General features: G+C 73.0%; 53 protein-coding genes and 1 tRNA gene (1 of these 54 running past the window's edge). 24 read left to right on the forward strand and 30 right to left on the reverse strand.

From position 1 onward, the window contains the following. Positions 1-727, reverse strand: a 727-nt coding sequence (locus MILUP08_RS37040; RefSeq protein ID WP_039907019.1) for an alpha/beta hydrolase, incomplete at its 3' end; no start/stop codon positions are given. Positions 728-1,102: 375 nt separating this feature from the next. Here MILUP08_RS37040 and MILUP08_RS32270 point away from each other — a divergent pair. The 8 genes from MILUP08_RS32270 (at position 1,103) to MILUP08_RS32305 (ending at position 10,481) form a co-directional block, all read left to right on the forward strand. Then, on the forward strand, positions 1,103-2,287 hold the full coding sequence (locus tag MILUP08_RS32270; protein WP_007465859.1) for a hypothetical protein: 1,185 nt from the start codon (positions 1,103-1,105) through the stop codon (positions 2,285-2,287). After that, entirely contained in the window at positions 2,274-4,973 is a 2,700-nt protein-coding gene (locus MILUP08_RS32275) for a nitrate- and nitrite sensing domain-containing protein (RefSeq protein WP_007465861.1), read from the forward strand. The genes MILUP08_RS32270 and MILUP08_RS32275 overlap by 14 nt, the downstream gene beginning before the upstream one ends. Then, the gene (locus MILUP08_RS32280) at positions 4,970-5,446 is read left to right on the forward strand and encodes a roadblock/LC7 domain-containing protein (RefSeq protein ID WP_007465863.1); all 477 of its coding nucleotides are present in this window, start codon (positions 4,970-4,972) and stop codon (positions 5,444-5,446) included. Before MILUP08_RS32275 ends, MILUP08_RS32280 begins: the two co-directional genes overlap by 4 nt. After that, positions 5,443-5,922: a DUF742 domain-containing protein gene (locus tag MILUP08_RS32285; protein ID WP_007465864.1), complete on the forward strand. Its 480-nt coding sequence runs from the start codon at positions 5,443-5,445 to the stop codon at positions 5,920-5,922. The genes MILUP08_RS32280 and MILUP08_RS32285 overlap by 4 nt, the downstream gene beginning before the upstream one ends. Then, positions 5,900-6,652: a GTP-binding protein gene (locus MILUP08_RS32290; RefSeq protein WP_007465866.1), complete on the forward strand. Its 753-nt coding sequence runs from the start codon at positions 5,900-5,902 to the stop codon at positions 6,650-6,652. Before MILUP08_RS32285 ends, MILUP08_RS32290 begins: the two co-directional genes overlap by 23 nt. Positions 6,653-6,689: 37 nt before the next feature. After that, positions 6,690-7,199, forward strand: a complete 510-nt coding sequence (locus MILUP08_RS32295; protein WP_007465868.1) for a hypothetical protein — start codon at positions 6,690-6,692, stop codon at positions 7,197-7,199. A 36-nt stretch (positions 7,200-7,235) separates the two neighbouring features. Further along, on the forward strand, positions 7,236-9,455 hold the full coding sequence (locus MILUP08_RS32300) for an AAA family ATPase (protein WP_007465870.1): 2,220 nt from the start codon (positions 7,236-7,238) through the stop codon (positions 9,453-9,455). An 84-nt stretch (positions 9,456-9,539) separates the two neighbouring features. Continuing rightward, positions 9,540-10,481, forward strand: coding sequence for an SMP-30/gluconolactonase/LRE family protein (locus MILUP08_RS32305; RefSeq protein WP_007465872.1), 942 nt, complete (start codon positions 9,540-9,542; stop codon positions 10,479-10,481). A 69-nt stretch (positions 10,482-10,550) separates the two neighbouring features. Here MILUP08_RS32305 and MILUP08_RS32310 read toward each other — a convergent pair whose 3' ends face one another. The 5 genes from MILUP08_RS32310 to MILUP08_RS32330 form a co-directional block, all read right to left on the reverse strand. Beyond that, entirely contained in the window at positions 10,551-11,060 is a 510-nt protein-coding gene (locus MILUP08_RS32310) for a GNAT family N-acetyltransferase (RefSeq protein WP_039909096.1), read from the reverse strand. A 117-nt stretch (positions 11,061-11,177) separates the two neighbouring features. Beyond that, positions 11,178-12,065 (reverse strand): hypothetical protein, encoded by an 888-nt coding sequence (locus MILUP08_RS32315; protein WP_007465876.1) that lies wholly within the window; start codon positions 12,063-12,065, stop codon positions 11,178-11,180. Further along, a complete protein-coding gene (locus tag MILUP08_RS32320) occupies positions 12,034-12,633 on the reverse strand; it encodes a DUF3618 domain-containing protein (protein ID WP_007465879.1) in 600 nt (199 codons plus the stop codon). The genes MILUP08_RS32315 and MILUP08_RS32320 overlap by 32 nt, the downstream gene beginning before the upstream one ends. Positions 12,634-12,657: 24 nt before the next feature. After that, positions 12,658-13,053, reverse strand: a complete 396-nt coding sequence (locus MILUP08_RS32325) for a phage holin family protein (RefSeq protein WP_007465881.1) — start codon at positions 13,051-13,053, stop codon at positions 12,658-12,660. Beyond that, positions 13,050-13,709, reverse strand: a complete 660-nt coding sequence (locus MILUP08_RS32330) for a hypothetical protein (protein WP_007465883.1) — start codon at positions 13,707-13,709, stop codon at positions 13,050-13,052. Before MILUP08_RS32330 ends, MILUP08_RS32325 begins: the two co-directional genes overlap by 4 nt. A 281-nt stretch (positions 13,710-13,990) precedes the next feature. On the opposite strand from MILUP08_RS32330, the gene MILUP08_RS32335 reads away from it, so the two are divergent. Further along, on the forward strand, positions 13,991-14,206 hold the full coding sequence (locus MILUP08_RS32335; RefSeq protein ID WP_007465888.1) for a hypothetical protein: 216 nt from the start codon (positions 13,991-13,993) through the stop codon (positions 14,204-14,206). 12 nt (positions 14,207-14,218) lie between these two features. Here the strand turns inward: MILUP08_RS32335 and MILUP08_RS32340 are convergent, their stop codons facing one another. From MILUP08_RS32340 to MILUP08_RS32355, 4 genes are all read right to left on the reverse strand, one after another. After that, entirely contained in the window at positions 14,219-14,650 is a 432-nt protein-coding gene (locus tag MILUP08_RS32340; protein WP_007465890.1) for a DUF3263 domain-containing protein, read from the reverse strand. 107 nt (positions 14,651-14,757) lie between these two features. After that, positions 14,758-15,774: an ABC transporter permease subunit gene (locus MILUP08_RS32345; protein ID WP_007465892.1), complete on the reverse strand. Its 1,017-nt coding sequence runs from the start codon at positions 15,772-15,774 to the stop codon at positions 14,758-14,760. Beyond that, positions 15,771-16,781: an ATP-binding cassette domain-containing protein gene (locus tag MILUP08_RS32350; RefSeq protein ID WP_007465894.1), complete on the reverse strand. Its 1,011-nt coding sequence runs from the start codon at positions 16,779-16,781 to the stop codon at positions 15,771-15,773. Before MILUP08_RS32350 ends, MILUP08_RS32345 begins: the two co-directional genes overlap by 4 nt. A gap of 120 nt (positions 16,782-16,901) precedes the next feature. Further along, positions 16,902-17,687 carry a DeoR/GlpR family DNA-binding transcription regulator gene (locus tag MILUP08_RS32355; protein WP_007465896.1) on the reverse strand — a complete coding sequence of 262 codons (786 nt, stop codon included), beginning with the start codon at positions 17,685-17,687 and terminating at the stop codon, positions 16,902-16,904. A 201-nt stretch (positions 17,688-17,888) separates the two neighbouring features. Between MILUP08_RS32355 and MILUP08_RS32360 the strand changes: the two genes are divergently transcribed. The 3 genes from MILUP08_RS32360 to nagA are packed head-to-tail and all read left to right on the forward strand — an operon-like array spanning position 17,889 to position 20,937. Beyond that, positions 17,889-18,818, forward strand: coding sequence for an SIS domain-containing protein (locus MILUP08_RS32360; RefSeq protein ID WP_007465898.1), 930 nt, complete (start codon positions 17,889-17,891; stop codon positions 18,816-18,818). Further along, positions 18,815-19,831, forward strand: a complete 1,017-nt coding sequence (locus MILUP08_RS32365) for an ROK family protein (RefSeq protein ID WP_007465900.1) — start codon at positions 18,815-18,817, stop codon at positions 19,829-19,831. The genes MILUP08_RS32360 and MILUP08_RS32365 overlap by 4 nt, the downstream gene beginning before the upstream one ends. Then, entirely contained in the window at positions 19,828-20,937 is a 1,110-nt protein-coding gene (nagA, locus tag MILUP08_RS32370; protein WP_007465902.1) for an N-acetylglucosamine-6-phosphate deacetylase, read from the forward strand. The genes MILUP08_RS32365 and nagA overlap by 4 nt, the downstream gene beginning before the upstream one ends. A gap of 546 nt (positions 20,938-21,483) precedes the next feature. Here the strand turns inward: nagA and MILUP08_RS32375 are convergent. Continuing rightward, entirely contained in the window at positions 21,484-22,707 is a 1,224-nt protein-coding gene (locus tag MILUP08_RS32375) for a DUF4032 domain-containing protein (protein WP_007465906.1), read from the reverse strand. A gap of 90 nt (positions 22,708-22,797) precedes the next feature. On the opposite strand from MILUP08_RS32375, the gene MILUP08_RS32380 reads away from it, so the two are divergent. Together MILUP08_RS32380 and MILUP08_RS32385 are read left to right on the forward strand one after the other, a co-directional pair. Further along, positions 22,798-23,544 (forward strand): phosphatase PAP2 family protein, encoded by a 747-nt coding sequence (locus MILUP08_RS32380; RefSeq protein WP_007465908.1) that lies wholly within the window; start codon positions 22,798-22,800, stop codon positions 23,542-23,544. A gap of 10 nt (positions 23,545-23,554) precedes the next feature. Then, a complete protein-coding gene (locus MILUP08_RS32385) occupies positions 23,555-24,814 on the forward strand; it encodes an APC family permease (RefSeq protein WP_007465911.1) in 1,260 nt (419 codons plus the stop codon). A gap of 27 nt (positions 24,815-24,841) precedes the next feature. Here the strand turns inward: MILUP08_RS32385 and MILUP08_RS32390 are convergent, their stop codons facing one another. From MILUP08_RS32390 to MILUP08_RS32405, 4 genes are read right to left on the reverse strand one after another with little or no spacing between them, the layout of a single operon-like run. Beyond that, positions 24,842-25,627, reverse strand: a complete 786-nt coding sequence (locus MILUP08_RS32390) for an ABC transporter permease (RefSeq protein WP_007465913.1) — start codon at positions 25,625-25,627, stop codon at positions 24,842-24,844. Further along, entirely contained in the window at positions 25,624-26,613 is a 990-nt protein-coding gene (locus tag MILUP08_RS32395; RefSeq protein ID WP_007465914.1) for a daunorubicin/doxorubicin resistance ABC transporter ATP-binding protein DrrA, read from the reverse strand. The genes MILUP08_RS32390 and MILUP08_RS32395 overlap by 4 nt, the downstream gene beginning before the upstream one ends. Positions 26,614-26,643: 30 nt before the next feature. Further along, the gene (locus tag MILUP08_RS32400) at positions 26,644-29,553 is read right to left on the reverse strand and encodes an AfsR/SARP family transcriptional regulator (RefSeq protein ID WP_144057052.1); all 2,910 of its coding nucleotides are present in this window, start codon (positions 29,551-29,553) and stop codon (positions 26,644-26,646) included. A gap of 22 nt (positions 29,554-29,575) precedes the next feature. After that, positions 29,576-31,621, reverse strand: a complete 2,046-nt coding sequence (locus tag MILUP08_RS32405; RefSeq protein WP_007465918.1) for a potassium channel family protein — start codon at positions 31,619-31,621, stop codon at positions 29,576-29,578. 95 nt (positions 31,622-31,716) lie between these two features. Here MILUP08_RS32405 and MILUP08_RS32410 point away from each other — a divergent pair, with 95 nt between their 5' ends. From MILUP08_RS32410 to MILUP08_RS32425, 4 genes are all read left to right on the forward strand, one after another. Next, a complete protein-coding gene (locus MILUP08_RS32410) occupies positions 31,717-32,199 on the forward strand; it encodes an MSMEG_6728 family protein (protein ID WP_007465920.1) in 483 nt (160 codons plus the stop codon). Positions 32,200-32,229: 30 nt separating this feature from the next. Continuing rightward, on the forward strand, positions 32,230-33,783 hold the full coding sequence (locus MILUP08_RS32415; protein ID WP_007465921.1) for an FAD-dependent oxidoreductase: 1,554 nt from the start codon (positions 32,230-32,232) through the stop codon (positions 33,781-33,783). 66 nt (positions 33,784-33,849) lie between these two features. Further along, the gene (locus tag MILUP08_RS32420) at positions 33,850-35,103 is read left to right on the forward strand and encodes a hypothetical protein (protein WP_007465923.1); all 1,254 of its coding nucleotides are present in this window, start codon (positions 33,850-33,852) and stop codon (positions 35,101-35,103) included. A gap of 215 nt (positions 35,104-35,318) precedes the next feature. Beyond that, positions 35,319-35,762 carry an HNH endonuclease gene (locus MILUP08_RS32425; protein ID WP_007465925.1) on the forward strand — a complete coding sequence of 148 codons (444 nt, stop codon included), beginning with the start codon at positions 35,319-35,321 and terminating at the stop codon, positions 35,760-35,762. Positions 35,763-35,829: 67 nt separating this feature from the next. Here the strand turns inward: MILUP08_RS32425 and MILUP08_RS34090 are convergent, their stop codons facing one another. The 3 genes from MILUP08_RS34090 to MILUP08_RS32440 all read right to left on the reverse strand — a co-directional run bounded on the left by MILUP08_RS34090 (position 35,830) and on the right by MILUP08_RS32440 (position 41,132). Further along, positions 35,830-37,428 carry a serine/threonine-protein kinase gene (locus tag MILUP08_RS34090; RefSeq protein ID WP_007465927.1) on the reverse strand — a complete coding sequence of 533 codons (1,599 nt, stop codon included), beginning with the start codon at positions 37,426-37,428 and terminating at the stop codon, positions 35,830-35,832. Between the two features lie 387 nt (positions 37,429-37,815). Further along, a complete protein-coding gene (locus MILUP08_RS32435; RefSeq protein WP_007465929.1) occupies positions 37,816-38,583 on the reverse strand; it encodes an enoyl-CoA hydratase/isomerase family protein in 768 nt (255 codons plus the stop codon). A gap of 161 nt (positions 38,584-38,744) precedes the next feature. Beyond that, a complete protein-coding gene (locus MILUP08_RS32440) occupies positions 38,745-41,132 on the reverse strand; it encodes a M4 family metallopeptidase (protein ID WP_007465932.1) in 2,388 nt (795 codons plus the stop codon). Positions 41,133-41,300: 168 nt separating this feature from the next. Here MILUP08_RS32440 and MILUP08_RS32445 point away from each other — a divergent pair, with 168 nt between their 5' ends. Continuing rightward, positions 41,301-41,858 carry a protealysin inhibitor emfourin gene (locus tag MILUP08_RS32445; RefSeq protein WP_039907025.1) on the forward strand — a complete coding sequence of 186 codons (558 nt, stop codon included), beginning with the start codon at positions 41,301-41,303 and terminating at the stop codon, positions 41,856-41,858. Positions 41,859-41,870: 12 nt separating this feature from the next. On the opposite strand, the gene MILUP08_RS32450 is transcribed toward MILUP08_RS32445, so the two are convergent. The 5 genes from MILUP08_RS32450 to MILUP08_RS32470 all read right to left on the reverse strand — a co-directional run bounded on the left by MILUP08_RS32450 (position 41,871) and on the right by MILUP08_RS32470 (position 44,692). Further along, complete coding sequence (locus tag MILUP08_RS32450; RefSeq protein WP_007465937.1) at positions 41,871-42,521, reverse strand: histidine phosphatase family protein; 651 nt, start codon at positions 42,519-42,521, stop codon at positions 41,871-41,873. Positions 42,522-42,591: 70 nt separating this feature from the next. After that, positions 42,592-43,011: a VOC family protein gene (locus MILUP08_RS32455; RefSeq protein ID WP_039907028.1), complete on the reverse strand. Its 420-nt coding sequence runs from the start codon at positions 43,009-43,011 to the stop codon at positions 42,592-42,594. A gap of 34 nt (positions 43,012-43,045) precedes the next feature. Further along, a complete protein-coding gene (locus tag MILUP08_RS32460) occupies positions 43,046-43,447 on the reverse strand; it encodes a helix-turn-helix domain-containing protein (protein WP_007465941.1) in 402 nt (133 codons plus the stop codon). After that, positions 43,444-44,502 (reverse strand): hypothetical protein, encoded by a 1,059-nt coding sequence (locus MILUP08_RS32465; protein WP_007465942.1) that lies wholly within the window; start codon positions 44,500-44,502, stop codon positions 43,444-43,446. Before MILUP08_RS32465 ends, MILUP08_RS32460 begins: the two co-directional genes overlap by 4 nt. Before the next feature lie 116 nt (positions 44,503-44,618). Continuing rightward, positions 44,619-44,692: transfer RNA gene (locus MILUP08_RS32470), tRNA-Thr, on the reverse strand. Positions 44,693-45,032: 340 nt separating this feature from the next. Here MILUP08_RS32470 and MILUP08_RS32475 point away from each other — a divergent pair. Then, on the forward strand, positions 45,033-46,124 hold the full coding sequence (locus tag MILUP08_RS32475; RefSeq protein ID WP_007465946.1) for an ABC transporter ATP-binding protein: 1,092 nt from the start codon (positions 45,033-45,035) through the stop codon (positions 46,122-46,124). Positions 46,125-46,294: 170 nt separating this feature from the next. Next, positions 46,295-46,876, forward strand: coding sequence for a hypothetical protein (locus MILUP08_RS34095; protein WP_007465948.1), 582 nt, complete (start codon positions 46,295-46,297; stop codon positions 46,874-46,876). A 49-nt stretch (positions 46,877-46,925) separates the two neighbouring features. Here the strand turns inward: MILUP08_RS34095 and rlmB are convergent, their stop codons facing one another. Together rlmB and cysS are read right to left on the reverse strand one after the other, a co-directional pair. Next, a complete protein-coding gene (rlmB, locus tag MILUP08_RS32485) occupies positions 46,926-48,059 on the reverse strand; it encodes a 23S rRNA (guanosine(2251)-2'-O)-methyltransferase RlmB (protein ID WP_007465950.1) in 1,134 nt (377 codons plus the stop codon). Then, complete coding sequence (gene cysS, locus MILUP08_RS32490; RefSeq protein ID WP_007465951.1) at positions 48,059-49,474, reverse strand: cysteine--tRNA ligase; 1,416 nt, start codon at positions 49,472-49,474, stop codon at positions 48,059-48,061. Before cysS ends, rlmB begins: the two co-directional genes overlap by 1 nt. 384 nt (positions 49,475-49,858) lie before the next feature. On the opposite strand from cysS, the gene MILUP08_RS32495 reads away from it, so the two are divergent. Beyond that, positions 49,859-50,503, forward strand: coding sequence for an IclR family transcriptional regulator (locus MILUP08_RS32495; protein WP_039907031.1), 645 nt, complete (start codon positions 49,859-49,861; stop codon positions 50,501-50,503). Between the two features lie 973 nt (positions 50,504-51,476). Next, a complete protein-coding gene (locus tag MILUP08_RS35670) occupies positions 51,477-52,046 on the forward strand; it encodes an endonuclease domain-containing protein (protein WP_193376593.1) in 570 nt (189 codons plus the stop codon). 200 nt (positions 52,047-52,246) lie between these two features. Here the strand turns inward: MILUP08_RS35670 and MILUP08_RS32505 are convergent, their stop codons facing one another. From MILUP08_RS32505 to MILUP08_RS32515, 3 genes are all read right to left on the reverse strand, one after another. After that, positions 52,247-54,034, reverse strand: a complete 1,788-nt coding sequence (locus tag MILUP08_RS32505) for a S8 family serine peptidase (protein WP_039909118.1) — start codon at positions 54,032-54,034, stop codon at positions 52,247-52,249. 105 nt (positions 54,035-54,139) lie between these two features. Then, positions 54,140-54,838, reverse strand: coding sequence for an HAD family hydrolase (locus MILUP08_RS32510; RefSeq protein WP_039909119.1), 699 nt, complete (start codon positions 54,836-54,838; stop codon positions 54,140-54,142). 13 nt (positions 54,839-54,851) lie between these two features. After that, the gene (locus tag MILUP08_RS32515; protein ID WP_007465963.1) at positions 54,852-55,808 is read right to left on the reverse strand and encodes an EamA family transporter; all 957 of its coding nucleotides are present in this window, start codon (positions 55,806-55,808) and stop codon (positions 54,852-54,854) included. An 85-nt stretch (positions 55,809-55,893) separates the two neighbouring features. Here MILUP08_RS32515 and MILUP08_RS32520 point away from each other — a divergent pair, with 85 nt between their 5' ends. Continuing rightward, a complete protein-coding gene (locus tag MILUP08_RS32520) occupies positions 55,894-56,439 on the forward strand; it encodes a CGNR zinc finger domain-containing protein (RefSeq protein WP_039909120.1) in 546 nt (181 codons plus the stop codon). Here the strand turns inward: MILUP08_RS32520 and MILUP08_RS32525 are convergent. Both MILUP08_RS32525 and MILUP08_RS32530 read right to left on the reverse strand, forming a co-directional pair. Beyond that, a complete protein-coding gene (locus MILUP08_RS32525) occupies positions 56,406-56,999 on the reverse strand; it encodes a GNAT family N-acetyltransferase (RefSeq protein WP_007465967.1) in 594 nt (197 codons plus the stop codon). The two genes, MILUP08_RS32520 and MILUP08_RS32525, sit on opposite strands and share 34 nt — an antisense overlap. Positions 57,000-57,079: 80 nt before the next feature. Beyond that, positions 57,080-57,235 carry the 3' portion of a DUF397 domain-containing protein gene (locus MILUP08_RS32530; protein WP_039907034.1) on the reverse strand. Its footprint extends 27 nt past the window's final position, so 156 of the gene's 183 nt are visible here — the last part of the coding sequence; its start codon lies off the right edge, out of view; the stop codon is at positions 57,080-57,082.

Raw genomic sequence — 57,235 nt, forward strand, 5'->3', positions numbered from 1 at the left:
GGGCGGCTGTCGCACCGGAGAGCCCGGCCGGGCCGGAGCCCACGTTGCCGCCCCCACCGAAGAAGAGACCCGCCCAGCCCTTCTTGAACACGCCCTCGGTCGGCGCCGCGCCGGTGCTCTCCGGGAGGAACGCCCGGGACAGGTCGTTCCAGGTGATCATGGGGACGATCGCGTCCACCCGACGGTCCTGGGCGGCCAGCAGCAGCGCCAACCCGCCGCCGTACGAGCCGCCGACCACGCCTACCTTCGGGTCGCCGGGGGCGTCGGTGCGCACCTCGGGCCGGGCGGCCAGCCAGTCCAGCAGCCGCTCGGCGTCGCGCACCTCGTAGTCCGGGTTGTCCAGGTGGATCTCGCCGCCGCTGCGGCCGAAACCCCGCGCGGTCCAGGTGAGCACCGCGTAGCCGCGCCCGGCGAACTCCTCCGCGTCGGAACGCACCGACTCCTTGGTCCCGCCGAACCCGTGCGCCAGCAGCACCGCCGGGACCTTCCGACCGGACGACGCGTCGTCCGGCAGGTAGAGGGTGGTGTCCAGGTCGACGGGCTGGTCACCGGACGGTCCCGAGCGGACGGTGAGCATCGCGCTCTGGGTGCGTACGCCCGATCCCTGCGGCCACACCGCCCAGGTGACGGCGACCGCCAGCAGCACGACGACCGCCGCCGCGGCGATCGCGCGGCGGCGGGTGGGCAGGGCACGCCGGAACCACGCGGCCGGCGACGGCGATCTCATGCGGCACACGGTACGGCTCGCAGGCTGAGCGTTGGCTGAGATCCGCCGTACGTCCGTCCGGTTGCCCCGATCGGTGCGCGAGCCCGGTGCGACCGCGCATCGTCCGGCGCAACCCAGCGAGTTGAGTTCGGATCCCGTGAATTCCGATCTTCCGCGGATATCCCCCTCGATCCCTTCATGTCACACCCACGAATGGGACAGAGCGTGCGCACCTCCCTGACGATCGGTGACATCGCTCGAACTGACGCAAACCTGACTCACCGGCAACCGGTCGGCCCGTGCAGGGTTCGGTTAGTTTTCCGGTCCGGTGGACGGGACCTGTCGGCGAGCCCGACACCGCGCCGATCCCCCGCCCGACGCCGGAGGAGACACACCATGACAGTCCCCGCGCCGCGGGCCCGTCGACGGACGTCCATGCTGGGCCGGTCGTTGCCGGTACTGCTCATCGTCGCGCTGCTGGCGCCGGTGGGGCTGCTCTTCGCATCCACCTGGCAGCAGACCGGCGACGATCGAAGCCTGGCCGACTCCGAGCGGCTCGGCGTGCAGTACCTGCGCGCCCTGGCCCCGCTCACCGAGGCGCTGGTGGAGGCCCAGTCCGCGGCCGTCGCCGGCCGCCCCGTCCCCGGCGAGCCGTTGAGCCGCGCGGTCGAGCAGGCCGCCGCTGTGGACGCCCGCATCGGCGGGCAACTGCGCAGCCAGGAGCGGTGGGCCGGACTACGGGCCAAGGTGGAGGCGCTGCGCGACCGCAGCCCCGCCGACCCGGAGGCCGCCTACACCGCGTACGGCGAGGTCACCGACCTGCTGCTCGCCCTGCACCGCAAGGTCCGGGAGAGCTCGGGGCTGGGCCGCGACCCGGGCGCCGACTCGTTCTTCCTGCAGGACAGCGCCGGGCAGAAGCTGCCCGAGGCGGTGGTGGCCGCCGGCCGGCTCGCCGACCTGGGCGCGCTCGCCGCCCGACGGCCGCCCGCCGAACGGCTCCGCAGCCTCATGGGGCTGACCGGCCTGCGGGTGTCCGCCCTCTCGCCGGCGGGGGACGTGGTCGACAACCTGCGCTCCGCCGTGGACAGCTCGGAGAGCACCGACCTGGGCGCCAACGTGCTGACCCCGCTGGACGCCTATCAGCGGTCGGTGGAGGCGCTGGCCCTGTACTCGACCCCGAGCGCCGCCGGCACCATCGACCAGGGTCAACTGACCGCCGCCGCGCTCAACTCACGCAACGCCGCCCGACAGCTCCAGCCGGTCATCCTCGGCGAACTGGACGCCCTGCTCACCGAGCGGGCCGACGGGCTGGCCCGGGACCGCTGGCTGGCCGGCGGGGCGGGCGTGGCAGCCGCCCTGCTGCTGGCCTGGCTCGCCGGGATGCTGATCGCCGCCGCTCGACGCGCACGTCGGCGGGCCGCCACGCCGGACGCCGGTAGCCCCGCCGCCCCGCCGCCCGCCGACCCCTGGCAACCGCCGGCCCCGACCGGCCAACCGGCCGACCCTCGGACGCTGCAACCGGTCGGCGCGGCACATGAGCCGATCCTCGCGCAGTGGGGGCCGTTCGATGCTTCTCGGTAGGCTTCGGATCCGCGGAAAGCTCGCGTTGCTCGTGGTGATCCCCCTGCTCAGCATGGTCGGCCTCGCGGTGCCCGTGGTGCTGGAGCGGGTGGCCGCCGCGCAACGCGCCGCCGACATCACCGAGCAGGTACGGCTCGCCAGCCGGGTCGGCAGCCTCGTCCAGGACCTGCAACAGGAACGCATCCTGTCGGTCGGCTTCCTCCTCGGCCGGGTCGAACGCTCCGAACTGGTCCGCAAGGCCGCCGACGTGGACGACCGGGTGGCCGACCTGCGGGCCGACGGCGGCGACGCGCTGACCGAGCGGGTCGACCACGCGCTCAACGGGGTGTCCAGCCTCATCGACCTGCGGACGGCCGTGCTCGCCCGCGCCGCGAACCCCGGTCAGGTGATGGACGCGTTCGGCCCGGTCAACAGGGGGTTGATCGAGTCGTTGCGGCTGGTCTACAGCGTGGACACCGAGACGTTGCCCGGCCGGCAGGTGCTCGCCCTGGACGGGCTGCTGCGCGCCGACGAGGGTCTGGGCGCGTGCGCCACCCTGAGCATCCTGGTCAAGGCGATCGGCAGCCCCGACACCACCGCCGGGTACGTGGCGTGCATCGCCGCCCTCCAGGTCGACAACCTGCGCTTCCGTACCCTCATCACGCCCGAGCAGCTCAAGGTGGCCCAGCTCAACGATGCCGCGGTGGCCGCGCGTACCAGCCCGGACTTCCTGATCACCAGCGCCCGGGACCCGGCCGGCGCGGTCCGCGACGTGCCGATGGACGCGCTCTTCCCGGCGGTCCGCACGATGATCCGGCTCGGCCAGTTCGTCGAGAAGAAGCTCGTCGCCGACGTTCTCGCCGAGGTGAAGGCCGACCAGCGACGGGCGCTGACCGCCGCGTACCTGGTGGGTGCCGCGGCGGCGCTGATCCTGGCGCTGGTGGTGCTGCTCAGCGCGGCTGTCGCGCGGACGGTGGCCCGACCGCTGACCCAGCTCACCCGCTCCGCCGACCGGGTCGCCCGGGTCGCCGAGGCGGAGCTGGTCCGGGTCAGCGACGACGAGACGGAACACGTCCAGTCGGTCCGGTTGGAGCCGGTGGTCATCCGGTCCAGCGACGAGATCGGTGACCTGGCCCGGGCCTTCGACCGGGTGCAGAACACCGCGGCCCAGCTCGTCGAGCGGCAGGTCGCCGGCCGGCGCAACGTGGCGCAGATGTTCGGTCACGTCGGGCGGCGTACGCAGAATCTGGTGAGCCGGCAGCTCGCGCTCATCGACCGGCTGGAGCAGCAGGAGGCCGACGCGGGTCGCCTGGAGCACCTGTACCGGCTCGACCACATCTCCAGCCGGCTGCGGCGCAACGCCGGCAGCCTGGTGGTGCTCTCCGGCTCGGCCGGCGCCGACGCGCACACCGCGCCGGTGCCGCTGGCCGACGTGGTCCGGCTGGCGCTCGGCGAGATCGAGGACTACACGCGCGTCGAGGTGCAGGTGCCGCCGGGCATCGCCGCGGCTCCGGCGGTCGTCGGTGACCTCGTCCTGGCGCTGGCCGAGCTGATGGAGAACGCGACGGTCTTCTCCCCGCCGCACACCCGGGTGCTCGTGGCCGGCGAGACCTCCGGGCGGGGCGCCCGGATCACTGTGGTGGACAACGGCATCGGCATGAATGAGCAGCGGCTGGCCGAGGAGAACGCCCGGCTCACCCGGCGCGAACGTCTCGACCTGGCGCCGACCGAGGTGCTCGGCCTCTTCGTGGTGGGCCGGCTGGCCCGCCGCCACGGCTGGGAGGTGAGCCTGGCCGCCACCGTCGGCGGCGGGGTGACCGCGCAGGTGGAGATCCCGCAGACGTCGCTTGTGGTGCGCCGCGCCGACCGGGCCGGTGCGACTGTCGCCCGTGCCGCGGTACCGGACCGGGGCCGACGGCCGGCTCTCGACTCCGGCCGCGAAGCCCGCTCCCGCACCGCCGTGGCGGCGCCCGCCGGGTTCGACACGGACCTGCTGAGCCGAGCCACCCGCAGCCTGGAGTCGGGCCAGTCCTGGGACGCGTTCGGCGCCCGGGAGCCGGCCGACACCGGCGTTCCCGCCGCCACGGCTCACGGTTCGGCCGCCGTCGCGGACAGCTCCGCAGCCGCGACCGCAACCCCGACCCCGAAGGCCGCGACCTCGAAGGCCGCGACCCCGACGACGGCGGCGGGTGCGGCCTCCGGTCCCCGGGTGCGGCAGCGGGTGCCCGGTGCCAGCCTCCCCGCCACCGCCGCGCCGGCCCGGCCGGTCGACGCCACCGGCGCCGACCCGGACGCGGCCCGCGCACTCGTCGAGGCGTTCCAGTCCGGCGTACGCCGGGCGGAGCTGAGCGTCCCGCCGGCCGGCCGCCCCGGCGGGCAGTGGTCGATGCGGACGGCCACCGAGCCGGCCACCAGCGCCGGTCACACCGTGGCGGACCCGGGCGCGACCGTCGACCTGCCCGCCACCCCCGGCGGCCTCGGGCCGACGGTGGCGGACACCGCCGGAGTCACCGGGGGCCGTCCCCGGTTGAGCCGCCGGGTGCCCGGCGCCAACCTCACGGTCTCCCCACCCTGCCAGCCGCTCAGCCAACACCTCGGAGACCCGGCCGAGGTACGCGACCTCATCACCGAGTTCGAGGCGGGCGTCGCCCGTGCTCTCCGGGAAGTCAGCCCAGACCGTCGCAACGAAGAAGGATCATCACGGTGACCAGCCCCTTCCTGCACGACAACGTCGACCACCAGAGCCAGCCCGGCGCCGTCGGGGACCTCAGTCCCGAGGCGCGCACGTTCAACTGGCTGCTGGACTCCTTCACCTCCAGCACGGCCGGGGTGCTGGAGGCGATCGCGGTCTCCTCGGACGGGCTGCTGATGGCCATGTCGGCGATCAAGGACCGCTCCAACGCGGAGCGGCTGGCCGCCGTGGTCTCCGGCATGACGAGCCTCGCCGGCGGCGCGGCCAGTTGGTACGCGCTCGGCGGCCTGAACCGGGTGATCGTCGACATGGCCGACGGGTACCTGCTGATCAGCGCGATCAGCAGTGGTTCCGTGCTCGGCGTCGTCGCCGACCGGTCGGCGAACCTGGGCACCGTCGCCTACGAGATGACGCTCTTCGCCGGTCGGGCCGGTGGCGCGCTGACCCCGCGACTGATCGTCGAACTGAAGAACGCCGTCCAGCAATGACCCCCGACGTCGCCGGCGAGGACCCGGACCCGGAGCCCGGGACCCGGATCCGCCCCTACCTGCGTACGCCGCACCCGGGTGGGGGCGGCGCGCCGGCGGCACCGGAGCCCGAGCAGGGCGGTGGCGGCCCGACAGGTCCACGACCGTTCGTGCTCACCTCCGGGCGGGTGGCCGGCGCGGACCCGGCGATCGGGCTGGAGACACAGGTGACCCTGCGCCCCGACGGCGGCCGCTGGACCGAACCACCTGTCGGCCTGCTGGCGCCGGAGCTCCAGGCGATCATCGCGCTCTGCGCCGAGCCGATCTCGGTGGCCGAACTCTCCGCCCGGACCCGGCTGCAGTTCGGCGTGACCCGGGTCCTGGTCGGCGACCTGCGGGCCGCCGGGCACCTGGACGTGCACGTCACCGACGCCAACGACGCCTTCGACCCCGACCTCATCCTGCGAGTGATTGATGGACTTCGTGCGATCTCCTGAATGGCCGGTCGTCCCGATCGGAGGACTCGCCGGCAACAGCGCCACCGCCCGCTACAGCACGGCCCCGGGGACTCCCGGAGCGGTCGGTCGTGCCACGCCGCCGCCGGCCGGGCCGCCACCGCCGTACCGGCCACCGGCCGGCACCGGACCGACCAACCGGCCCCCGGCGGCGCCACCCGTGCCGGTCAAGATCCTCGTCGCCGGCGGGTTCGGAGTGGGCAAGACCACCACGGTCGGGGCGATCTCCGAGATCGCGCCGCTGACCACCGAGGCCGAGATGACAAGCGCCGGGATCGGCGTGGACGACCCGGGCGTACGGTCGACCAAGACCACCACGACGGTGGCGATGGATTTCGGTTGCGTGACGATCGACCGCAGCCTGAAGCTCTACCTGTTCGGCACTCCTGGGCAGGCACGCTTCGGTTTCATGTGGGACGACCTGGCCCGGGGCGCGCTCGGCGCGCTGGTGGTGGTCGACAGCGCCCGGCTGGACGACTGTTTCCCGGCGATCGACTTCTTCGAGCGGGCCGGGTTGCCGTTCGTGGTCGGGGTCAACGCGTTCGACGGGCGACTGGCCCTGGAACTCGGCGAGATCCGGTGGGCGCTCGCCATCGGCGACCATGTTCCCCTGGTGCAGTTCGACGCGCGGGACCGGCTCTCGGTGCGGGACGCTCTGCTGGTCGTCCTGGACCGGGCGTTGGACCGGGCCACCCGGGACAGGAAGGCCTGAGTCGACGGGCTCCGGCCGTGGCGGGAAGGGGTGATCTGTGAGGGGCGACCTGGACGAGACGCTGGCCCGGCTGGCCCGGCGCGAGGAGGCGCTGCGCCGGCGGGTCACCGATCGGGACGACACCGCACCACCGCCCGGCCCGACCGCTGGGCCGGCCCCCGCCACGGGTGGGCGCAACGCCTGGCCCGCCCGGCACGCGGAACGAGACGGCCCCGGCGACGTCGTCGGGTGGGGTCCGGTCGAGGAGGTGGCCGAGGCGGTCCGCCAGGTCGTCGGCGCCCACCCGGGCCTGGCGGTGACCGTCCGCGTCGAGCACGACGGTCGGACGTACCCGCTGCGGGTCTCCTGGGACGGCTCGGACGTCACGGTCGGACCGGAGCCGCCGGCGGCCCCGGTGCAACCCCCGCCGTCCTGGCCGCTGTCCGGTCGGACGGTGCCCGCGTGGGCCCCTGGCCCCGACGGGTTGACCCCGGACCCGGCGGCCCGCCTGGCGGAGCTGATCCGGCGGGACCCGTCGCTGTTGGACGAGTTGGATCCTCGGCGCTGATCGCCGCGACGGGCCGACGGCGGCTACGGTCGGGCGGTGGCCCAACCCGACCTGACCCTGACGGCGAGCCTGCGGCCCGCGGCGCTGGACGCCCGACGGGGCATCGTGCGGCTGCACCCGGAGGCGCTGACCGCGCTCGGGCTGCGGCCCGGTGACCCGGTGCGGCTGGCGGGCCGCCGGGAGACCGCCGGGATCGTCGCGGCAGCCGGGGGTGGCGCGAGCAGCGCCCTGCTGTACGCCGACGACCTGACGCTTGGCAACCTGGGCCTGCGGGACGGCGCTTCGGTGCGGGTGTCGCCGCTGCCGCTGATCCCGGCGTGTCGGGTCACGCTTACCGGGCCGGTGGAGGTGGCGGCGGCGGTCAGCCCGGAGATGCTCCGGCTGGCCCTGCTCGGCAAGGTCGTGACGGCGGGCGACGACGTGTCGCTGCTGCCGCAGGACGTTCTGCCGGACGCCTCGACGCGCAGCCTCGTCGAGGCGGCCCGGCGCAGCCTCGCCACCACCGTCGGCTTCGCCTGGACGAGCACCCTGCTCACCGTGGTCGCCGTCGACCCGTCCGCCGGGTCGCTCGTCACCATGGACACGGTGGTCGCCTGGGAGCACGGCCCGGCGACCCACGGTGAGCCCGTTCCCGCCCGGCCGCCCGGTACGACAGGTGCGGCCCCGGCTACGGACGCGACGGACGACGCGCCGGACGCGCCCGACGTGGACGAGCTGCCCGGCCTGCGGGCCCAGGCCGAGGAACTGACCGAGCTGTTCGATCTCGGCTTCCACCACCGGGAGGTGCTGGGCCGGCTGGGCACCACCATCTCGCTCGGCGTGCTGCTCTCCGGGCCGGCCGGTTCCGGGAAGTCGGCGCTGGTCCGGGCCGTCGCAGCCCGGGTGGGCGCCCGTGTCCACCCGCTGTGGGCGCCCGAGGTGGCCGCGCTGACCAACCAGGCCGCCGCCGACCGGCTGCGCGCCGCGGCGACGGCGGTCCGGGAGGGCGGCCCGGCGGTGCTGCTGGTCACCGATGTGGAGGCGCTGGCCCCGGCGGACGAACCCGGCCCGCTGGCCACGGTGTTCCGACAGGTACTCGCGGAGACCGTCCGGGCCGGCGTCGCCGTGGTGTGCACCACCGGTCGACCCGAGTCGGTCGACCCGGCGCTGCGCGCACCCGACCTGTTGTCGCTGCGGATCAGCGTCCCGCTGCCCGACCCGGCCCTGCGCCGTGAGCAGCTCACCGTGCTGACCCGTCAGGTGCCGCTCGCCGACGACGTCCGGCTGGACGAGGTGGCCGGGCGTACCCCCGGGTTCGTCGCGGCGGACCTGGCCGCGCTGGTCCGGGAGGCCGGTGTACGCGCGGCGCTGCGGCAGAAGTCCGCGCGGACGCCGACGGTGTCGATGGCCGACTTCACGGCCGCCCTGGAGGTGGTCCGGCCGACGACGATGGCCGCGTCCACCCTGGAGCTGGCGTCGGTGACCCTGGACGACGTCGGCGGCCTGGCCGAGGTCAAGCAGACGCTCACCGAGTCGGTGCTGTGGCCGCTCACCTACCCGGACACGTTCGCCCGCCTCGGCGTGCAGCCACCGCGTGGCGTGCTGCTCTACGGGCCACCCGGCTGCGGCAAGACGTACCTGGTCACCGCGCTCGCCGGGTCGGGGCGGGCGAACGTGCTCTCGGTGAAGGGCGCGGAGCTGCTCTCCAAGTGGGTGGGCGAGAGCGAACGCGCGGTACGCGAGCTGTTCCGGCGGGCCCGGGAGGCCGCCCCGACGCTGATCTTCCTGGACGAGGTGGACGCGTTGGCGCCGGTACGCGGGCAGGCCACCGACGGGGGCACCACGGATCGGGTGGTCGCCGCGCTGCTCACCGAGCTGGACGGGGCGGAGACGCTGCGCAACGTGGTGGTGATCGCTGCCACCAACCGGCCGGACCTGGTCGACCCGGCGCTGCTGCGACCCGGCCGGTTGGGGCGGCTGGTCTACGTACCGCCGCCGGACGGACCGGCCCGCGCGGAGATCCTGCGGGCCGCGTCCCGGCACGTGCCGCTGGCGCCGGACGTCGACCTGGCCGCCCTCGGCGCGGAGCTGACCGGCTTCTCGGCGGCGGACTGCGCGGCGGTCGTCCGGGAGGCGGCGCTCGCGGCGATGCGGGAGTCCCTGGCCGCCGCCACCGTCACCGCCGCGCACGTGGCGGTCGCCCGGGAGCGGGTCCGCCCGTCGCTGGACCCGGCGCAGGTCGCCTGGCTCGCCGCGTACGCCGCCGGCCGGGACTGAGCACCGCACCCAACCTTTTGTCGTACCCGGTGCGTTACCAGAGCGACACGTTCCTCAGTGGAGAGATCCACTCGACGACAGGCGGTGTTCCTCTTGCGCAGGCTGCTCACTCTTCTCGTCGTCCCCCTGGTGGCGGCGGCCACCCTCACCACGGCCGGTTCGACGGCGACCGCGCACCCCACGACGCCCTTCCCGTCCCGGATCGCCCTGCCGGACGGGTACACCCCCGAGGGTCTGACGATCGGCCGGGGCACGACCGTCTACGTCGGTTCCGTCGGGAACGGCGCGGTCTGGCGAGGCGATCTCCGTACCGGGCGTGGCTCGGTGCTCATCCCCGGCGCGCCGGGCCGGGAGAAGGCCGGCCTCAAGCTCGACTCGCGGGGCCGGTTGTGGACCGCCGACTTCTCCGCCGGGGCGGCGAGCGTTCACGACGGCGAGACCGGCGCCCAGCTGGCCCACTACCAGTTCACCGACGAGCCGGGCAGCATCGTCAACGACCTCGTGATCACCGGACGCGCCGTCTACTTCACCGACTCGGCCCGTCCGGTGCTGTACGTCGTACCGCTGCTCCCGGGCGGTCGGCTGCCCGCCGCCGGTGCCGCGCGGGCCCTGCCGCTCAGCGGTCCGGCCGCGACGCCCGACGCGTTCAACAACGGGATCGTGGCGCTGCCCGACGGTGACCTGCTTGTCGCGCAGATGCTTACCGGCCGACTGGTACGCGTCGACCCGCGCACCGGCGCGAGCAGTGTCTTCGACCTCGGCGGCTACTCCGTGGACCGGGCCGACGGGCTGGTGCTGCGGGGCCACACCCTCTACGTGATCCGCAACCTGACGAACGTCGTCGCTGTCGTCGGGCTGAACGCCGGCTACACCGCCGGGGTGGTGCGGCGGGAGATCACCAGCCCGGCCCTGCGGTCGCCGGCCACCGGCGACCTGCTCGGCTCGTCGCTGTACGTGGTCAACGGCCGGTTCGACATCGAGCCCGGCCCGGACGTCGACTACGACATCGTCCGGCTCCCGGCCTGATCGCACGGTCGGCGGTGGCCCTGCCGGGTCACCGCCGACCGTCGGCGCCGGTCAGTCCGCCGAGCAGTTTCAGAGAGCCGGAGGTGTCGAATCCAGGCAGATTTCGGCGTGCACCTTTCCGCCGTCCTCGTGCAGTTTCGCGCCGCATTTTTCGAGAACTGCGACAGCGCCGACATTGTCCACAGTCGTCTCGGCGACCACGACCCGCATGCCCGCCCGGGCGGCGAGGTTGAGCAACTCCCGCAGGGCGGCCGCGCCCACTCCCTGCCCGCGCGCCGAGAGGCCGAGCCACATTCCTGTCTCCACCGTGCCGGGCTCGTCACAGCGGGTCATCCGGATCATGCCGAGCACCTCGCCGCCGACGAGGATCGCGTACATCTGGGAGCCGGTCGGGCCGTCCAGACCCGCGAAGCTCGCCCGGTGGAACTCACGGAACGCCTCCCGGCGGGCGAGCGACCAGCCGGCGGGAGCCTCGACCGGAGGCATCACCTCACCCGGCTCGGCCTCGGCAGCCGCTACGGAGAGCAACGGCTCCAGATTCCGCTCGTCCACCGGCTCCAGCCGGACCGCACCCGCCACGTGCCGCAGTCTGCCGCCCTCATCGGCCGAAGTCCACCCCATTGGACATCCACTGGCGGTCCGGCTACCGGTACCGGCCGGTCGGGCGGCCTGGGTGTTCCTCCTCACGCTCCGTTGTCATCCGGCCGGTTCAAACTCGCAGAACACGACCGAGGCGTCGTCGGTGGGCTTGTGCCGGCGCAGCCGGTCGGGATGATCGCGTTCGGCCTCCCGGACCCGGCCGAGCAGCGCGGCGGGCCCGTCGTCGCTCAGCAGGTCCAGCAGTCCCGCCCAGTCGGTCAGCCCGAACTGCTCGACAGCGCTGGACGCGCCGTCGCTGAGCAGCGCCGCCCGACGCAGGGCCGCCGGACCTCGCCGGGGCGCCGACCCGGTCACCGCGTGGAAGGCCGCGTCCGGGTCGGCCGCCGCCACCCAGTAGCCGTGGGTGCGGTTCATCCGCTCCCGTTGGACGCCCACCGCGTGCCGGAACCGCGCGACCGGGTCCGCCGTACCGGCCGGCACGGTGGCGACCGTCTGCCGCAGTTCGGCCATCGCCGTGTCCAGTCGGTCGTCGGTCACCACGCTTACCTGCCCGCCGACGTCCAGCACCAGCGGGCTGTCGCAGAGCACGAGGTAGTCCACCTGGTCGCCGCAGTCGCGCAGCAGGCAGACGGTGCTGGACGGGGTGCCCGGATGGTCGAGGTCGCACTGCCCACCGTGATCGGCGCGGACGGCGAGGATGGCCGCGGCCAGGTTGCTGGTCAGGCGGGCCGCCGGACGGACCGCCTCGGCCACACCGATCCGGGCGGCCAGGTGACGGACGTACCACTCCGGCCCGTGGACGCAACCGGTGTCGAAGCCGTCCGGCACCGTCGCGCCGTCCAGGACACCTACCAGCGGGCCGAACCGGAAGACCAGATCCTCGTTGACCGGCCGGCCCGGGGCCGGCGCGGACGCGGAGCACACCCGCATCATCGGCGCCGGCCCCGACACATCAGCGCTGCCGAAGCTCGTCGGCGGCCGCATGTGCCTGCCCCTGCACCTGACCGGCGGCCGAGCGACCCTGGTCGCGTACCGCCGACACGCCCTGCTGGGCGCTTGCCCGCACCGACTGGGCCGCCTGCTGCGCGGGTTCGCGCAGGTTGTCCTGGACCTGGTGGCCGACCTGGCTCGCCTGCTGGCGCAGGCCACCCGAGTGCTCACTCACCATGTCCTTCGCCCGGCCGGCGAGTTGCCGTTCACGCCCGCTCGGCGGGATCAGCGAGGCGGCCAGCAGACCGACGCCGAAGGCGACCAGTCCGGCGGCGAGCGGGTTGCCCTGCGCCTGCTCGCGGGACTGCTGCCCGAGCGACCGGGTCTCGTCGCGTACGGAGCCGGCGGCGTGCGACATCCGCTGACCGGCCTCCTGCCCCAGGTGGTTCGAGCTGCCCATCATCTTCTCCTTCGCTCGGGTGAGCGCGCCGCGGGCCTGCCCGACGCTGTCACCGGCGATCCGACGCGGGTTGACCTTGTCGGCCAGGGCGTCGACGTCACTGCTCAAGTCGTTGCGGGTGGTCTCGATCTCCCGCCGGATCCGATCCGGATCACTTGTCATCGTTAGCTCTCCCTACCGACTCGGTCACCGGCCCCGCAGGGCGTCCGGCAACTCCCGGGCGGTCTGCTTCGTTCGGGGCAGTACCGCACGTGCCCGCTTCAGCTGGGTCCGCGCGTTGAGGAAGAGGCCACCGGCGACGGCGGCCCAGAGGATCGCGACGATAAGCGCCGCCCACCCCTGATCCATCGCGTTGGAGAGCCCCCACCACACGGCGTACGACACGAAGAGGACGGCCAGGAATCCGGCCAGCCCGGCAGCGCCGAACATACCGCCGGCCTTGCCCGCCTGGCTGACCTCCTCGCGCAGCTCGGCCTTGGCCAGCTCGACCTCCTTGCGCACCAGGGTGGACATGTCCCTGGTCACGTCGCCGAGGAGGTCGCCCACCGATGCCTGGGTCCGCTCCTTCTCCGGGGCGCTCACGGTGCCACCCCGCCGGGCAGGTCCGGCTGCGGCCGACCGGCGGGCGAGACGTTCTGCGCCCGCGCCGACCCCACGTACGGCTGCTGCTGACCGGTTTCCGGCGGTGCGCCCTGCGGGGCGGCCGGCTGGGCACTCGGCGTGCTTTCGCTCCCGCCATTGCCGGACGCTGACCCGGTCAGGCCACGGGTGAGCCGTCCGACCAGCAGCCCGGCCACTGCCGCGCCGGCCAGGAAGGTCCCCGGGTGACGCCGCGCGTACGTGCGCACATCGTCGAGCACCTCGCCGGGTTCGCGCTGGTCGAGCCAGCCGGCGGCCTGCTGGGCGGCGTCGGCCGCCCGGCGTACCGCCTGACCGGCCAGGCCGGAATCGCCGTCCCGCTCGGCCATCGATCCCAGTTCACGACCGATGTCGCGCAGGCTGTCGGCGGCCCGCCGCTGCTGCGTCTGCGCCTGTTCCCGAAGCTGTCCACCGGCTTGGCCGGTCAACTGCCGGGCCTGTCTGCGCGCCTCGGCAGCCACCTGCCCGCCCTGCTCGGCGGCGGTGTGGGCGACCTGCCCACCGGCCTGGGTGGCCTGGTGGCCGACCCGGGAAGCCTCCTGCCGGGCCTGCTGCTGCCCGCTGCCGCTCGGTGTACCGCTCTGATTCGTTGCCGTCATGCCCCGCTCCCCTCCTGGGTACTCGGTCGCCTGGCGACCCCGGAACTTCCCTCGCCTACCCGTCGCCCCGGTCGACATGCGAACCCGGGCAGCGGGGGGACTTCGGAAAGACTTCCGAAAGAGGGCCAACCGAGAGTTACCAGAGGAGCACGACAGGTAACGTGAACAGCGGTCATCTCGGGAATCTCCGGACGACCGGGCGCGGCGGGTGCGGAGTTCCGGCAGATCGCGGGCCCGACGTCCCGAACGCGCAGAACCGTCCACGGCGTCAGGGGGATCGCGTGTTGAAGCGGTTGCACGAATCAGGGCTCAAGGCGGAGCACATGTACATGGCCGGCTTCGCCAGCATCGGTCTCTCGTTCGCCAGCTGGTTCCTCTCCAGGCACCTGGAGAAGGCCGGTGTGGCGCGGGCCGACCGGTGGGGCATCTTCATCGGCGAGTGGGCCCCGACGTTCTTCGCCATCGGCAACGGCCTGCAGGCGTACGAGAAGAGGTAGGGCCGGCGACGGTCAGCGGCGACGGTTGCGGGCTCGCGAGGAGCGCAGCCGGCGGAGCCGGCCGATCAGCACGGGATCGGCGGCGAGCGCGGCCGGATTGTCCAGCAGCCCGTTGAGCAGTTGGTAGTAGCGGGTCGAGGAGACACCGAAGGTGTCCCGGACGGCCTGCTCCTTGGCGCCGGCGTGCCGCCACCACTGCTGCTCGAAGGCGAGGATGGCCCGTTCGCGCGTGGTCAGGCCGGCCGCCGGCACGGCCGGCTCGGCGACTGTCTCGTCGGCCGGCTCGGCGTCGTCCCGCCCGTCGTCGTCCCGCTCGCCGTCGGTGCTCTCGACGGGCGGCGCCGGTCGGGGGGTCGGGACGCTCGGCACGCCACCGCCGGCCAGCTCGCCCGGACGAGCGTCGGTGGACGGCTCGGGAGCGGTGGGGGTGGCGTCGGCGGGCATGGCGTTCAGCCTAGCCAGGGCCGACCACTGTCGCAGTAGCCGGCACGGCCGGCTCCGCACGTCGGAAGATCCGACGGTCGGGCCGGCCGTGCCGCTGTCGTCGTACGTCAGGTGATGTCTCGCCGCCGCATGCTCCAGACCGCGGCACCGAGGATCACGACCGTCCCGACCACGAGCAGCACCGAGGACTGCTGCCAGGTGATGTCCAGGGTCGGTGGGTTGCACTCCCCGCTGTAGTTGAAGTTGCAGGAGTCGTAGTCCTGCAGGGTCACCTTCTTGGTCATCCAGGCCAGCAGGTAGGTGGGGAGCAGCCACGCCTCGGCCCACTGCACGCTTGCCATCTCCAGCAGGATGCCCAGGCCGAACTGGAAGACCACCATCACCGCGACCACGCCGCCGAGGGCCATCGCGGTGTGTCGGCCCAGGGAGGCCAGCGCGAACCCGATGGTGGTGAGCACGAGCACCAGCGCCACGCCGCGCAGCCCGGTCAGCGCGAACGACTGCCAGACGCCCGAGGTCACCTTCTCGGTGCTGCCCCGGAAGCTGGCCACCGCCCAGAACCCGGCGAACCAGAGCACCGCGGCGGGCAGCGTCACCGCCAGGATGCCGGTGAGCAGCGCGGCCAGCTTGGTGAACAGCACGGTGAGCCGCTTCGGTCGCCAGAGCAGCAGGTTCATCATGCCGCCGGTGCTCCACTCGGCGCCGACGAAGGACGCGCCGACGATGAACCCGACCAGGGCGAGGATCGCCGCGAACGGGATGAGCGTCGCGTCGAACGTCTCGCGGAAGTTGAACGTCGAGGGCAGGAACCACTTCGCGTCGATCTGCTCCCGCGACGGGGGCGAGATCACCGAGCAGTCGTCGGGGTAGCGGCCGTCGTTCGGCGTACCGGCCGCCTTGGCCTGCTCGCAGTTGACCCGTTCCTGCTCGGCCCAGCGCACCTGTTCCTGGTACTGCTGGTCGGCCTGGCGCTCGGCCTTGGCGAGCTGACCGGCGTCGATCTTCTGGTTGGTGAAGAACACACCGACCACCACCGCGGCCAGCACCAGCAGGCCGAGCAGCGTCATGTAGCGGCTGAAGCGCCGCTTGGTCAGTCGGCGAAACTCAGTCCGAAAGAGGCTCACGCGCCCCACCCTCCTCCGGTGGCGCCGGGCTGACCCGTCCCACCGACCTTCATGGACTCGTCGACCTGGCGGGCCTGGCCGGGGACCGGCGCAGTGGCGGTCAGTTCGAGGAAGACGCTCTCCAGGTCGACCGCGATCGGGGCCAGCTCGCTGACGTACAGGTTCTGCTCGGCGAGCAGCCGGGTCACCGTGGCCGGCTTGTCGACGCCGGTAAGCATCAGGTGGTCCGGATGCCCGGCGACCCGGACCCCGGCCCGGGTGAGGGCCTCGGTTGCCGCCGGCAGGTCGCTGACCGCCTCCAGGCGGACCCGGACGGCGCCGGACGAGTGCTGGGCGAGCACCTCGTCGACCGGGCCGAAGGCGACCCGACGGCCGAGCGAGATGATCGTGACCGAGTCGCAGATCAGCTGGATCTCACCGAGGATGTGGCTGGACAGCAGCACGGTCATCCCGGATTCGGCGAGCGTCCGCATCAGCGTCCGCATCTCCCGGATGCCGCCCGGGTCGAGGCCGTTGGCCGGCTCGTCGAGGATGAGCAGCTTCGGGTTCTTCAACAGGGCGGACGCGACGGCGAGCCGCTGCTTCATGCCCAGCGAGTACGTCTTGACACGCTCGCCGGCCCGGTCGCGCAGCCCGACCAGTTCCAGCACCTCGTCGACGCGCGTGGCGGGCACCTCGCCGGCCCCGGCCAGCAGGGACAGCGTGTCCCGTGCCGAGAAGTGCGGGAAGAACTGCGGGCTCTCCACGATCGCGCCGACCTGGCCGGCGACGGTGGGCAGCGCTGCGGGAACCTCGTGCCCGAGCAGGGTCATCCGGCCGCCGTCGGGCCGGATCAGGCCGAGCAGCGTACGCAGCGTGGTGGTCTTGCCGGACCCGTTGGGACCCAGGAAGCCGTGCACCTGCCCCGCGTCGACCCGCATGTCGAAGCCGTCGAGCGCATTGCGGGTGCCGCGTCGACGACTCTTGTACGTCTTACGTAGACCTTCGATCTCCAGGACAGCTGGCAAGCTGCACCTCCCCCGATGGTGGGCGTGACAGCCGACACCATACGCGGTATGCAGCGCCGCGCAATACCGGGTATGCATCGACACGCGGGTCGATGCGTTTCATCGACGGAGCGTGACGACTCAGGCGCAGACGACCTGCACGCCTGCCGCCCGGAAGGCGTCCACCACCTCCGGGTCGGCCCCGGAATCGGTAACAAGCGTCTCGACGCGCTCGACCGGGCAGATCCGGGCGAAGGCGTGACCGCCCAACTTGGACGAGTCCGCGATGATGACGACGCGCTTGGCACGGGCCACCATCAGGTTGTTCATGGCCGCCTCGCCCTCGTGGTGGGCGGCGGCGCCGAGCTGCGGGTCGATCGCGTCCACGCCGAGCAACGCGACGTCCAGGGTGACCTCACGCAGCAGCGCGCCGCCCAGCGGGCCGACCAGCTCGAACGACTTCGGGCGCACCACCCCGCCGGCCACCACCACCTTCATCCGGGACCGGACGAGCAGCTCGTTGGCGATGTTCAGCGCGTTGGTCACCACGGTGAGCTGGGCGCCCTCGGCGCTGGTGTTCAGGTCCGGTCGGACGGCGAGGGCCCGGGCCACCTCCGTGCTGGTGGTGCCACCGTTCAGGCCGACCACGGTGCCCGGCGTGACGAGCGCCGCGGCGGCCGCCCCGATCCGCTGCTTCTCGGCCGAGTGCTTGGCCGTCTTGTAGCGCAGCGGCAGGTCGTACGAGACGCCGTTGGCGACCGCGCCACCCCGGGTCCTGGTGATCATCTGCTGCTGGGCGAGCTGGTCGAAGTCGCGCCGGATGGTGGCCTGGGAGACGTCCAGCCGCTCGGCGGCCGCCTCGACGCTGACCCGGCCGTTGTCGGTGAGCATCTCCAGCAGGGCGTTCCATCTGGCGTACCGGTCCACCTCGGGGGTCCTCCCAGTAACTGCACGCTCGGTGATTGATTGCGTGCACACTAGTGCGCGAAACTAGCCTGGCGCAAAAGGCTGTTCTGCGCGATCGGCCGGTCGGTTGCCACGGCCACCCCGCTTCGCGCAGAATAACGCGCGAAATACGGGTGTAACGCGCCGTATTGCGCAGACAGGTCGGCCCGGCGAGGAGTTCCCATGGCGTACGTGGACGCGGAGATCGCGAGCCAGCCCGACTGCTGGCGGGAGGCCGCCGAGCTGTCCGCCTTCGTACGCGACGACCTCCCGCGCCCCGGCGAGCGGGTCGCCGTCGTCGGTTGCGGCACGTCGTGGTTCATGGCGATGGCGTACGCCGCCCGCCGCGAACAGGCCGGCCAGGGCGAGACCGACGCGTTCCAGGCGTCCGAGTTCCCCGCCGGCCGCCGCTACGACCGGCTGATCGCGATCACCCGCTCCGGCACCACCACCGAGGTGCTGGAGCTGCTCGCCGCGCTGCGCGGTCGTACGCCCACCACAGTCATCGTGGGCGACCCGGCGTCCCCGGCGGTCGAGCTGGCCGGCGCCACCGTGGCCCTGCCCTTCGCCGACGAGCGGTCGGTGGTGCAGACCCGCTTCGCGACGACCGCGCTGGCCCTGCTCCGGGCACACCTCGGCGACCCGGTGACCGCGCTCGCCGCCGACGCCGAGGTGGCGGTGCGCTCACCGCTGCCGATCGACCCGGCCACCATCGGGCAGGCCACCTTCCTCGGTCGTGGCTGGACGGTCGGCCTCGCCCAGGAGGCCGCACTGAAGTGCCGTGAGGCGGCCACCTTCTGGGCCGAGGCGTACCCGGCGATGGACTACCGGCACGGCCCCATCTCGATCGCCGCACCCGGCCGGCTGGTCTGGGCGTTCGGCGAGCTGCCCGAGGGGCTGCCCGAGGACGTGGCCGCCACCGGCGCCGCCTTCGTGCACAGCCGTACGCACGGCTGGCGCACGGTGCTCGGCAGCTGGTCCGCCGGTCGCACCCCGGTCGACCCGATGGCCGACCTGATCCTGGCCCAGCGCTTCGCGGTCGCACTGGCGACCAGCCGGGGCCTCGACCCGGACGCGCCCCGACACCTCAGCCGGTCCGTGGTGCTGGCGTGAGCGACCGGGTGGTCGTGGCGCTGGACGTCGGCGGCACCGGCATGAAGTGCGCCCTGGTCCGGCCGGACGGCGTCGCCGTACGCACCGAACGGCACCCCACCGACGCCGCGCGCGGCCCGGCAGCCGTGGTCGACACCATTCTCGACGTGGCACAGGGGCTGATCGCCAAGGCCCGCGCCGACGGTCTCACCCCCGTCGCGATCGGCATCGCCGTCCCCGGGGTGGTGGACGAGGCGCGCGGGGTCGCGGTCTGGTCGGCGAACGTGGGCTTCCGGGACGTACCGCTGCGGGACCTGGCGGTGACGCGGCTCGGGCTGCCCACCGCGCTCGGCCACGACGTGCGCGTCGGTGGTCTCGCCGAGGCCCGGCTCGGCGCCGGACGCGGCGCCGACCACGTGCTCTTCGTGGCGATCGGCACCGGCATCGCCGCCGCGCACGTCGTCGACGGCGTGGCCGGCGTCGGCGCGCACGGCGCTGCCGGGGAGATCGGCCACATCATGGTGCGTCCCGACGGCCCGCGCTGCGGCTGCGGACGACCCGGTTGCCTGGAGGCGGTCGCCTCCGCCGCCGCGATCGGCCGCCGCTACGGCGAGCTCGCCGGCGACGGGCGGGGGGACGCCGCGTCCTCGGCCCAGGGCCCGGAGCAGAGCCCCGGTGCTGCCGTGACGGCAGCCGTGGTGGCCGAGCGGGCCGCCGCCGGTGAACCCCTCGCCGTCCAGGTCTGGCAGGAGGCGGTCGACGCCCTCGCCGACGGCCTGGCGACCGGGCAGGCGCTGTTCGACGTGTCGACGATCGTGCTCGGCGGTGGCCTGGCCCAGGCAGGCGACGGGCTGCTCGGCCCGCTGCGGGCGGCGCTGCACGAGCGGATGACCTTCCACCGGGAGCCGCGGCTGGTAGCGGCGGCCCTCGGTGACGAGGCGGGCTGCCTCGGCGCCGCCCTGCTCGCGCTGGACGCCGCGGGCGTCCGTGCCACGGACGCCGCCCGCGTCCCCGACCATCAGGAGGAGCGATGACCGTACGGGTGAACGGCCGAGTGGTGACCCCGACGGGTGTCATCCGGCAGGGCTGCGTCGAGTGGGACGGCGACCGGATCACCGCCGTGGCCGAATATCCGTCGGTCCGCGACGGACACTGGATCCTCCCGGGCTTCGTCGACATGCACACCCACGGCGGCGGCGGGCACACCTTCACCACCGGCGACGCCGACCAGGCCCGTGCGGCGGCCGGCTTCCACCTGGGGCACGGCACCACCACGCTGCTGGCCAGTCTGGTCAGTGCGCCCTTTCCGGTGATGCGCTCGGCCACCGAGGCGTTCGCGCCGCTGGTCGAGGAGGGCGTGCTGGCGGGCGTCCACTTCGAGGGCCCCTACCTCTCCGCCGCCCGCTGCGGCGCGCAGAACCCGGAGTACCTGCGCGACCCGTCCACTGACGAGCTGACCGAGCTGATCGAGCTGGGTCGGGGCGCGATCCGCATGGTCACCCTCGCCCCGGAACGCGACGGCGCGCTGGAGGCGATCAAGCTGCTCACCAGCCACCGCGTGGTGGCGGCCGTGGGCCACACCGACGCCACCTACGAGCAGACCCGCGCCGCGATCGCGGCCGGCGCGAGCGTGGGTACGCACCTGTTCAACGGCATGCGGCCCGTGCACCACCGCGAGCCCGGCCCGGTGGTGGCCCTGCTCGACGCGCCCACCGTGATCTGCGAACTGGTCGCCGACGGGGTGCACCTGCACAACGGCATCCTGACCTTCACCACCGCGACCGCCGGCCCCGACCGGGCCGCGCTGATCACCGACGCGATGGCCGCCGCCGGGATGGCCGACGGTGAGTACGAGTTGGGCGGCCAGGCCGTCACGGTGACCGACGGCGTGGCCCGCCTCGCCCGCGACGGCGCGATCGCCGGCAGCACGCTGACAATGGACGCGGCGCTGCGGCACGCCGTGGACGCCGGGATTCCGATTGCCGACGCCGCCCGGATGGTGGCAACCACCCCGGCCCGCGCCATCGGCCTGGGCGACCGGGTCGGCGCCCTCCAGGTCGGCCTCCGCGCCGACCTGGTCGTGCTCGACGACGACCTCAACGTGGTGCGGGTGCTGCGCGGAGGCTCCTGGGTGGAGTGACCGGGCGCGGTGGCCAGGCGCGGTGGCCAGGCGCGGTGGCCAGGCGCGGTGGCCAGGCGCGGTGGCCAGGCGCGGTGGCTAGGGGCGGTGGCTAGGGGCGGGTGGCCGGGCGGTGACCGTTACCCGTCGCTACCCCGGTCCGACCCGGACTTCGCTGGCCCTTTGGAGCTGATTAGCTCAACGACATCGGCGCGGCCCAGAGGACCTCGGCGGAGAAGCCGAGGGACAGAGCGAGGGAGTAGGACAAGGCAGAGGGGCGGGACCGAGCGCCGAACGCCCGCAGCGATGAACGGTGCGGCCGGGGTGCGGGCGGCAGGTACAGGCCAGCCGATCAACGCCATGTCACGGGGACCGATTCGTTCGCGACATCAGCTCCAAAGGACGCGACCACCTCCTCCTTCGCTCTCCGCCGGGCACCAGCAAACGCCGAGAGCCACCGAGCAGGGAGCACCGAGCACGGAGCACCGAGCACCAGCGGACGCCGGGCGCCAGCGGACGCCGGGCGCCAGCGGACGCCGGGCGCCAGCGGACGCCGAGAACCCCGGGTCAGCCCAGGGCGGGGACGTCGACGCCGAGCACGGCCTGCTCGTCGGGACGGTGCACAAGCACGTCGGCCAGGTACGACTGCACGGCGGGCGCCATTCCGACGTCCCGGCCGGCCTGCTCGGAGAGCAGCCACTTGTGCTCGATGATCTGCGCGAACAGCTCCTGCGGCTCCAGCTTGCGGCGCAGGTTCGCGGGCACGGCCCGGACCACCGGCTCGAAGACCTCGGTGAGCCAGCGGTGCGCGGCCTGCTGCTCGTCGGTCAGGTCGCTCTCCGCCCGGTACGCGTCCAGGTCGTTGAGCAGCTTGCGGGCCTGGTTCTCCTCGGCGTCCAGACCGGTGAGCCGCAGCAGCCGCCGGGTGTGGTAGCCGGCGTCGACCACCTTCGGCCGCACCAGGTAGCGCCCGTCGTCGATTGTCGACATGGCGACCTCGGCCACGTCGAAGCCCAGCTCGTTGAGCCGGCGGATGCGGCCCTCGATGTCGTGCCGGGCCTCCCGCTCGACCGCCTGCTCGTAGGTGATCTCGTGCCAGAGCCGCTCGTAGCGCTGCACGACCTCCTCGCAGACCACCTCCGGGTCGATGGACTCGTGCAGCAGGCCGGCGGCCTGCAGATCCAGCGCCTCGCCGAAGATGTTCACCCGGGCGATCTCCAGGTCCTCGCCGCGCTGCCCGTTGGAGAGCGAGGTGTGCAGGGCGCCCGTCTCCGCGTCGACCAGGTAGGCGGCGAACGCACCCGCGTCCCGGCGGAACAGCGTGTTGGACAGCGAGCAGTCGCCCCAGAAGAAGCCGGTCAGGTGCATCCGCACGATCAGGGCGGCGAGCGCGTCGAGCAGCCGGCTCATCGTCTCCGGTCGCAGGGTGTGCGAGAAGAGCGCCCGGTACGGAAGCGAGAACTGGAGGTGCCGGGTGATCAGCACCGATTCGAGGGGCTCGCCGTCCTCGGTCTGCCGGTCGGCGACGACCGCCACCGCCTCGACCGACGGGAAGTCGATGCGCTCCAGGGCCCGGAGCAGGTCGTACTCCCGCTCGGCGATCCGCTCGCGGGTCTCCTTGAACGCGTACACGTAGTCGCCCAAGCGGACAAAGCGGACGATGTGCCGGGAGATGCCCTGGGGCAGGGCCACCAGGTGTTGGGCAGGCCACTCCTCCAGCGGTGTCGACCAGGGCAGGTCGAGCAGCGCCGGGTCCACGAGGGCAGACGTGATCCGCACGGGCACAAGCATGACGGGTCGCCCCCCGTATCCGCCTCACATCGTGGCTGGGCCCACAGCGCCGCACACCCCGGCCTCGCGTCGGCCCGGTAGCGTGGTCGCGTGCTCAAACCCTCGGCGGTACGACGTGACCTGCGGCTACGGCCCGTCCGCCCGGCCGGTTGGTGGTTCGACGCCCTCCTGCTGGTCGGGTTCGGCGCGGTGACCCTGGCCCTCGCCACAGGTGCGTTGCTCGGGCTGGATCTGGCGGTCCGGGAATGGGCGTACGCCCACCACCCGGCGCCGATCTACTGGACGGCACGGGCGTTCAACCTCATCGGCCAGGGCGGTTGGCTGTTGACGCCCCTCGCCGGAGCGCTCGCCCTGGCGGTGGCCTGGCGGGGCCGCACCGTCCGGCCGCTGCTGCTGGTGGCGGGGGCGTTCGTGCTCCTGTACCTGACGGTCGGGCCGCTCAAGGTCCTGACCGACCGGGCCGCGCCCAGCTCCAATCTCCCGCCGGCCCAGTCGGTTCGGATCTTCAATGACCTGCCGCCCACCGAGTACGACCTGTCCTACCCGTCCGGGCACGTCGTCAACGCGATCCTCTGGTACGGGGTGATAGCCGTCCTGCTGACCGCGCTGACGGCTGGGCGACTGCACCCGAGGGTGCACCGACTGATCCGGTTCGCCCCGCCGGCCATCCTGCTGGTCACCACGACCTACCTGAACTTCCACTGGCTGACCGACGGCGTGTCAGCCCTGCTGATCGGGCTGTTCCTGGACCGGCTGCTGCACCGGGTGCCCTGGGACGACCTCCCGCTCCCCGGGCGGCTACGCGCGTGGGACCGGCCGTTCACCTCGTACCCCTAGGGTCGGGTTCGTGGATCGGCTGGCGCGGCGGCTCGGCGTACCCGATGCGGTGGTCATCGGGTTGGGCTCGATGCTCGGCGCGGGCGTCTTCGTGGTCTTCGGCCCGGCCGCGGCGGCGGCCGGCGGCGCCGGGCTGCTGCCCGCGCTGGTGCTGGCGGGTTTCGTCGCCTTCTGCAACGCGACAAGCTCGGCCCGGCTGGCGGCCCGCTACCCGGAGTCCGGCGGCACCTACGTCTACGGCCGGGAACGCCTCGGGCCGTTGGCCGGCTTCGTGGCCGGCTGGGGTTTCGTGGTCGGCAAGACGGCCAGCTGCGCGGCGATGGCGTTGACCATCGGGGCGTACCTGTGGCCGGGGCAGGCCCGGCTGGTCGCCGTCGGCGCGGTGCTCGCGGTGACCGGGGTGAACCTGCGGGGCATCGGCAAGACGGCCACCGTCACGAAACTGCTCGTGGCGCTGGTGCTCGCGGTGCTGGCCCTGGTCGCGGTCGTCGGCGTGGTGGGCGGGCCGGTGCACCTGGACCGGCTCGGCGACCCCGGCGACCCCGGTGGCTCCGCCCGGGGTGTCCTCACGGCCGCCGGGCTGCTGTTCTTCGCGTTCGCCGGGTACGCGCGGATCGCCACGCTCGGCGAGGAGGTCCGCGACCCGCGGCGGACCATCCCGCGCGCGGTGCCGCTGGCCCTCGGGGTGGTGCTCGCGATCTACCTGGTGCTGGCCGTGGTCACGCTCGGCGTGCTCGGCGCCGACCGGCTGGCCGGTTCCGCAGCGCCCCTGGTCGACGTGGTGACCGCCGCCGGGCTCCCCGGCCTGGCCTGGGTGGTCCGCGCCGGGGCCACGATCGCCGTGGTCGGGGTGCTGCTGTCCCTGGTCGCCGGGGTCGGCCGGACCACCCTCGCGATGGCTCGCCGCCGCGACCTCCCCGGCGCGCTGGCCGCCGTGCACCAGGTGCACCAGGTGCCGCACCGCGCCGAGCTGGCCGTCGCCGCCGTGGTGATCGTGGTGGTGCTGCTCGGTGACGTCCGCGACGCGATCGGCTTCTCCAGCTGCACGGTGCTGGTCTACTACGCGATCACCAACGCGGCGGCGCTCACGCTGGGCCGGGAGCGGGAGCGGGAGCGGGAGCGGAAACTACCGGTGCAGGTGCTCGCCGGTCTGGGGCTGGTCGGCTGCCTGCTGCTCGCGGTCAACCTGCCGCTCGGCAGCGTCCTCGCCGGGTTCGGCGTGCTCGCCGCAGGCGTCGCCTGGTACGCGCTGCGCGCCGCCCGCCGGTGACCTGAGCAGGCCACCGGCGGCCAGGGGTCAGCGACTCAGCCGTTGGTACCGGCGCACCGCCAGCGGCGCGAACGTCGCGATCAGCAGCACCGGCCACACCACCGCCAACAGCATTGCGTGCTCCGCCGGCCAGGAGTCGCCACCCAGACCGGGGTTGCCGAACAGTTCACGGATCGCGGCGACGGTGGCCGAGAGCGGGTTCCACTGCGAGATGGCACCGATGACCGAGGGCATCAGCTCCGGCGACACGAAGACGTTGGAGATCGCGGTGAACGGAAAAGCCACCGGGAAGACGATCATTCCGACCGTGTCCGGGTTGCGGACCAGCAACGCCAGGTAGATCCCGACCCAGGTGATCGCGATCCGCAGCAGCAGAAGGAGCCCGACGGCGAGCAACGCCCTGCCGACACCCTGCCGACACTGCCAGCCGACGAGCAGGCCGCAGACCAGCAGGGTGGACATCTCCAGCAGGGCGCGGAGCAGGTCGGCGGCGCCGCGACCGGTCATCAGGGCGGACCGGGCCATCGGCATCGAGCGGAACCGGTCGACGACACCACGGCTGAGATCCAGCGCCACGCCCGTCGCGGTGGCGCCGAGGCCGTACAGCATCGTCATCACGAAGACCCCGGGCAGCAGGAACTCGCGGTAGTTTCCCCCACCCGACACCTGCATGCCGCTGCCGAACACGTACCCGAAGACCAGCACGAACATGATCGGCAGGGAGAAGTAGAGGATCAGCTCCTCCGGCGCGCGGATCACGTGGATCATGTTCCGCCTGGTCATCGTCCAGCCGTCAGCCACCGCCGCCGTCATGCCACGTCCGCCTTACGTCCAACGCCGACGGGCTCGCGGGCCTCGTCCGGTCGGTGCCCGGTCAGATACAGGAACGCCTCGTCCAACGTCGCGCGCCGCAGGCCGACGTCCTCCACGACGATCCCGGCGTCGTCCAACGCCCGCACCACGTCGACCAGGCCGGCGACCCGGTCGGCCACCGGCACGCTGAGCCGCCGGATCTCCGGGTCACGCTCGGGCTCCACCCCACAGATCGGCGCGACGATGCCGGCGGCCCGGTCCAGGTCGGCCGCGTCGCGCACCACCACCTCGATCCGGTCACCGCCGGTCATCGACTTCAACTCGTCCGGCGTGCCCTCGGCCACCACCCGACCGGCGTCGATCACCGAGATCCGGTCGGCGAGCTGATCGGCCTCCTCCAGGTACTGCGTGGTGAGGAGGACCGTGGTCCCCTCCGCGACCAGGCCGCGGACCAGGTCCCACACCTGGTTGCGGCTACGCGGGTCCAGGCCGGTGGTCGGCTCGTCGAGGAAGAGCACCCGGGGTGTACGGATCAGGCTGGCCGCGAGGTCCAACCGGCGGCGCATCCCACCCGAATACTCACCGGCCGACCGACCCGCCGCCTCGTCGAGCCCGAACCGTTCCAGCAGTTCGTCGGCGCGTTGGCGGGCCGCCCGTCGACCCAGCCGGAACAGCCGGCCGAACAACTCCAGGTTCTGCCGCCCACTGAGGGTTTCGTCGACCGCCGCGTACTGGCCGGTCAACGCGATCCGGGCCCGCACCTCGTCCGGCTGACGCCGCACGTCGAACCCGGCCACGGTGGCCCGGCCGGCGTCGAAGCGCAGCAGCGTGGTGAGGATCCGTACGGCAGTCGTCTTCCCGGCCCCGTTCGGTCCCAGCAGTCCGTGCACCGTGCCGGTCGGAACGGTCAGGTCGAAGGTGTCCAGTGCCCGGGTGGGGCCGTACCGCTTGCCCAGCCCTTCGGCTGTCACGTCGAATGTGGTCATGCCGCCAGGGTGCGGTCGGGCGCTGACCGGTCACGCACCGTCCGCTGACGGCGGCTCACCGGACGGACTCGCGGCCCCGGCCCGCTCCGCCTCGGTGATCTCTCCGAGGACCAGGATGATCTCCGAACGGGTCGCCTCGCCGACGTACCACCCGGTGAGCCCACCCACCAACGCCTCCTCGCAGAAGCGTCTCGCCTCGACGGGGTCACCGCGCAGCCGGGCCACCTGGGCGAGGCCGAGGCGGGCACTGGCCACGAACTCGGGGGCGCCGCTGCGCTGGGCCAGGAGCAGCGCACCGGTGAAGTCGTCCCGCGACCCGGTGAGGTCACCGGCCCGCAGCCGGATCTCGCCCCTGGTCCGCAGCATGTCGGCCTGGTCGACCGCCGACTCGAGCGCCTCGGCCAGCCCCATGGCCTCATCCATGTGGACGCCTGCCGTCTCCGGGTCACCCCGCCAGGCAGCCAGTTCGCCGAGCGCACCGAGTGTGATCATGCAGCCCCACCGGTCCCCGGTGCTCCGGAAGCCGTCGAGCGCGGTGGCCAGCGCGGTCCTGGCCCGGTCCCACTGGCCACTCCACATCAGCGCCGAGCCGCTTCCCATCGCGCCGAGGGCATTGATCCAGGTGTCCGGGCCGACCAGTTGCCGCAGCTCCCGCATCAGCTCCTCGACGTGCTCGGCGCCGCCGGACGGCGGCCCGGTCGAGATCCCCGACAGGTACAGCAGGAACGGTTGTCGAGGTGGCCCGTCGAGGCTGCGGATCACGGACCGCTGGGTGCCGAGCGACGGCAGGTGGCCGGCGCCGGCGAGCGAGGTGTTGTAGACGCAGAGCGCGAACTCCTCGTTCAGCCCGGACGGCGCCTCGTCCCCCAGCAGGTCGAGGACATCGGCGGCCAACCGGGCCGCTTCCCCGCGCATGCCCCGCAGCCACCAGTAGAACGACAGGGCCGCGACCAGCCCGGCCGCGTCGGACGTGTCGCCGGCCGCGGTGGCCCGGCGCAGCGCGGCGTGCAGGTTGTCCCGCTCGGCGTCGAGCCGCCGCAACCAGTGCAACTGTTCGGCCTGCCGGAGGCGGTCGCTTGCGGTCCAGGCGAACTCCAGGAAGTACGCCGTGTGGGCGCGCCGCAGTTGGTCGGTCTCGCCGGCTTCGACGAGACGCTCCGCGCAGAAGGCACGCACCGTCTCCAGCATCCGGTAGCGCCCGCCGGCCAGCTCCACGAAGGACTTGTCGGCCAGACCGCTGAGCGCGTCGACGAACTCGGCGCTGGACAGGCCGGAGACCCGCTCGGCGGCCTCCAGCGTCGCGCCGCCCGCGAAGACGGTGAGCCGGCGGGCCAGTGTGCGCTCGGCATCGTCGAGCAGGTCCCAGCTCCACTCGACCACAGCCCGGAGCGTGCGGTGTCGGGGCGACGCGGCCCGGCTGCCCATGGACAGCAACCGGAACCTGTCGTCGAGACGGGCGGCCACCTCGGCGACGGGCAAGGCCCGCAGCCGCGCGGCGGCCAGCTCGATCGCCAACGGCAGGCCGTCGAGGGTACGACAGATCCGCAGCACCACGTCGACGTTGGCCGGCGTGACGGTGAAGTCGGGTGCGACGTCGGCGGCCCGTTGGACGAAGAGGCTCACCGCCGCGTAGTCGTCGGCATCCTCCGTCGACGTGTCCGGTGGCGGCAGGGTGAGCCCGGACAACGGGCACAACGCCTCGCCGGCCAGCCCGAGCGGCTCGCGACTCGTGGCGAGCACCCGCAGCGCCGGACACGCGCCCAGCAGTCGTGCGGCCAGCCGGGCCGCGTCGGCGATGACGTGCTCGCAGTTGTCGAGCACGAGCAGCAACCGCCGCTCGGCAAGCGCCTCGACCAGTCGGTCGGTGGTCTGTCGGCCCGGCTCGGCCGGGGCCCGCAGGCCCGCGTCACGCAGACCGAGCGCGCTCAGCACCGCCTGCGGTACGTCCGACCCGTCGGCCAGCCCGGCCAGCTCGACCAGACAGACCTCGCCGTCCGAGCGGCCTGCCGCCTCGATGGCCAACCGGGTCTTGCCCGCTCCCCCGGGGCCGGTGAGGGTGACCAGCCTGCGCTCGCCGAGCAACGCTCGTACGCGCGTGAGCTCCTCCTCCCGCCCGACGAAGGTGGTGAGCTGGCTCGGCAACGCCTGCTCGGTCGTCGGGCGCACGCCGGAGCTGCCCCCGCCACGCGGCACGGCGGAACTCTCGTCGCCGCGCAGCACGGCCAGGTGAATCGCGGCCAGCGCCGCCGACGGGTCGACCCCGAGCTGCTCGGCCAGGCTGCGCCGGGCGTCCTCGAACTCGGCCAGCGCCTCGGCCGTCCTACCCTGCGCGGACAGGGCGCGCATCAGGTGGCCTCGCGAGCGCTCCCGGAGCGGATGCGCCACGACCAGTTGCCGCAGCTCCGGGACCAGTTCCGCGTGCCCGCCCAGTGCCAGCTCCGCCTCGATCCGATCCTCGGTGGCGGCCAGCCGCAGCTCGTCCAGCCGGGCCGCCTGGGCGGGTACGCCGGCCACGTCGATGACGTCGGCCAGGGCGGGACCACGCCACAGCTCCAGCGCCTCGCGCAACACTGCCGCCGCGCGGGGCCAGTCGCCGCCGGCGAGCGCGCGACGCCCAGCCTCGGCGAGCCGCTCGAACCGGTACGCGTCGACGTCCGCGGGATCCACGGCGAGGCGGTAGCCGGCCGGGTGGAACTCGACAGGGGTGTGCTCGGCGGGCAGCGCCTGACGCAGGCGCGACACCAGGGACTGAAGTGCGTTGGCGGCGCCGCGCGGCGGATGCTCGCCGTACAGACCGTCGATCAGCCGCTCGGCGGAGACCACCCGGCCCGCGTCGAGCAGCAGGAGCGCCAGCAGCGCGCGCAGCCGTGGACCGCCCACGGCGATCTCACGCCCGTCGGCCAGCAGCACCTGGGTCGGCCCCAGGACGCGGAAACGCATGGCACTGATTGTGCTGGCCCGCTCAATGACGTACGTGGGGGGCACCTGTCGAGTCGTCCTCGGCCCCCGCGCGTCGGGCCGGAGGCACCGGGCCGTCGTCGCCCGGCGACGGCGAGGTCGGCACCGGGTGGACCGCGCCGGGGGCCGAGGCGGCGACCTCCTGATCGGTGGGTGCCGGCGGCGTCCCGGGAACCACCGCCGGCGCGGACGGTTCGGCGCCGACGACGAGACCAGCCGGGACGGCGCCGGACGGGGTGGGCACACCGCGGGGCACCGAACCGACGTGACCCGGCGGCACGGGGACCCTGCCCGGGGCGGGCGGGGCACAGTGCCTGGTCAGCCAGTCCAGGCCGCGTCGACGGGCGACCACTGTCAACCGGTCGCCCGCGAAGATCACCTGTCGGGGGTCGAGGTCCTTCCACCAGATCGTCTTCGCGCCACCGGCCGGGGTCCGGGCGATCAGCCGGACCTGCCCGTCCCGGTTGACCAGCTCCAGGGGTCGGCCGTCCAGCTCGGAGCCGGCGGCGACCGGCACCTCGGCGACCGGCAGCGCGTGCCTGTCGACCGGAATCGTGGTGATCACCGCGCGTTCGGTGAGCGCGCCGATGAAGGCCGGTGCGGCCAGGTAGGAGACCGATCGGGACACCCCGAGGGCGAAGGTCTCCTCCACCCGTTCGGCGAAGTCACCGTCGAAGAGCCGCAGCACCACCCGCAGGTCGTCGCGCAGGTCGCGCGCGGCGAGCGCCGCCTCCAGGTTGGCGACGTCGTCGGTGGACGCCACCACAAGCGCCTGACAGTCGGCCACCGACGCGGCGGCCAGGGTCTCGGGCAGGGCGGCGTCGCCGACGACAAGCGGCACCTCCAACTGGCGGGCCAGGGTCGCCCCGCGCGGCTCCGGATCCTTGTCGATCGCCACGACCTCGACGTCGTACTCGCGCAGTTGCGCCATCACCCGGGTGCCGACGTTACCCAGGCCGATCACCACCACGTGCCCGGCGCGGGCCGGTTGCAGCCGGCCGGTGTGCAGAGCCAGCCGGGCGTTGACGATGCCGTCCACGACGACCGCGGTGATCAGCGGGATCAGCGCCAGCCCGGCCAGGTTGAGCACCACCTGCATGATCTGGGCGTCGGCCGCCTTGTCCGTGTCCGGGTCGGCGCCGCTGAGCGTGGTGACAAGCGTCAGGTACAGCGCCTCCAGCGGCGAGACGTCCTCCGCGCGGGAGATCAGCGCGCCGAGCACCGCGATCAACGCGAGCACCACCATCACCGCGATGCCGATCTTGCGGGTGGCGAAGCCGCGTACGGCGCCCATCACCACCGTGACCGGGCGACGCCGCCGACGCGCGCGGACCAGCCGGCGGGCGGCGACCTCGGTGCCGGGTGGTTGACCTGTCGCCTCGGCGAGCACCAGGTCGGCGCCGGCCTGCTCGGCGGGCAGCAGCTCCACCCCCTGCGCCTCGGTGAGGTGCGCCAACGCGCAGACCACGTCCTGCGGTCGGACGTCGGCCCGCCGCGCCACCCGCAGCGTCTTGTCCCGATGTTGGAAGGAGCTGGGGTCGACCTCGTTGAGCGCGGCGGCCACGAAGGCCGGTGCGGCCATCTCGGCGTCGGAGAGCACCTCGACGGGCGCCTTGAGCAGTTTGCGTACGCCGTCGGCAAGGGTGCCGTTGAACATCCGCAGCACCTGGCGGACCCGCTGGTCGACAGCCTGGGCGCAGAGCGCGGCGTGCAGGTTGCCGACGTCGTCCTGGTGCAGCAGGGCCAGCCCGGTCGCCCCGGCCAGCCCGGCGGCCTCGAAGGTCGCCACGTCCAGCCGGTCCGAGCGGACCACCCGGACCCCGTGCAGCCCGGCCACGTCCGGCCCGTTGCTGCGGTAACGCTCCGGCACGACCACCGTCACCCGGACCCCACCCGCCGGCAGCTCGGATTCGAGCATCGCCCGGGCCACGTAGTAGGCGAGGGCGTCCTTCCCGCAGATCACGTAGTGCGGGCGTGGATCACCGACGGACCGCAGCCGCCAGTTCCACTCGACAGCCCGTCGGGCCCGGTTCCGCCACGGCTCCGCCATGCCCGGATCGTAACCAGCACGACCACACTGGGCGACCCCGTCCGGATCATCCCGTGACCAGGCATGTCCGCCCCCGCGCCGGGTAGAGCAGCGCCATGCAGACGTTCCTCCCGTACCCGGATTTTCTGGCCAGCGCCCGTGCGCTGGACCAGAAGCGGCTGGGCAAGCAGCGGGTGGAGGCCATCCAGGTGCTGCGCGGCCTGACCCGACCCGGATACGGGTGGCGCAACCATCCGGCGGTGAAGATGTGGGCCGGGTACGAGGAGGCGCTCGTTCGCTACGGGCTGGACATGTGCGCGGTCTGGACCGAGCCGGGACGGGCCGACACCTGTGCCACCACGCTTACCGTCGACCTCGCCGCCGCCTGCGGGGCCGGTGTGATCCGGACCCAGGACGAGCTGGCCCGCTCCGGTGACCTGCCGCCCTGGCTGGGCCGCGACGACCTGCACCTGAGTCACCGCTCGTCGCTGCTGCGCAAGGACCCGACGCACTACCGCCCGATCTTCGGCGCCGACGTCCCGGAGGACCTGGAGTACGTGTGGCCCGCGTCCGACCGCGAGCGCCGCTGCCTGACGTAGTGGAGACTGGCCCGGTAGAGGGAGGTTCCCGTGACGCTGTCGCGTGTGGTGGGTCGGCTCATCGGCGTACGTCAGCACCAGGTGGACCCGGGCGGAGGTGGCGCCGACCGCGTGCCGGGACCGGTCGCGGCGGTGGTGGTCGGCGGCGGGATCGCCGGCATGTCGGCGGCTGTCGTGCTGGCCGAGCGGGGTGTGGCGGTGACGGTGCTGGAGGCGGCGCCCACGCTCGGCGGGCGGCTCGGCGCGTGGCCCGAGGCGCTCGGCGACGGCGAGCAGCAGAACGAGCACGGCTTCCACGCGTTCTTCCGGCAGTACTACAACTGGCGGTCCATCCTTCGTCGCGTCGAGCCCGACCTGGGCTTCCTCAAGCCGATTCCGGGCTATCCGATCCTCAGTGCCCAGTGGCCGACCGAGGAGTTCGGCAGGCTGCCGCCGGCGCCGCCGGCGAACCTGCTGGCGCTGCTGCTGCGCAGCCCGAGCCTGCGCCTGACCGATCTGCGGTCGATGGACCGGGACGCGGCGTTGCCGCTGCTCACCTACGACCCGGTCCGCACCTACGCGGAGTTGGACGACACGACAGCCGACGAGCTGCTGGCCTCGCTGCGGCTGCCGGACCGGGCGCGGGCGATGCTGTTCGAGGTCTTCTCGCACTCGTTCTTCAACCACGAGGCGGAGATGTCGGCGGCCGAGATGGTCGCCCAGTTCCACTTCTACCTGCTCGGCAATCCGGAGGGGTTGGCCTTCGACTGCCCCGACGAGGACTATGCGACGGCGATCTGGCAGCCGCTGACGAGGCACGTGGAGAAGCACGGCTGTCGCGTGCTCACCGCGTCCGGCGCCACGGGGGTGCACCGCGACGGCGAGGGCTGGCGGGTGACGACCACCGACGGCGGCAGTCACCCGGCGGCCCACGTGGTGCTCGCGGTGGATCCGCCGGCCCTGGCCGCGCTGGTGGCGGCCTCCCCCGACCTGGTCGGGCGGGCACCGGAGCTGGCGGCACGGATGCCCCGCTTCGGCACGCCCGGCCCGCCGTACGCGGTGGCGCGGTACTGGTGTGACGGGGACGTCGCGGCCGACCGGGCCGTGTTCAGCGGGGTGTCGCGGCAGCCCACTCTGGACTCGGTGACGCTCTACCACCGGCTGGAGAACGAGTCGCGCCGCTGGGCACGGCAGACCGGTGGTTCGGTGGTCGAGCTGCACGCGTACGCCTGTGAGCCCGGTGTGCCGGCCGAGGAGCTGGCCGAGCGGATGCGCCGTGAGCTGGTGGCGCTCTGGCCGGAGGCGGCGGCCCTGCGGGTCCGGGAGCTGCGCGCCCGGGTGGAGGCGCAGGCGCCGGCGTTCACGCCGGGCAGCCACGCCTGGCGTCCGGGGGTCCACACCGAGGCGCCCGGTGTCTATCTGGCCGGCGACGGCATCGCCACGGACTTCCCGAGCGCCCTGATGGAACGCTCCGCGGCCACCGGGATCATCGCGGCGAACCACATCCTGCGCGCGGAGGGCGCCGCGGCCGAGCCGGTGCGCTCGGTCCGACCCCGGGGCCTGCTGGCGGGGCGGGCCACCCCAAACCGACAAAAAACAACATAACCGACGGTACGCTGCCGTACGCTCGAATGATCATCCGTCGATCGGCCGGGCGGGAGGGCAGCGACTGTGTCACCACTGCACCGCGCCGGCCCGGCCGACGTACGACCGGTCGACGAGACCGTCCGGGACGACGCGTACCCGCTGCTCCGCGACGAGCGCGCCTGCGTCGTCATCGCGCTGCGACTGGGCTGGTGGATGGCGGACGCGTACCACCACGGGCAGCACGCCGAGCCCAGGCCGACCGTCCCGGCCCACCCACCGGCCAAGCTCTCCAACCTGACCGAGATGTCGGCGCCGCGCCGGATGCGGATGTACCTCGACGGCGTGGACGTCGCGCTGGCCCAGATCTCGGCGCTCACCCGGCACACCGGGTCGTTGCCGGACACGTCCGCCGCGCGGACCCGGCTGCCCGACCTCGACCGGCTGCCCGACCTGGAACAGTCCGACACCCCCGACATCGAACCGCTGCTGCTCGCCCTCGACGACCTCAACGTGGACGTACTGCGCTGGGCGATGGCCACCAACCTCCGGGTCGGGCTGGCCTACCGGCTGGGCCGGTCCCTGGCCGACACGGTCCGGCCCGGTGACGCCGCTCAACTGCTGCGGCGCTTCGACGGCCGCCAGATCCAGCTCAGCAGGTGGCTGGACGAGTTGGCAAGTGTGCTGCCGCCGTACTCGGCAGCTGTGGTACGCCGCTCGCTGACCGCCTGGGCGGTCGCCGTGGAACGGGCCGGCCGGGGCGATCCGACCGAACCCGAGCCGGCCGAACTGAGCCGCGAGCTGCGCAACCAGGGGGACCTCTGGCGCGGCGTACTGACCGGCGGCCTGCACCCGCGTGACCTGCTCGACGAGGAGGACTACGCGGTGGTCGCCCGGAACCTGATCATCCGGGACCGGCGGCTGGTGGCCCAGGCCGCCCGGGGCATCTTCTGGCCGGTGCTGGTGCCCCTGCTGGTGGTGCTCTTCGCGGTCGTCGGGGTGAGCGCCGCCGCCGCGGCCGGCTCACCGACCACCCGGGCCACCGTCGCCCTGCTCGGCTTCGGCGCCGGGCTGGCGGCCATCTGGCGTTCCGTCTCCGGCCCCGCGCTGGCGGTCGCGGGCGAGGTCAACCGGCCGCTGCTCGACAGCGAACTCACCGCGCGGATGGCCCTGCGGCTGGACCGGCCGCTGGCCAACGCCCGCCGCGCGGCGGGGCTCCCTCCCCCGACCCGGCGCGCTCCACGGACCCGGCGCGCACCCCGGACCCGGCGTCAGCGTCCCGAGGAGCCGGGCGGCCCATCGAAATACGTTGCCCCGCTCTCCCGTGCCGACCTACCGTGATCACGCAAGGTCAACCACCGCCGCGGGAGCAGATCATGACGATGTCGCACGTCACCACCGTGCCGTCGTCGACGTTGCCCGGCGACGGTTGGCGAGCGGAAGGCCCCCGGGCGGGCCGGCCCGACTGACGCGTAACCGTACGCGCCGAGCCGCCCCGTCCGAATGCCGGACCGGGCGGCTCTTCGCTGTCCGGCACCAGTTGGAAAGGAGTCCCGGTGGACGCCGTCCTCGTCGTCAACGCCGACCTCGGCCCGTTGCACCGGGTCACCGTTCAGCATGCCGTCCGGATGCTCTGCCGCCGGGTGGCCGAGATCCACGAGGCGGAGCCCGACCAGGTGATCGGCGTCTTCCCGCTGCCCCGGGTGGTGCGACTGGTCCGCTACGTGGTCACCAGGTGGCGGTTCAACTCCGGGCCGGCCTGGTCCCGGGCCGGGGTGCTGCGCCGCGACGAGCGCTGCTGCGCGTACTGCGGGGGAGCCGCCTCGACGATCGACCACATCCTGCCGCGCTCGCGGGGCGGCCGGAACACCTGGCGAAACACCACAGCCGCCTGCTACGGCTGCAACCAGCGCAAGGGCGACCGCACACCGGCGGAGGCGGGCATGCCGCTCCGCCGGGAGCCGGTGAACCCGGGCTGGGCGTCGCTGGCCGGGCGGTGACCGACCGGCCGGCGGGAACGGGGGGCCGCGTCGGGGTACGCCCCGGCGCGGCACCCGCCGGCCCCGGTCAGTTGCCGCGTTCCTTGACGTTCGGCTTCGGGCGGCCGCCCGCGCAGTGCGTACGGATCTCGCTGCTGTGCTCGGCCGAGGCCAGCTCGACCTGAACCTGCTTCGCCGGACCCGGGTCGTAGGGTGCCGCCCGATAGCCCGGCGCGGGCGTCACCGTGAGCAGTTCGGCCGATCCGCCGAGGCAGCGGACGGTGACCGTCCCGCCCAGGGCCTGCACGGTGAGCACCTGAGGTTCGGTGGGCGTGGGAGTCGGCCTGGGCGCGGGCCGGGTCGACGCGGGCGTGGACCTTCCGCCCGTACCCGCCGATGGGCTGGTCCGGGGGGCGGCTGGAGTGGTCCGGGTCGACGGGCCGGCCGGCGGCTGGTCGACTGACGGTTCGGGCTGTGCGACGGTCTCCGGCAGTCCCACAGTGGTGGTGCCACCCGTGCCGATGCCGGTTCGTGGGTGTGTCCCGTCGTGCTGCCGCGTGGCGTAGTCACCGAGCGACCCCGCCACCGCCACCGCGGCGATCACCGCGCCGCCGACCGCAAGCACCGCCCGGTGCCGACGCCGGGACCGCCGCCGCAGAGTGTCGGTCGGGTCGACTGTCACACCGGTGCCCGGCTCGGCCGCCTTGCTTGGGGGCGGGCGGTGCGGCACCGCCGCGACCTGCTGGCCCACCTCAGGCGCAGCAGCGCTCGCGTCGGGAAGCGGCTCACCCGCCTTGTCCGGGGCACCTGCGCCCGCCCCGACCGGATCGGCGGCGGCGCCCGCTGCGGGCGGCGCAGTGGCTGCGCCCGCTACGGCCGGCCCGGCGGCGGCGAACAGGATGCGGGCGGCCTCGGCGGCCGGGGGCCGGTCGGCGGGATCGCGGGCCAGGCACCAGCGATAGAGCCGGTGGATCTCGGCCGGAACCCCGTCGATCTCGGGCAACGGGTCCGGCTCGACGTGGACGTGGGCGCGGAGCATCCCGGTCTGCGTCTCGGCGGCCCAGGGCAGCCGACCGGTGAGCGTCCGATGCAGGAGCAGGCCGAGGGCGTACACGTCGCAGGCCGGCAGCACCTCGCCGGCCGCCAGCCGCTCCGGGGCGAGGTAGGCCGGCGTGCCGAGCAGCCGCCCATCAAAGTCGATCTCCGAGTCGCCGACGACGGCCGCGATGCCGAAGTCGAGCACCTTCGCGCCGGTGGGGGTGAGCATCACGTTGCTCGGCTTCACGTCGCGGTGCACCAGTCCCTGGGCGTGCGCGGCTTCGAGCGCCGCCGCCACCTCCGCGCAGACCCGCAGCCCGGCCCGGGGCGGCAGCGGCCCGGCGGCCAGCCGCTGTTCGAGGGTGACGCCGTTGAGCAGTTCCAACACCACGAACGGAACCTGGACACCGTCGACAACAGACTCACCGAAGTCGTAGACGCTCGTGACGTGCGGGTGCGACAACCGGGCTGCCACCTTGGCCTCGGCCCGGATCCGCTGTCGCGCGTTGGCGTCCGAGGCGACGAGCACCTTCACCGCCACGTCCCGTTCCAGCACCTCGTCGTACGCCCGGTGGACCGCGGACATGCCGCCGCTGCCGAGGCGCTCCAGGAGCCGATAGCGGCCCGCAAGCAACCGATCACGCTGCACGACCGACAGCCTGCCGTACCGTTCCGATCCGGCACCACCCGGGATCGAGGTTTCGCAATGGATGGAACCGCGGCGGTGGTTACCGTCCGGTCCGGTCCGGGTGGGCGTGCCCCCGCCTCTCGGTGGTCTGCCGATACCCGTCAATGGCTGCGCACCACGCACGCTCGGCCGTCGGTCGGGCCCTCCCGCCGCCCGGCAGGTGTCCACTGGGGGTGGTCGGGTGGGTGGATCGGTGGGTGGGTGGATCGGTGGCCGCCGGGTGGGCGGGCGGGTCGTCGGCGAAGCAGACACCCGGCACCGGCCGCGAGCAGCGACGCGCAGCGGTGCGCCGTTGTGCAGCGGTGCGCCGTCGTGCAGCGGTGTGCAGGGGCACCAGCGGTGCGGCCATCAACCGTCGATCGGCGGCCGCCAGGCGAAGCGGGGGGACCGGCGCTCCGCCATGGCCGCCACGCCCTCGCGGGCCTCGCCGCTGTCCGCCACCTTCCGATGCCACCAGGCGATCCGCGCCGGGCCGGCCCGGTCGTCGATGATCTCCTTGGCGGCGGTGACGCTCAGCGGCGAGCGCTGGGCGATCGTGGCGGTGAGGTCGTCCACCCGCGCGGCGAGCCGGTCGCCGGGCAGCACCTCGTCGGCCAGCCCGATCCGCAGGGCGCGGTCGGCGTCGATCAGCTCGGCGGTGAACAGCAGGTGCTTCGCCGCCGACGGGCCGACCAGCCGGGCCAGCCGGCGGGTGGTCGGCGCCGGGTAGACCAGCCCGAGCCGGGCCGGGGGTACGCCGAAGCGGGCATCCTCCGCGGCGATCCGCAGGTCACAGGCGACCGCGAGCTGAGCGCCGCCTCCGACGCAGGCGCCCCGGATCGCGGCGACTGTCGGCTTGGCGAAGCCGGCCAGCCGCTCCTCGGCGGCCACGGCGATGCTGGTGTCGCCGGCGTCCAGCAGCTCGGCCAGGTCGCCGAGGTCCGCGCCGGCGCAGAAGGCGTCACCCGCGCCGGTGAGCACCACGGCCCGTACGTCGGGGTCGGGCTCCAGCCGGTCGAGCAGCTCGGGGAGCTGACGCCACATGGCCGCCGTCATCGCGTTGCGACGAGCCGGGTTGTGGATGACCACGGTCGCCACCGGCCCAGCCACCGCAACCGTCAACTCCGCACCCGCCACAGACCCACCCCATCCTCGCCGCACGTGTCCGCCCGAACTGAATCTTGGACAGTGTCCGTCCGGAGATGACGGAAACTGTCCAAGATTGCCAGAAAGCCAACGGCACGGGCCCGGCGGCCCACCGAAGGGGGGCCGCCGGGCCCGGTTCTGATCAGGTCAGGTCAGGAGACGGTGACCGCGGTGTCGTCGACCACGAAGGACGTCTGCAACGAGGAGTCCTCGACGCCTGTGAACTTCAGGCTGACGGTCTGGCCGGCGTACCCGGCCAGGGAGAAGGACTTCTGGCTGTAGCCGGTGGCCTTGTTCAGGTTCGAGTAGGTCGCCAGCGTGGCCAGCACCGTCCCGCCCGAGTTCAGCACCTGCACGTTCAGCTTGTCGTACTGGACGGTGGTGGTGGTCTCGGCCGAGTCGATGTGCAGCCAGAAACTGACCGTGTACGACGAGCAGCCCGCCGGGAGGGCCACCGACTGGGCGAGCGTGTCGGTGTGGCTGCTGCCGTACCCGTTCAGCCACGCCTTGTACGACCCGCCGTGAGCCGCCTGGCCGCTGTCGGTCGTGATCACGCCGGAGCTGGCCGTCCAGCCGGTCGCGCCGGACTCGAAGCCCGGGTTGGCCAGCTTCTGCCCCGGAGCGGTGCAGCCGCCCCCGGTGCCGTTCACGGTCAACGTGTAGGTGGCGCTGCGGGTGACCGAGCCCGCACCGTTCACGGTGACCGAGTAGGTGCCGGGCGGGGTGCTCGCCGAGGTGCTGATGGTGAGGGTGGACGAGCCGCCCGAGGTCACCGAGGCGGGGCTGAACGCGGCGCTCGCCCCGCTGGGCAGGCCGGACGCGGAGAACGTCACGGTCTGCGCCGTACCGCTGGTGGTGGCTGTCGAGACGGTGGTGGAGGCCGCGCTTCCCGGGTTCACCGAGCCGGCGGTCGGCGACAGCGACACGGAGAAGTCGTTGCCGGTGGAGCAGGTTGCGTCGTTGCCGGCCACGTTGACGGCCGTCCAGGCGGCCTGCACGGCCTTGTACTCGGTGGAGCAGCTGCCGTACAGGTCGGTTGCCGCCCGCAGGCTGTAGGCGCGGGCGGTGTTCGCCGGGTTGCTGGTGTTGACGTACGACGTGTTGGAGGTGAAGTAGACGTCGAGCGCCCGGTACCAGATCTTCTCGGCCTTGCTCCGGCCGATGCCGGTCACCGCCGGGGCGGAACCGCAGACCGGCGAGGTGCCGTACGAGGTGGCGCCGGTGCCCTCGGCGAGGTTGAAGAAGAAGTGGTTGGCGACGCCGGAGGAGTAGTGCACGTCCTTGTTCTTGGTGCTGGTGGACCAGCAGCTGTCGGACGAGCCGTCCAGCGACGGGTTGTACATGTAGCGCAGCGGAGTGCCGTTGCCGTTGATGTTGATCTTCTCGCCGACCTGGTAGTCACCCGGGTCGCTCGGCGCGGCGGCGTAGAACTCCATCATGTTGCCGAAGATGTCGCTGGTGCCCTCGTTGAGGCCGCCGGATTCGCCGGAGTAGACCAGGCCGGCCAGCGCCTCGGTGACACCGTGGCTCATCTCGTGCCCGGCCACGTCCAGCGAGACGAGGGGGCGGGAGTTGCCGGAGCCGTCACCGTAGGTCATCTGGGCGCCGTCCCAGAATGCGTTGACGTAGTTGTTGCCGTAGTGCACCCGGCTCGGGACGCCGTTGCCGTTTCCGAAGATGCCGTTGCGACCGTGCACGTTCTTGAAGTAGTCGAACGTCTTCGCCGCGCCGAAGTGGGCGTCCACGCCGGCGGACTGCCGGTTCGAGTTGGCGCCGGTGCCCCACGCGTTGTCGGCGTCGGTGAAGGTGGTGCAGGTCGACGTGCCGTTGTTCATGTCGCAGGTACGGCCGCTGCCGTGCGACGGGTCGATCATCTGGTAGGTGCTGCCGGAGAGCGTCGTGTCGATGCTTACCGTGCCGGTGTAGATGCCCTGGCCGCTCCCGACCACCGACTCGATCTCGTCGAACGACCCGACGGTCGCGCCGGAGGTGGCGTCGGTGATCACGTGCAGCCGCGACGGCGTCTGCCCGTCGGGCTGCCAGCCACTGACCACCGTTTCCCAGGCCAGCCGGCCCTTGCCGGAGCTGGCGTCGACGAACAGCTCCGGGGCACCCACGGCCTCGGCCCTGCCGGTGAATCGGGCGCTGGCGGCCTTCTTCGCCGCGCCCGCGGTGACCTTGGCCGTGGTGGCGAGGGTCAGCGGTGCGGCGAGTCCGACCGAACTGCCGGCGTAGGTGCCGTTCGACGCGGTGTGGATGACGAAGTCACCGCCGTACACCCGGAGCCCCTGGTAGGTGCGGGTGTAGCGGGTGTGCGCCGCGCCGGAGGCGTCCACCTTGGTGCTGCGCACCTGGTAGGACTCTGCGCTCGAACCCTGGACGGCGCCGGGGTTCGTTCGCAGGACGGTCGCCGCTCGGGCCGCGGCGGAGGTGTCCGGCGCGGGAGCGGTGGGTGGGGCGGCCTGCGCCGCGGTGGCGACGCAGGTCAGCAGGCCGCTGGTGAGCAGCGCTGCGCTGACGGCCGCGAGGGGTCGTTTCACGTGCCCTCCTGAAAGGAGAAAGAGTGTGACGGGGGTAGTCACGCATGTAGATATAGCGATGTGTTGAGGAAAAGAGAAGGCTTGGACCGCTCCCAGACATTGAGACTGGCCGAACGGATGAGGGCCTTGACAAGGGAACCAACGCTGGCAACGACACGTCCGACGGACATGAGACCCGCCTCGACGACCGGCGTCACGATCGCGCTCCTGGCCGCCCTCCTGGCCGGCTGCACCAGCACCGACCGGGCCGGAACCCCCGCGAACCAACCATCGGCCACCGGCACCCCGCCGCCGGCGACCGCGACCCCTCCGATCGCCCCGACGTCGAGCGGCACCGCATCGAGCGGCACCGGCCCGGTCGTGCCCGGGGCCCCGGACGCGGCGGCCGGGCGGGTGACGCTGTTCCGCTCCGGCGGTTTCGCCGGACGCGGCGACAACGTCACAGTCGAACCGGACGGCCAGTGGACGGTGGTGGACCGGGCCGGCGGCCGGCGTACCGGAAAACTCGACGCCGCCGACCTCGGCCGGCTCCGCGGACTGGCGGCCGACCGGCGGCTGGCGACCGAGGCCCGCCGCACGGCCGCCACGACGAGCTGCGCGGACGCGTTCAGCTACCGCCTGACCGTCGGCGTCGTCGAGACCGGGTACGTCGACTGCCCCGCCGACCCCGCGCCGCCGCCGGCCACCCGTGCGCTCGTCGAGCTGCTGCTGCGGGTAACCGGCTGACCGGCCGGCAGCTCAGACCAGGTAGTCCGGAGGCAGGCCGGTGCCGCGCAACTCCGCCGGCAGGTGCGCGACGTCGTTGACGGCGATCAGGTTCGGCGGGCCGGCCGGACCGTACCTGATCACCGTCAACCCCGCGTTGTGGTGGTTCGACCCCAACCACCGCCGCTCCGGCGCGTCGAGGGCCTGCCGGACCAGCCAGGCGATCAGGAAGGTGTGCGTCACCACCAGCTCACGAACCGGCTCGCCCCCGGCCGCTCCCCCGTCGTCGGCCACCGGACCGGCGAAGCGCCGCACCGCCGCCGCCGTCACTCGCGGCCCGTCGGCCCGCTCGGCCGTCGAGAATCCGGCCAGGAACTCGGCGTACGCCGGCGGCAGGCCGGCCGGGTCCGTGTCGTGGGGGAGGTGGTCACCGGCCAACTCCGTGGCGTACACCGGAACGCCGGGCAGTGCCGCCGCGACCACCTCGGCGGTCTGCGCGGCCCTGCGCAGCGGCCCGTGGTGCACGGCGGCGAACGGCCGGCCCCGCAGGCGCTCGGCGAGCAGCGCGGCCTGCCGCCGGCCGCGCTCGGACAGGCCGGTATCCGGCTCGGCCGAGCCCGTGTCGGCGTGCCCGGTGAGGTCCTGCTCACCGTGTCGGGTCAGGTACAGCAGCCGCGTACGCATGCCGTACACCTCAACACACCGGAGGGCGCGGGGTCAGCCCCGCGCCCTCGGAGTCAGTGCTGGGCTCGCGCTACGCCCGGGGGAACATCTGGCCGACGCGGATCTTGTTGCCGAACGGGTCCCGGATGCCGAAGTCGATCCCGTACGGGCGCTCGGTCGGCTCGTCGATGATCTCGACGCCCTTCGCCACGAGATCCTCGTGGGTCTTGCGGGCGTCGTCGGTGGTCATGAAGAGGTACCCACCCAGGGCGCCCTTGGCGAGCAGCTCCCGCACCTGCTCGGCCGTCGCCGGGTCCAGCGCCGGCGGGCCCGGCTTCTCCAGCAGGATCTCGCGCTCCGGGTCGCCGGGCAGGTTGACAGTCAACCAGCGCATGAAGCCGAGATCCTGATCGGTGTTGACCTCCATGCCGAGCTTGTTCACGTAAAAGTCCAGTGCCTCGTCCTGGTCGAGGACGTAGATCTGGGAGCGGCTGATCGCGTTCATCGTCATGCCACGACCGTAGAGGGTGGCCCTGACCTGCTGCTTATCCAAAACTGCTGGGACGCGTCCAGGCTTTGGTGAAGCAGGACGGCACGTTGGCCGGCGCGGCTCGGCGACGCCGGAAATCCGAGGGCGAGTCCCCCACGATCTGCCGGAACGTCCGGCTGAACGTGCCCAGGCTGCCGAAGCCGACCGCGTAACAGATGTCCGTCACGTCCCGGTCGGTCTCCACCAGCAGCGTCATGGCCCGCTCCACCCGACGGCGTTGCAGGTAGCGGTGTGGCGTCTCGCCGAAGGTGGCCCGGAACGTCCTGATGAAGTGCGCCTCGGAGACGTGCGCGATCCGGGCCAGCGCCGGGATGTCCAGCGGCTCGGCGTACGCCCGGTCCATCGCGTCGCGGGCCCGCAGCATCGCCCGGTTGGACTCCTCCACGGCACGGCTCACCGCGGGCCGCCCGGCGGAAGGACCGACGTCTGCGTCACGTCCTGGTCGCGCAGCTTCGCGTAGACGACCTCGGACGTGAACCCGCCGATGAACCCGATGGCCAGGACGAAGAAGACCAACTTCCGCGCCGCGTCACCGTCGAGCAGACCCGGGTTGGTGGAGAGCTGCGCCGCGACGAACAACAGGAAGGCGATGACACCGGCGGCCGAACCCAACGCCGCCGCCCGCAGCCAGTTGCCACTGCCGTCGTACGCGTTGCGCACGATCGCACCCCACACCGAGGCGAACAGCGGGGCGGCCACGAGAACCGCGACGTTCTGCCACCCGCCGGCCGGAGCGGCATACGCCAGCGGGATCGTGGCGAGGGCGAGCAACAGCAGGACCAGCGCGGTGACCAGACCCGCCACCGTACGCCGCCCGGCGGCCCGCTCGACCTCGCCGGCAGCGCGCTCCTGCTCGGCGTGGCGCTGCACCTGGGCGTGCAGCGCGGCGACGATCGGCTCGGCGGCGCCCGGCTGCCACGGGCGGGCCAGCAGGGCCACCTCCTCCTCGGTGGCGACGCCGCGCTGACCGCTGAGGCGCTGCCAGACCCTCTCCGCGCCACCACCGAACGCCGCCACCGCCGCGACCGGGATGCGCCGGGACAGACCGATGAGCCCGGCGATGAACGTGGAGCGTTCGCCGCCCACCAGCAGGAACGCGTCGGCAGTCAGCAGCGACTGGTAGAAGATGACCTCCCAGTCCTCGGTCGACTCGGGCACGACGGTGAACAGATCCGGGTGCCGCTCGGCCTCCTCGAAGCCCAGGTCCTTCTGATACCGGCCACGGACCAGGATCGACCCGGGCTGTGCCCGCCCGGAGCGTACGTAGCCACGCACGACGTCCCGTTCCAGGTACTCGGGATCACCGGAGTACACGACGATGCGGCAGCCCCGCGTGGCGAGCGCCGCACCCAACTCGGCCGCCGCCGCAGCCGCGCCCTCCGGATCTCGTACGGCGGGCGAGTAGGTGCGGCCCGGCTGGGCGCTACCGATGATCGCGACGAGCGGGCTCATGCGACTCCTCGACGGTCGGTGGTAACCCGAACTATAGGAGTGACCGACCATCGATGCCCGTGCCGACGGCGCCGCCGACGAGCCGTCGGGGGACGGCCGGACGGGCGAATATTCTGAGCCCCCGGCCGGGATCGAACCGGCGACATCTCGCTTACAAGGCGAGTGCTCTGGCCAGCTGAGCTACAGGGGCGCGTGCGTCGAGGCCAGCATAGCGACTGACGTCCGGATATCCCGCTCGCGAGTGCTCCCGAGCACGGGAAACGTCAACAACCCGACGCCCGAGGCCTCGGCACGACGTCGATTGATGCCTGACCGTGCCCGTGTGCCCGGAATGCGTGGGCATTGGATCACTTCCGAGGGTCCCTCGCCTTGGCAGCGCGGGGAAAGCCGTTTACGGTGCAGTGACACGGACGACACCACGGCCGCCCCCGCGGCCGACCGCCGTCCGCTGACCGGCGCGGATACGTGCCGGTCGCTCCTTCACTCGGATCGTCCGGCACGTTCCTGCCGGTGAGAGGAAGCGCACCACCATGGCTACGGTCACCTATTCCAAGGCATCCCGGATCTACCCGGGCACCGAGCGTCCCGCCGTCAACGAGCTGAACCTCGAGATCGGCGACGGCGAGTTCCTCGTTCTCGTCGGCCCCTCCGGTTGTGGCAAGTCCACCAGCCTGCGCATGCTCGCCGGCCTGGAGGACGTCGACGCCGGCTCGATCTACATCGACCAGCGCGACGTGACCCACCTGCCCCCGAAGGCCCGCGACATCGCGATGGTCTTCCAGAACTACGCCCTCTACCCGCACATGACGGTGTACGAGAACATGGCGTTCGCCCTCAAGCTGCGCAAGACCTCCAAGTCGGAGATCGACCGGCGGGTCAAGGAGGCGGCCGGGCTGCTCCAGCTGGAGGAGTACCTCAGCCGCAAGCCGAAGGCGCTCTCCGGCGGTCAGCGTCAGCGTGTCGCGATGGGCCGGGCGATCGTCCGCGAGCCGCAGGTCTTCCTCATGGACGAGCCGCTGTCGAACCTCGACGCCAAGCTGCGTGTGCAGACCCGTACCCAGATCGCGTCCCTGCAGGCCAAGCTGGGCGTCACCACGGTCTACGTCACGCACGACCAGGTCGAGGCCATGACCATGGGTCACCGGGTCGCGGTGCTGCTCGACGGTGTCCTCCAGCAGGTGGACACCCCGCGGGCGCTCTACGACACCCCGGCCAACGTGTTCGTCGCCGGCTTCATGGGCTCTCCCGCCATGAACATCAAGACCGTTCCACTGAACGAGCAGGGCGCCGAGTTCGCCGAGCTGCAGATCCCGCTGACCCGGGAGCAGGTCGCGGCGGCCCGCGCCGAGGGTGGCGACGGCAAGGTGACCGTGGGCTTCCGCCCGGAGGACTGCGACCTGGTCAGCCCGACCGAGGGCGGCATGCCCGTCGTCGTCGAGCTGGTCGAGGACCTCGGCTCGGACGCCAACGTCTACGGGCACGCCGCGCTGGGTGGCAACTCGGAGCGCTTCGTCGTCCGCACCGACCGGCGCACCATGCCGAACATGGGTGACACCGTGTTCGTCAAGCCGCGCACCGGCCGCAGCCACGTCTTCCACGCCGCCACCGGTGGCCGGATCTGACGTAACGCCGTACCGGAAAGGGGCGGTCCGCTTCGGCGGGCCGCCCCTTTCGTCGTACCCGGGAAGGGCACCTCACTCCGCGGTGCCAGCGCGGATGTGGCTCCGCGGGGTGACTCGGCCGGGCGAGCCGCGGCCGTAGCGTCGCGGCACGCCCGACCCGAGGAGACGCCGTGTCCGCCACCGTTCACCCGATCACCCGTTCCCGGCTCGACCGGACGGCCCGCCTGGCCGGCCGCAGCCTCGCCTACTGCGCGACGCTGGTGCCGGTCGCCCTGCTCGCGCTTGTGACCGCCCCGGTGGGTGGCGCCGATGCGGCCGCCGCCCGATGGCGGAGGCTGCGCACCGGACTACTCGGAGCACCCCCGACGCCCACACCCGACCGGCGACCCGGCCCGGTCGCGGTACTCGGCCATGGACTGCTCAGCCTGCTGCTCGGCTTCGTGGCACTGCTACCGCTCGGCGTCCAGCTGCTGCTGGTGCTGCGCGGCATGCTGTACGGGATCGTCGACCCGGGCCCGTACGACCACTCCTGGGGCGGTCCGACCCGGGCCGGCGCGTGGCTGGCGCACTTCCTTGTCGGCCTGCCGATGGCCGCCGCCGGTCTGGCGGCGTTGATCGGCATCGCCGCCGTGCACCAGCGACTGACCCGCCGTCTCGACGGGGAGCGCAGTGCGGCCTGGCTGCTTCCGGCCACGCTGCTGATCGCGGCGGCCGGGGCGCTGTTCTTCGTCGCCTGGCTGCACCAGATCTGACGACGAGGCCCCCTCCCGCACCGGGCGGGAGGGGGCCTCGTCGACGTCGTTACAGCTCGACCGAGCGGCGGCGGGCGACCTCGGCGAGGGTGACCGCGGCGGCCACGCTTGCGTTGAGCGACTCCACCTCGGAGATCATCGGGATACTCACGGTCAGGTCGCACGTCTCCCCGACCAGCCGGGACAACCCACGCCCCTCGGAGCCGACCACCACCACCAGCGGGCCGACAGCGGCCTCCAGGTCGTACAGGTCGGTGTCACCGTCGGCGTCCAGGCCGACCACCATGAAGCCGGCGTCGCGGCACGCCTTCAGCGACCGGGTCAGGTTGGTGACCTGCGCCACCGGCACCCGCGCGGCCGCGCCGGCGCTGGTCCGCCAGGCGGTCGCGGTGATCCCGGCAGCCCGCCGCTCGGGTACGAAGACACCCTGCGCGCCGAACGCGGCGGCCGAACGGATCACCGCACCCAGGTTGCGCGGATCGGTGACACCGTCCAGCGCGACCAGGAGCGGCGCCTGCTGCTCCAGGGCCGCGGCCACCATGTCCTCGAAGGGCTCGTACGCGAAGGGCGGCACCTGCAAGCCGACGCCCTGGTGCAGCACCCCGCCGGTCATCCGGTCCAGCTCGGCGCGGCTGATCTCCAGGTTGGCGATGCCCCGGTCGGCGGCCGTCCGGATGATCTCGTTGATCCGGTCGTCCATGTCGATGCCCTGAGCGACGTAGAGCGCCGTCGCCGGCACCTGGGCGCGCAGCGCCTCCAGCACCGGGTTGCGCCCGACCAGCAGCTCCGGGGTGTCCTTGGACGGGTTGGACTTGCGCCCCGGCGCGACCCGGGGACCGGTCCGTCCGGCGGCCGGCCGGCCACCCCGCCCCGCCGAGCCACCACGATTCGCCGGTACGCCCCGGCCACCGCCCCTGCCCCAGGTGGTGTCCTTGCTGCCCGGCTGGCCGATCTTCGGGGCACGCCCCTCCTCGGCCGCCGCCCGGCGCTCCTTGTCCTGCTTCCAGGCGGTGCGCTGCGGCAGCTTCTCGGTGCCCGAGTAACCCTTGTGCCAGGGTCGCTCGTCGGCGGGCAGGGTACGCCCGCGTCCGGTGAGGGAGTCCTTGTTCTTGCCGCCGGAGCCCTTGGGGGCACCCGCCTTCGGCGTCAGTCGCCGGCCACGGCGCTGCGAGTTGCCGGCCATCAGTCCTGCTCTCCAATAGTCCAACGGGGGCCCTGGGGGGTGTCCTCGACCACCACGCCGGCCAGCTTGAGCTGGTCGCGTACCGCGTCGGCGGCGGTCCAGTCCTTGCGGCCCCGGGCCTGCGCGCGCTGCTCCAGGGCCAGCGCGATCAGGGAGTCCACCACGGCACGCAGATCGTCCGAGCGGCCGCCACCGGTCCAGCCCTCATCCAGGGGGTCGACCCCGAGGATATCCAGCATCGCCCGTACCGCGGCCAGGGTGGTGCGGACGGTCACATCGTCGCCGGCGGTCAGCGCGGTGTTGCCGTCGCGGATGTGCTGCTGCAACACGGCCAGCGCGGCGGACGTGTTGAGGTCGTCGTCCATGGCCGCCACGAAGCCGGCCGGCAGCTCACCGAACTGCCCGGCGCCCACCCGCTCGACGGCCCGCTGCACGAAACCCTCGATCCGCCGGTACGCGGTGGCCGCGTCGCGCAGCGAGTCCTCCGAGTAGTCGATCACCGAGCGGTAGTGGGCGGCAGCGTAGTAGTACCGCAGTTCCACAGGCCGCACCCCGAGCGAGTCCACGTACGCCAGGTCGAGCGCGTTGCCGGCGGACTTGCCCATCTTGGCGCCGCCGATGTTGAGCAGTCCGTGGTGCACCCAGTAGCGCGCGAACGGCAGCCCGGCCGCGTTGGACTGGGCGATCTCGTTCTCGTGGTGCGGGAACGTCAGATCCAGACCGCCGCCGTGGATGTCGAACTCCGGCCCGAGGTAGCGCCAGCACATCGCCGAGCACTCGATGTGCCAACCCGGGCGACCCAACCCCCACGGAGACGGCCAGTACGCGTCCGCCGGCTCGTCCGGCTTGGCGCCCTTCCAGAGGGCGAAGTCGCGCGGGTCCCGCTTGCCCCGGTCGGGGGCGTCGCCCGCCGACTGCATCGCGTCCGGCGACTGACCCGACAGCGACCCGTACGCCGGCCAGGACGCCACGTCGAAGTAGACGTCACCCGAGCCGTCGGTGGCCGGGTACGCGTGCCCGTCCGCGATCAACTTCGTGATCAGCTCGTGCATCTCCGGGATGTGCCCGGTGGCGCGCGGCTCGTACGTGGGTGCCAGAACGTTCAACGCCCGGTACGACTCGGCGAGGATCAACTCGTTGGCGTACGCGATCGACCAGAACGGCCGACCCTGCTCCCCCGCCTTCACCAGGATCTTGTCGTCGATGTCGGTAACGTTGCGGATGAACGTGACCTCGTAGCCGGCGGTCACCAGCCAGCGACGCAGCACGTCATAGTTGACGCCGGAGCGAAGGTGGCCGATGTGCGGCGGCGCCTGGAGGGTGAGACCACACAGGTAGACCCCCACCTTGCCGGCTTCCCGCGGGACGAAGTCCCGCACCGATCGGGTGGCGGTGTCATACAGGCGTAGCGTCACCGTACAAGGGTAGCCGTCCGCGCCTGTCCGGGTCCGCCGGTGCCGGGTCGTACGCTGCCAGGCGTGGACGCGACCGCACACCCCGCCGAGCCACCAACGGTCCCCGGCGGTGAAGATCCCCGTCTACGGGCCCGACCCGGCACCCCGATCGAGCAGACCGACACCGCCGCCACCTCCGGCCGGGATGTTGCCGCACGGGCCGTCCCTGAGGCAGGTCCCGCCGGACGGGCCGTCCCTGAACCGGGCCCCGCCGGACGGGCCGTCCCTGAGGCCGGTCCCGCCGGGCGGGTCGTCCCTGAGGCCGGTGTCGCCGGACGGGCCGTCCCTGAGGCCGGTGTCGCCGGACGGGCCGTCCCTGAACCGGGCCCCGCCGGACGGGCCGACGTGGTGGTCGGGCGGGCCGGGGAGACGGCGCAGACGCTGGACCGGGGGCTGCGTCTGCTGCACCTGGTCGCCGACGCGCCAGCCGGGTTGACCGTCACCGAGGTGGCGACGAGGCTCGGCATCGGCCGGGCGGCCGTCTACCGGCTGGTCGGCCCGTTGACCGGGCACGGCATGCTGCGTCGCGACAGCGACGGCCGGCTCCGCCTCGGCGTCGGGGTGCTGCACCTGGCCCGACGCGCCCAGCCGCTGCTCGCCGAGGGGGCGATGCCCGCACTACGCCGGCTCGCCGAGCAGGCCGGCGCCACCGCACACCTGACCGTGGTGGAGGGCGGCGAGGGTGTCGCCCTGGCCGTGGTCGAGCCGAGCTGGACGTCGTTCCACGTCGCCTACCGCACGGGGGCACGGCATCCACTGGACCGAGGCGCGGCGGGACGGGCCATCCTGGCCGGCCGGGGCGGCGCGGCGGAACCGGTGAGCAGCAGCGGGGAGCTGCAGTCCGGGGCGTACGGGGTGGCCGCGCCGGTGCTCGGCGTACCGGGTCTGGAGGCCAGCGTCGGCGTCGTCGCGCTCGCCCCGCTTGACGTCGACCTGATCGGCCCCCAGGTGCTCGCCGCCGCCACCGCCGTCACCGCTGCCCTCCGCTGACCTCCGCCTGGCCGCCCGTCACCTGGCCGCTTGATCGACTCGGGTTCCTGGAAAGCGCGGGGTCCCAGCACCAACGACGGCCCGATTTCCATGAACGCGAGTCGATCACCGCCGGGTGCCATACCACGATCGGCGAGTGGGCTCACGGTTGTCCACAGGGGCCGGCCGAGGCTCGGGGCGGGTTGTCCACAGGGGTTTCGGCGGGCGGTTCGGGGTCCGCACGCTGTTCGACATGCCACCTCGTCCGTACCGACCCGATGCCCTCACCTGGCAGATCTTCCGTGGCTCCGACGCTGTCCGGGCCGGCCTTATCAGTGAGCACCAGTTGCGCAACTCCGCCTGGGTGCGGTTGCGCCACGACGTCTATGCCGACGCACGACTGGACCGGGACCACGCACTGGCCTGTCGCGCCGCCCTCCTGCGACTCCCGCCCGGCGTGGTGATCGGCGGCCCGTCGGCGGCATACCTGCACGGCATCGAACACGCCGCGGCCTTCACCGATGACGTGCACGTCCTCGTGCCCCGGCGACTGCGGGTAGGCGCACAGCGCGGCCTCCGCGTCCACGTCAACGCCTTCACCCCACTCACGGCACGTACACCGAACACGGCACATCCAGCCGGCACGACCAGCCCGGACGCTGCAGGCCGAGCGGGCACGACGCGTCCGGGCACGGCAGGCCCAGCCGGCACGACGCGTCCGGGCACGGCAGGCCCAGCCGGCACGACGCGTCCGGGCACGGCAGGCCCAGCCGGCACGACGCGACCGGGCACGGCAGGCCCAGCCGACACGACGCGACCGGGCACGGCAGGCCCAGCCGACACGACGCGTCCGGGCACGGCAGGCCCAGCGGGCACGACGAGCACGGCGCGCGCGGCGGGACCAGGGCAGCCCACGAACGCCGGAGCCGCGCCACGATCGGCAGGGCCGCTGCCCCGACACGGCGCTGCGGCGGTCGCATCAGGCCACGGACTGATGACTGCCCCAGCGCCGACGCTCATCGCCGGTGCGGGTGGTTCGATTCCCCGCTCCGATCCCGGCCGAGCTGCCTGGGAGACGGCCGTCTGGCTCGATCCGATCCGTGCGGTCGCCATCGTCGACTCACTGCTCGGACGGGGATTGACCGACCGGGACGAACTGGCCGGCATCGCCGCCCGCAACGCGAACATGCCTGGTGGGCGACGTGCACAGTGGGTCTTCGATCTGGCCGACGCCGGGGCCCAGTCTCCGCCTGAATCGCAGTTGCGGGTACGACTGGTCCTCGGCGGGCTGCCGCGCCCCAGCGTTCAACATCCGGTACGCCTGCCGAACGGCGTCGTCCTGCATCCGGATCTGGCATGGCCGGAGTTTCGGGTGGCGGTCGAGTACGACGGGCAGTGGCACGCGGACGCCGATCAACTGCACCGCGACCGTCGGCGGCTGAACCTGCTCGTCGGTGCGGGTTGGCTGGTGCTGCATGTGACCAGCCGCCGCCTGCACGCCGAGTTCCCGGCGGTGCTCCGCGAGGTACGCGCCGCGCTGGTCGCCCGCGGCTGGCGCCGATGATCTCCCAGAGGCGTCCTGCGACGCTTGGTCATCTCGCCTTCCTGGAAACCGCCCTGTCCGTCGGGCATCGACACCCCGCCTTCAAGGAACCCGAGTCGATCAAGCCGCGCCCGACACAGGCCAAGCCCACCGCACCGGCCAGGGCCACCGCACGGGCGAGGCCCGGTCGACCGTGGTCGACCGGGCCTCCAGGTGGTGTCTTACGGGCGGGCGTTCGGCTTTAGCGGGGTCTTCACCGCCGCGTAGGCGTCGACGATTCCGTACCCGTAGAAGCCGTTGAAGTTGACCCCACCGGCGCAGTACGCGTCGTAGGTCTCGTCACGGCCCTCGTTGCGGTACTGCTGCAGGCGCGGTTCCGGGCAGGCGTGCTCGGCCGCGGTGCGGTAGAGGTGCTGCTCGACCAGGTCCGGGGACATGCCGAAGCCACCCCGGCGCTCCGGCTTGCCGTACCGGCTGACGATCAGCGCGGCAACGCCGGCGGCGTGCGGGGACGCCATCGAGGTGCCCTGGAGGTAGGTGTAGTAGCCGCACTCACCGTTGGCCTTGCACTGCTTGAAGACGAGCGTGGCCACCCGCGGGTCGATGTTGCCGTTCGCGTCCACCTTCGGGTCCGGGATGGTGGCGGAGATCGGCTCCTCCTGGAGCACCTTCAGCGGGTAGCTGGAGAGGATCCGGTTGCCGGGGGTGTTGTACGTCGGGGTCCCGAAGCCGTCCCGGGCCCACCCACCCGGCGCGGCGACGGAGGTCTGCTCGGTGCCGTAGTTGGAGAAGTCCGACTTCTTGCCGGACGGGCCGACCGACGACACGCCGATCACGTGCGGGCCTTCGGTGGGCAGGTCCCAGCAGCTGTTGTTGTCGATCGGCCGGGGGTACGGGTTGGCGCCGTAGTCCGGGCTGGTGGTGTCGGTGCGGGGTGCGCCCAGGTCCTCGTTGTTGTTGCCGAGCGCGCCGACCAGGGTGACGCCCTTGTTGTGGGCGAAGACCAGGGCCCGCTTCATGGCCTTGATGATGGCCCGCTGTTCGGCCTGGGCCTGCGCGGAGTCGGCCGGGTTGGCGGTGCAGTTGTAGAGCCACGGGTCGACGTAGAACGACATGTTGACCACGTCGATCCCGGACCGGCCGGCGTAGATCAGGGCGTTGACCACCGGGTCGAGGAAGAAGTAGCCGGAGTCCTGGCCGCCCTTCAGCTCGACGAGCGAGACGTTCGGGGCGACACCGGAGAGGCCGAAGCCGTTGGCGGCCGCGCCGATGGTGCCGGCCACGTGGGTGCCGTGCCCGCCGTCGTCGGTGCCGACCGGGTCGAGGCAGCTCGCCACCTCGCAGGGGCCGTCCACGTCGGTCAGGTCCGGCGCGAAGTTGCGCGACAGCGACCAGTTGAAGTTCGGCGCGATGTCCGGGTGGCTGGCGTCGACGCCGGTGTCCAGCACGCCGACGGTCACCCGACGGTCACCGGGCTCGATCTTGCGGGCCGCGTCGGCCCGGATCATCGTCAGACCCCAGAGCTTCTCGTCGAGCGGGTCGAGCTTGGCACCCTTCTTCGCGGCCGCACCGGCAGAACCGGCAGAACCGGCCGCACCGGCAGAGCCGGCCACACCGGCCGCACCGGCAGCGCGCGCAGCACCAGCAGAGCCCGCAGCACCCGCAGCCGTCAGCGGCTCCTGCTCGACCCGATCCAGCTGAGGCTTCCGGCCGATGGCCTTCTGCTCGGCGGCGCCGATCAGGCTCGGGGCTGCCGTGGCCCTGGCCGCGAAGTCGGCCCGGTCACTGGTGACCTGGAACATGCCGACCTCGTCGGACCGGGACACCACAGTGCCGCCGGCTGCCCGGATGGCGGCGACGGCCGTGTCGGCGGCGAAGCCGTCCTCGGCGACGACCGTGAAGGTGCGGGAGGTGCTCGGCGCGGCGCTGGCTGGTACACCCAGGCCTGCTGCCGTCAGTGCCAGTGCTGCCGCGGTCGCGACGGCGCCGGCGGTGAAGCGCTTGCTCACCACATCGGATCCTCTCGTTGAGGGACGTGGCAGCCATCACACAACACCCACCAGCTTTACGCCAGGTGAACGTCCGTTATGGCGGTGAATCTCTCGTTCATCCGCTCAGCTCAATGCGGGCGATCCGGCCGACAGGTCCGCCAGGGCCGACGGCAGATCGGCCAGGGTCGACACCTCCGCGTCGGGGGTGAGCCCGGCCGGGCGGGGCAGCCCGTACCGGTTCAGCCACACCGATCGCAGGCCGGCCCGCCGGGGTGCCACCACGTCGTGCTCCCACGAGTCACCGACGTACACGATCTGGCCGGCGGGGACTCCGGCGGCCTCGACCACCGCCGCGTAGAACTCCGGGGCGGGTTTCTTGGGCAGCCCGTTCTCGTGCGCGTACAACTCGAAGGCGAACTCGCCGGCGAGCCCGCAGCGTTCGGCGCGGCTGTTGCCGTTGGTGGCGAAGCCCAGCGCGTACCGGGTGCGCAGCGCGGCAAGCGTCGGCGCGACGTCCGGGAAGGGGCGGGTGAGGGCGAAGCGGCGGGCGAAGAAGAGAGCGGCGATCTCGTCCAGGTGGTCGTCGAGCCCGGCGCGGACCAGCGATCGGGCCAGCGCGGCGCGGCGGATCTCCAGCACCGGGGCCGCGCTCAGCCTGCCGAAGACGGCATCCCAGTCGGATTCCAGCTCGGCGAGCGTCACGCCGGCCGCGACCGGCGTACGGCGGCGCATCTCGTCGAGGACGGCCACCAGCCCGCCGGTCACCGCCGGCCGCAGGTCCAGCAGGGTCTCGTCGGCGTCGAACACCACGGTGGTCAGCACGACGTCCACTCTCTCACTGCGTGCTGTGGGCCAGCACGGGCTCGGGTGTGGCGGGCGCGGGCGTGCCGCGCAGCTCGTCGAGGCGCACCAGGGCGACCCCGGCGACGATGAGCGCACCGCCGAAGAGCTGCCACGCGGTCGGCAGCTCGTCGAGGAACAGCCAGGCGATCAGCACCGCGAAAAGCACCTCGGTCAGCCCGACGAACGACGACAGCCGGGGGCCGAGGATCCGGGTGCCGGCGATGCCGGCCAGGTACGCGATCACGGCGGCGACCAGGGTGAGCCCGACGATCGGCAGTAGCCAGGTGGTGCGGTGCCCGGCGAAGGTGACCTCGCCGAACGTGGCGCGCAGGGGCAGCACACCGGTCAGCCCGACGAGGAGCAGCACCACGGCACCGACGGCCATGCCGCCGCTGGCCATGGCGACCGAGGGCAACCGGGGGTCGACCCGACCGGCGAGCACGAAGTAGCCGGCCAGGCCGAACGCGGCGCCCAGCCCCCACAGCAGGCCGACGGGGTGGAAGCCGGCGGTGCCGGTGAGGTCCAGGACGAACGCCAGCCCGCACAGGGCGGCCGCCGAACCGGCCACGGTGAGTCGCCGGGGACGCTGACCGTGCCGCAGCCACATCCAGCCCACGACGAGGATGATGCCCAGGTACTCCAGCAGGAGCGCGATGCCGACCGGGAGGTAGCGCACGGCGTTGAAGAAGCACACCTGCGCCAGCGCCACCCCGAGCAGCCCGAACATCACGACCGCCGCGCTGTTGTGGCGGAGCACGTGCCACCTGCCGCGCAGCGACAGCAGGGCGGGGATCGCCAGCACCAGGGCCGCCACGCCGACCCGGACGACCACCGCGGCCTCGGCCGACCAGCCGGCCTCGATGAGCGACCGCGCGAAGGTGCCCGAGGTGGCGAACGTGACCGCGGAGAGCAGTGCCAGCGCGGCGCCGACGGCGGGTCGTGACTGCATCTCGGGCTCCTCGGGACGACACGGTGTCATGAGCAAACTATCCTTGTGCTCATGACGCTAGGCGGCCACCGTGACAGGAGTCAAGTTGCTATTCGCTCATGACACCGAATGTTCGCTGATCGCCGCCACCGCGCTTGTCAACACGGCGGGCCGCGACGGTGAGCTGCTGCCCGACGTCGCCGCGCTGGACACGTTCTTCAGCCGGCACTCCTACAGCGGACGGCACGAGCACACCGACGCCGAGCTGCGTGCCGTGCGGGAGCTGCGGCCCCGGCTGCGCCGGATCTGGCACGCCGAGCCCGCCGAGATCGTCGCCATGGTCAACGCCCTGCTGTTGGAGCACCGGGCGATACCGCAGCTCATCGAGCACGACGACGAGCCGTACCACCTGCATGCCGTTCCCCGCGACGCGCCGCTGGCCACCCGGATGGCGGTGGAGGCGGCGATGGCGATCGCCGACCTGGTCCGGATGGGCGAGTTGAGCCGGCTGCGGATCTGCGAGTACCCGGACTGCGACAACGTGGTCGTCGACCTGTCCCGCAACCGGTCGCGACGGTTCTGCGAGGCCGGCTGCGGCAACCGGGCGGCGGTGACCGCCTACCGGGCTCGCAGGGCCGCCGGCCGGTCCTGAGCGGCGGCCCACTCGTCGGCCCGTAGCTCGTACTCCACCTCGCCGTGCTCGGTCCCCGGGATCGGGTCGTCGAACTGAAGGTGGAAGGTGCGCACGTGCCGCAGCCCCGCCTTCTCCAGCACCCGGCGGGACCGCTCGTTGACGGCCATCGTCTCGGCCCACACCCGACGCACGCCCACGGTGTCGAAGGCGTACCGGACCAGCGCCCGCGACCCCTCGGTTGCCAGGCCGCGCCCCCACGTCGAGCGGCGCAGCCGGTAACCCAGCTCGGCCTCGCTGCCGTCCTCCGACGGGTCGAGCGCGAACCAGCCCAGGAAGTCGCCGCCCGCCGGGTCGAGCGCCGCCCAGCGACCGAGCCCGGGACGCCGCTCGTACTGCGCCAGCAGCCTCGGCACCTGCTCGTCCCGCACGGTGGCGCGCGGGGTGGCGACGCCGCCGGTGAGGAAACGCATCACCTCGGGATCGCTGTCCAACTCGACAATCGCGTCCACGTCGGCTGTCGTCAGCCGCCGCAACCGCAGCCGCTCGGTCCCGGGAGGAACCAGGTCATCGCCACCCATGACCGGATCATCCCGCCGCCCCGACGACCCCGTCGAGCGGTTTACCACCCGCGACCGCCGTCGCGGGCCGGGCGGTCGCGTCAGCGCGGCGGCGCGACCACGAAGAGCCTCCAGGAGTACGCGTCGACCACCAGCACGGGCCCGTCCGAGTCCTTGCTGTCTCGCACCCCGACCACGTCCCCGAGATTCGTAGCCACCTCGACGCACTGGTCGTTGGATCCGCTCCGGCTGCTCTT

It is taken from the genome of Micromonospora lupini str. Lupac 08, assembly GCF_000297395.2.
Taxonomy (GTDB): Bacteria; Actinomycetota; Actinomycetes; order Mycobacteriales; family Micromonosporaceae; genus Micromonospora; species Micromonospora lupini.

Bases quoted from the DNA above. Each gene is read 5' to 3' on its own strand.
- MILUP08_RS32405 (WP_007465918.1), bottom strand. From the start codon at position 31,621: ATGGCGGAGCCGTGGCGGAACCGGGCCCGACGGGCTGTCGAGTGGAAC.
- MILUP08_RS32455 (WP_039907028.1), bottom strand. From the start codon at position 43,011: ATGACGATGAACGCGATCAGCCGCTCCCAGATCTACGTCCTCGACCAG.
- MILUP08_RS32475 (WP_007465946.1), top strand. From the start codon at position 45,033: ATGGCTACGGTCACCTATTCCAAGGCATCCCGGATCTACCCGGGCACC.
- rlmB (WP_007465950.1), bottom strand. From the start codon at position 48,059: ATGGCCGGCAACTCGCAGCGCCGTGGCCGGCGACTGACGCCGAAGGCG.
- MILUP08_RS32360 (WP_007465898.1), top strand. From the start codon at position 17,889: ATGGCGTACGTGGACGCGGAGATCGCGAGCCAGCCCGACTGCTGGCGG.
- MILUP08_RS32410 (WP_007465920.1), top strand. From the start codon at position 31,717: ATGCAGACGTTCCTCCCGTACCCGGATTTTCTGGCCAGCGCCCGTGCG.
- MILUP08_RS32340 (WP_007465890.1), bottom strand. From the start codon at position 14,650: ATGCCCGCCGACGCCACCCCCACCGCTCCCGAGCCGTCCACCGACGCT.
- MILUP08_RS32320 (WP_007465879.1), bottom strand. From the start codon at position 12,633: ATGACAAGTGATCCGGATCGGATCCGGCGGGAGATCGAGACCACCCGC.
- MILUP08_RS32390 (WP_007465913.1), bottom strand. From the start codon at position 25,627: ATGACGGCGGCGGTGGCTGACGGCTGGACGATGACCAGGCGGAACATG.
- MILUP08_RS32450 (WP_007465937.1), bottom strand. From the start codon at position 42,521: ATGCGTACGCGGCTGCTGTACCTGACCCGACACGGTGAGCAGGACCTC.
- MILUP08_RS32395 (WP_007465914.1), bottom strand. From the start codon at position 26,613: ATGACCACATTCGACGTGACAGCCGAAGGGCTGGGCAAGCGGTACGGC.
- MILUP08_RS35670 (WP_193376593.1), top strand. From the start codon at position 51,477: ATGACTGCCCCAGCGCCGACGCTCATCGCCGGTGCGGGTGGTTCGATT.
- MILUP08_RS32445 (WP_039907025.1), top strand. From the start codon at position 41,301: ATGAGACCCGCCTCGACGACCGGCGTCACGATCGCGCTCCTGGCCGCC.
- MILUP08_RS32290 (WP_007465866.1), top strand. From the start codon at position 5,900: ATGGACTTCGTGCGATCTCCTGAATGGCCGGTCGTCCCGATCGGAGGA.
- MILUP08_RS32330 (WP_007465883.1), bottom strand. From the start codon at position 13,709: ATGACGGCAACGAATCAGAGCGGTACACCGAGCGGCAGCGGGCAGCAG.
- MILUP08_RS32465 (WP_007465942.1), bottom strand. From the start codon at position 44,502: ATGAGCCCGCTCGTCGCGATCATCGGTAGCGCCCAGCCGGGCCGCACC.
- MILUP08_RS32315 (WP_007465876.1), bottom strand. From the start codon at position 12,065: ATGCGGCCGCCGACGAGCTTCGGCAGCGCTGATGTGTCGGGGCCGGCG.
- MILUP08_RS32275 (WP_007465861.1), top strand. From the start codon at position 2,274: ATGCTTCTCGGTAGGCTTCGGATCCGCGGAAAGCTCGCGTTGCTCGTG.
- MILUP08_RS32270 (WP_007465859.1), top strand. From the start codon at position 1,103: ATGACAGTCCCCGCGCCGCGGGCCCGTCGACGGACGTCCATGCTGGGC.
- MILUP08_RS32525 (WP_007465967.1), bottom strand. From the start codon at position 56,999: ATGGGTGGCGATGACCTGGTTCCTCCCGGGACCGAGCGGCTGCGGTTG.
- MILUP08_RS32400 (WP_144057052.1), bottom strand. From the start codon at position 29,553: ATGCGTTTCCGCGTCCTGGGGCCGACCCAGGTGCTGCTGGCCGACGGG.
- MILUP08_RS32285 (WP_007465864.1), top strand. From the start codon at position 5,443: ATGACCCCCGACGTCGCCGGCGAGGACCCGGACCCGGAGCCCGGGACC.
- nagA (WP_007465902.1), top strand. From the start codon at position 19,828: ATGACCGTACGGGTGAACGGCCGAGTGGTGACCCCGACGGGTGTCATC.
- MILUP08_RS32515 (WP_007465963.1), bottom strand. From the start codon at position 55,808: ATGCAGTCACGACCCGCCGTCGGCGCCGCGCTGGCACTGCTCTCCGCG.
- MILUP08_RS32375 (WP_007465906.1), bottom strand. From the start codon at position 22,707: ATGCTTGTGCCCGTGCGGATCACGTCTGCCCTCGTGGACCCGGCGCTG.